This window comes from Mycolicibacterium sp. XJ870 (assembly GCF_053483975.1).
The window spans coordinates 1-57,005 of record NZ_JBEFTI010000006.1 but is presented as its reverse complement, the minus strand read 5'-3'; the positions used below and the strand labels follow the sequence as shown (position 1 = coordinate 57,005).

The 57,005-nt window shown below is 65.2% G+C and carries 54 protein-coding genes and 1 pseudogene (1 of these 55 running past the window's edge); 29 read left to right on the top strand and 26 right to left on the bottom strand.

Annotated elements, in window-relative coordinates:
• The 3 genes from ABQF30_RS21070 to ABQF30_RS21060 all read left to right on the top strand — a co-directional run.
• Positions 1–76, top strand: the end of a protein-coding gene (locus ABQF30_RS21070) for a 5-formyltetrahydrofolate cyclo-ligase (RefSeq protein WP_448467371.1). 524 nt of this gene lie to the left of the window's left edge; the window shows 76 of its 600 coding nt (coding positions 525–600); its start codon lies beyond the left edge, outside the window; its stop codon occupies positions 74–76.
• Positions 77–174: 98 nt separating this feature from the next.
• Complete coding sequence (locus ABQF30_RS21065) at positions 175–1,998, top strand: amino acid permease (RefSeq protein ID WP_448467369.1); 1,824 nt, start codon at positions 175–177, stop codon at positions 1,996–1,998.
• Positions 1,995–2,870, top strand: coding sequence for a universal stress protein (locus ABQF30_RS21060; RefSeq protein WP_448467368.1), 876 nt, complete (start codon positions 1,995–1,997; stop codon positions 2,868–2,870). Before ABQF30_RS21065 ends, ABQF30_RS21060 begins: the two co-directional genes overlap by 4 nt.
• 31 nt (positions 2,871–2,901) lie before the next feature.
• On the opposite strand, the gene ABQF30_RS21055 is transcribed toward ABQF30_RS21060, so the two are convergent.
• On the bottom strand, positions 2,902–3,579 hold the full coding sequence (locus ABQF30_RS21055; protein ID WP_448467366.1) for an HNH endonuclease family protein: 678 nt from the start codon (positions 3,577–3,579) through the stop codon (positions 2,902–2,904).
• A gap of 125 nt (positions 3,580–3,704) precedes the next feature.
• Between ABQF30_RS21055 and ABQF30_RS21050 the strand changes: the two genes are divergently transcribed.
• From ABQF30_RS21050 to mscL, 3 genes are all read left to right on the top strand, one after another.
• On the top strand, positions 3,705–4,037 hold the full coding sequence (locus ABQF30_RS21050; protein WP_448467789.1) for an FmdB family zinc ribbon protein: 333 nt from the start codon (positions 3,705–3,707) through the stop codon (positions 4,035–4,037).
• Positions 4,038–4,099: 62 nt separating this feature from the next.
• Entirely contained in the window at positions 4,100–4,756 is a 657-nt protein-coding gene (locus ABQF30_RS21045; RefSeq protein WP_448467364.1) for an SAF domain-containing protein, read from the top strand.
• Between the two features lie 96 nt (positions 4,757–4,852).
• Complete coding sequence (gene mscL / locus ABQF30_RS21040; protein WP_448467362.1) at positions 4,853–5,320, top strand: large-conductance mechanosensitive channel protein MscL; 468 nt, start codon at positions 4,853–4,855, stop codon at positions 5,318–5,320.
• 80 nt (positions 5,321–5,400) lie between these two features.
• On the opposite strand, the gene ABQF30_RS21035 is transcribed toward mscL, so the two are convergent.
• The 7 genes from ABQF30_RS21035 to rpmF form a co-directional block, all read right to left on the bottom strand.
• Positions 5,401–6,036 carry a porin MspA gene (locus tag ABQF30_RS21035; RefSeq protein ID WP_448467361.1) on the bottom strand — a complete coding sequence of 212 codons (636 nt, stop codon included), beginning with the start codon at positions 6,034–6,036 and terminating at the stop codon, positions 5,401–5,403.
• Between the two features lie 385 nt (positions 6,037–6,421).
• A complete protein-coding gene (locus ABQF30_RS21030) occupies positions 6,422–6,580 on the bottom strand; it encodes a hypothetical protein (protein ID WP_448467359.1) in 159 nt (52 codons plus the stop codon).
• Between the two features lie 147 nt (positions 6,581–6,727).
• Positions 6,728–7,222 carry a MogA/MoaB family molybdenum cofactor biosynthesis protein gene (locus ABQF30_RS21025; RefSeq protein WP_448467357.1) on the bottom strand — a complete coding sequence of 165 codons (495 nt, stop codon included), beginning with the start codon at positions 7,220–7,222 and terminating at the stop codon, positions 6,728–6,730.
• Positions 7,223–7,314: 92 nt separating this feature from the next.
• On the bottom strand, positions 7,315–8,643 hold the full coding sequence (locus tag ABQF30_RS21020; protein ID WP_448467355.1) for a S1C family serine protease: 1,329 nt from the start codon (positions 8,641–8,643) through the stop codon (positions 7,315–7,317).
• A gap of 158 nt (positions 8,644–8,801) precedes the next feature.
• Positions 8,802–10,277, bottom strand: a complete 1,476-nt coding sequence (locus ABQF30_RS21015; protein WP_448467353.1) for a HAMP domain-containing sensor histidine kinase — start codon at positions 10,275–10,277, stop codon at positions 8,802–8,804.
• A 3-nt stretch (positions 10,278–10,280) separates the two neighbouring features.
• Entirely contained in the window at positions 10,281–10,964 is a 684-nt protein-coding gene (locus tag ABQF30_RS21010) for a response regulator transcription factor (RefSeq protein WP_448467351.1), read from the bottom strand.
• A gap of 156 nt (positions 10,965–11,120) precedes the next feature.
• Positions 11,121–11,294 carry a 50S ribosomal protein L32 gene (gene rpmF, locus ABQF30_RS21005; RefSeq protein ID WP_448467349.1) on the bottom strand — a complete coding sequence of 58 codons (174 nt, stop codon included), beginning with the start codon at positions 11,292–11,294 and terminating at the stop codon, positions 11,121–11,123.
• Between the two features lie 338 nt (positions 11,295–11,632).
• Here rpmF and ABQF30_RS21000 point away from each other — a divergent pair, with 338 nt between their 5' ends.
• Positions 11,633–12,499 (top strand): type IV toxin-antitoxin system AbiEi family antitoxin, encoded by an 867-nt coding sequence (locus ABQF30_RS21000; RefSeq protein ID WP_448467347.1) that lies wholly within the window; start codon positions 11,633–11,635, stop codon positions 12,497–12,499.
• A 32-nt stretch (positions 12,500–12,531) separates the two neighbouring features.
• Here ABQF30_RS21000 and ABQF30_RS20995 read toward each other — a convergent pair whose 3' ends face one another.
• Positions 12,532–13,458: an NADP-dependent oxidoreductase gene (locus ABQF30_RS20995; RefSeq protein WP_448467345.1), complete on the bottom strand. Its 927-nt coding sequence runs from the start codon at positions 13,456–13,458 to the stop codon at positions 12,532–12,534.
• A 102-nt stretch (positions 13,459–13,560) separates the two neighbouring features.
• Between ABQF30_RS20995 and ABQF30_RS20990 the strand changes: the two genes are divergently transcribed.
• The 17 genes from ABQF30_RS20990 (at position 13,561) to ABQF30_RS20910 (ending at position 30,264) form a co-directional block, all read left to right on the top strand.
• Positions 13,561–14,040: a MarR family winged helix-turn-helix transcriptional regulator gene (locus ABQF30_RS20990; protein ID WP_448467343.1), complete on the top strand. Its 480-nt coding sequence runs from the start codon at positions 13,561–13,563 to the stop codon at positions 14,038–14,040.
• A gap of 68 nt (positions 14,041–14,108) precedes the next feature.
• Positions 14,109–15,815: an acyclic terpene utilization AtuA family protein gene (locus ABQF30_RS20985; protein ID WP_448467341.1), complete on the top strand. Its 1,707-nt coding sequence runs from the start codon at positions 14,109–14,111 to the stop codon at positions 15,813–15,815.
• A 5-nt stretch (positions 15,816–15,820) separates the two neighbouring features.
• Positions 15,821–16,963 carry an acyl-CoA dehydrogenase family protein gene (locus tag ABQF30_RS20980; protein WP_448467787.1) on the top strand — a complete coding sequence of 381 codons (1,143 nt, stop codon included), beginning with the start codon at positions 15,821–15,823 and terminating at the stop codon, positions 16,961–16,963.
• 59 nt (positions 16,964–17,022) lie between these two features.
• Positions 17,023–18,555, top strand: coding sequence for an acyl-CoA carboxylase subunit beta (locus ABQF30_RS20975; protein WP_448467785.1), 1,533 nt, complete (start codon positions 17,023–17,025; stop codon positions 18,553–18,555).
• Positions 18,556–18,562: 7 nt separating this feature from the next.
• Positions 18,563–20,485, top strand: a complete 1,923-nt coding sequence (locus ABQF30_RS20970; RefSeq protein ID WP_448467339.1) for an acetyl/propionyl/methylcrotonyl-CoA carboxylase subunit alpha — start codon at positions 18,563–18,565, stop codon at positions 20,483–20,485.
• Entirely contained in the window at positions 20,482–21,639 is a 1,158-nt protein-coding gene (locus ABQF30_RS20965) for an acyl-CoA dehydrogenase family protein (protein WP_448467337.1), read from the top strand. The genes ABQF30_RS20970 and ABQF30_RS20965 overlap by 4 nt, the downstream gene beginning before the upstream one ends.
• Positions 21,640–21,652: 13 nt before the next feature.
• Positions 21,653–22,420, top strand: a complete 768-nt coding sequence (locus ABQF30_RS20960; RefSeq protein WP_448467335.1) for an enoyl-CoA hydratase family protein — start codon at positions 21,653–21,655, stop codon at positions 22,418–22,420.
• Positions 22,421–22,460: 40 nt separating this feature from the next.
• The gene (locus tag ABQF30_RS20955; RefSeq protein ID WP_448467333.1) at positions 22,461–22,697 is read left to right on the top strand and encodes a type II toxin-antitoxin system Phd/YefM family antitoxin; all 237 of its coding nucleotides are present in this window, start codon (positions 22,461–22,463) and stop codon (positions 22,695–22,697) included.
• Positions 22,697–23,119, top strand: coding sequence for a type II toxin-antitoxin system VapC family toxin (locus tag ABQF30_RS20950; protein WP_448467331.1), 423 nt, complete (start codon positions 22,697–22,699; stop codon positions 23,117–23,119). Before ABQF30_RS20955 ends, ABQF30_RS20950 begins: the two co-directional genes overlap by 1 nt.
• A gap of 203 nt (positions 23,120–23,322) precedes the next feature.
• Complete coding sequence (locus ABQF30_RS20945; RefSeq protein ID WP_448467330.1) at positions 23,323–23,784, top strand: ester cyclase; 462 nt, start codon at positions 23,323–23,325, stop codon at positions 23,782–23,784.
• Positions 23,785–23,933: 149 nt separating this feature from the next.
• On the top strand, positions 23,934–25,235 hold the full coding sequence (locus ABQF30_RS20940; protein ID WP_448467328.1) for an FAD-dependent monooxygenase family protein: 1,302 nt from the start codon (positions 23,934–23,936) through the stop codon (positions 25,233–25,235).
• A gap of 49 nt (positions 25,236–25,284) precedes the next feature.
• Positions 25,285–25,776 carry a hypothetical protein gene (locus ABQF30_RS20935; RefSeq protein WP_448467326.1) on the top strand — a complete coding sequence of 164 codons (492 nt, stop codon included), beginning with the start codon at positions 25,285–25,287 and terminating at the stop codon, positions 25,774–25,776.
• A 147-nt stretch (positions 25,777–25,923) separates the two neighbouring features.
• On the top strand, positions 25,924–26,094 hold the full coding sequence (locus tag ABQF30_RS20930) for a hypothetical protein (protein WP_448467324.1): 171 nt from the start codon (positions 25,924–25,926) through the stop codon (positions 26,092–26,094).
• A gap of 65 nt (positions 26,095–26,159) precedes the next feature.
• Positions 26,160–28,181, top strand: a complete 2,022-nt coding sequence (locus tag ABQF30_RS20925; protein WP_448467322.1) for an alpha/beta hydrolase family protein — start codon at positions 26,160–26,162, stop codon at positions 28,179–28,181.
• Between the two features lie 101 nt (positions 28,182–28,282).
• Entirely contained in the window at positions 28,283–28,753 is a 471-nt protein-coding gene (locus tag ABQF30_RS20920; RefSeq protein ID WP_448467320.1) for a DUF5994 family protein, read from the top strand.
• A 71-nt stretch (positions 28,754–28,824) separates the two neighbouring features.
• A complete protein-coding gene (locus ABQF30_RS20915; RefSeq protein ID WP_448467318.1) occupies positions 28,825–29,586 on the top strand; it encodes an SDR family oxidoreductase in 762 nt (253 codons plus the stop codon).
• 96 nt (positions 29,587–29,682) lie between these two features.
• Positions 29,683–30,264: a DUF1707 SHOCT-like domain-containing protein gene (locus ABQF30_RS20910; protein WP_448467316.1), complete on the top strand. Its 582-nt coding sequence runs from the start codon at positions 29,683–29,685 to the stop codon at positions 30,262–30,264.
• Between the two features lie 103 nt (positions 30,265–30,367).
• On the opposite strand, the gene ABQF30_RS20905 is transcribed toward ABQF30_RS20910, so the two are convergent.
• The 6 genes from ABQF30_RS20905 to ABQF30_RS20880 all read right to left on the bottom strand — a co-directional run bounded on the left by ABQF30_RS20905 (position 30,368) and on the right by ABQF30_RS20880 (position 37,493).
• A complete protein-coding gene (locus ABQF30_RS20905) occupies positions 30,368–31,648 on the bottom strand; it encodes a hypothetical protein (RefSeq protein ID WP_448467314.1) in 1,281 nt (426 codons plus the stop codon).
• Between the two features lie 472 nt (positions 31,649–32,120).
• On the bottom strand, positions 32,121–33,335 hold the full coding sequence (locus tag ABQF30_RS20900) for a hypothetical protein (protein WP_448467312.1): 1,215 nt from the start codon (positions 33,333–33,335) through the stop codon (positions 32,121–32,123).
• 587 nt (positions 33,336–33,922) lie between these two features.
• Positions 33,923–35,131: a PE-PPE domain-containing protein gene (locus tag ABQF30_RS20895; protein WP_448467310.1), complete on the bottom strand. Its 1,209-nt coding sequence runs from the start codon at positions 35,129–35,131 to the stop codon at positions 33,923–33,925.
• Between the two features lie 62 nt (positions 35,132–35,193).
• The gene (locus tag ABQF30_RS20890) at positions 35,194–35,808 is read right to left on the bottom strand and encodes a hypothetical protein (protein ID WP_448467308.1); all 615 of its coding nucleotides are present in this window, start codon (positions 35,806–35,808) and stop codon (positions 35,194–35,196) included.
• 94 nt (positions 35,809–35,902) lie between these two features.
• Positions 35,903–36,802, bottom strand: coding sequence for a class I SAM-dependent methyltransferase (locus ABQF30_RS20885; protein ID WP_448467306.1), 900 nt, complete (start codon positions 36,800–36,802; stop codon positions 35,903–35,905).
• Positions 36,783–37,493, bottom strand: a complete 711-nt coding sequence (locus ABQF30_RS20880) for a TetR/AcrR family transcriptional regulator (protein ID WP_448467305.1) — start codon at positions 37,491–37,493, stop codon at positions 36,783–36,785. The genes ABQF30_RS20885 and ABQF30_RS20880 overlap by 20 nt, the downstream gene beginning before the upstream one ends.
• A gap of 123 nt (positions 37,494–37,616) precedes the next feature.
• On the opposite strand from ABQF30_RS20880, the gene ABQF30_RS20875 reads away from it, so the two are divergent.
• On the top strand, positions 37,617–38,258 hold the full coding sequence (locus ABQF30_RS20875) for a YdcF family protein (RefSeq protein ID WP_448467303.1): 642 nt from the start codon (positions 37,617–37,619) through the stop codon (positions 38,256–38,258).
• A gap of 364 nt (positions 38,259–38,622) precedes the next feature.
• Here ABQF30_RS20875 and ABQF30_RS20870 read toward each other — a convergent pair whose 3' ends face one another.
• The 4 genes from ABQF30_RS20870 to ABQF30_RS20855 form a co-directional block, all read right to left on the bottom strand.
• Positions 38,623–39,069 (bottom strand): hypothetical protein, encoded by a 447-nt coding sequence (locus ABQF30_RS20870; protein WP_448467301.1) that lies wholly within the window; start codon positions 39,067–39,069, stop codon positions 38,623–38,625.
• A 2-nt stretch (positions 39,070–39,071) separates the two neighbouring features.
• Positions 39,072–40,232, bottom strand: coding sequence for a DUF6973 domain-containing protein (locus tag ABQF30_RS20865; protein WP_448467299.1), 1,161 nt, complete (start codon positions 40,230–40,232; stop codon positions 39,072–39,074).
• Between the two features lie 612 nt (positions 40,233–40,844).
• On the bottom strand, positions 40,845–42,824 hold the full coding sequence (locus ABQF30_RS20860; protein WP_448467297.1) for a vWA domain-containing protein: 1,980 nt from the start codon (positions 42,822–42,824) through the stop codon (positions 40,845–40,847).
• Positions 42,817–44,199, bottom strand: coding sequence for a sigma 54-interacting transcriptional regulator (locus tag ABQF30_RS20855; protein WP_448467295.1), 1,383 nt, complete (start codon positions 44,197–44,199; stop codon positions 42,817–42,819). Before ABQF30_RS20855 ends, ABQF30_RS20860 begins: the two co-directional genes overlap by 8 nt.
• Before the next feature lie 102 nt (positions 44,200–44,301).
• Between ABQF30_RS20855 and ABQF30_RS20850 the strand changes: the two genes are divergently transcribed.
• Positions 44,302–46,137 (top strand): LpqN/LpqT family lipoprotein, encoded by a 1,836-nt coding sequence (locus ABQF30_RS20850; RefSeq protein WP_448467293.1) that lies wholly within the window; start codon positions 44,302–44,304, stop codon positions 46,135–46,137.
• Between the two features lie 7 nt (positions 46,138–46,144).
• Here ABQF30_RS20850 and ABQF30_RS20845 read toward each other — a convergent pair whose 3' ends face one another.
• The 6 genes and pseudogenes from ABQF30_RS20845 to ABQF30_RS20820 all read right to left on the bottom strand — a co-directional run.
• Positions 46,145–46,792 carry an LpqN/LpqT family lipoprotein gene (locus ABQF30_RS20845; protein ID WP_448467291.1) on the bottom strand — a complete coding sequence of 216 codons (648 nt, stop codon included), beginning with the start codon at positions 46,790–46,792 and terminating at the stop codon, positions 46,145–46,147.
• A 59-nt stretch (positions 46,793–46,851) separates the two neighbouring features.
• Positions 46,852–48,414 carry a bifunctional phosphoribosylaminoimidazolecarboxamide formyltransferase/IMP cyclohydrolase gene (gene purH, locus ABQF30_RS20840; RefSeq protein WP_448467290.1) on the bottom strand — a complete coding sequence of 521 codons (1,563 nt, stop codon included), beginning with the start codon at positions 48,412–48,414 and terminating at the stop codon, positions 46,852–46,854.
• A gap of 10 nt (positions 48,415–48,424) precedes the next feature.
• The gene (gene purN / locus ABQF30_RS20835) at positions 48,425–49,057 is read right to left on the bottom strand and encodes a phosphoribosylglycinamide formyltransferase (RefSeq protein WP_448467288.1); all 633 of its coding nucleotides are present in this window, start codon (positions 49,055–49,057) and stop codon (positions 48,425–48,427) included.
• A gap of 10 nt (positions 49,058–49,067) precedes the next feature.
• Positions 49,068–50,468, bottom strand: coding sequence for a cell division protein PerM (locus ABQF30_RS20830; RefSeq protein ID WP_448467286.1), 1,401 nt, complete (start codon positions 50,466–50,468; stop codon positions 49,068–49,070).
• 57 nt (positions 50,469–50,525) lie between these two features.
• The gene (locus ABQF30_RS20825) at positions 50,526–51,353 is read right to left on the bottom strand and encodes a DUF5336 domain-containing protein (protein ID WP_448467284.1); all 828 of its coding nucleotides are present in this window, start codon (positions 51,351–51,353) and stop codon (positions 50,526–50,528) included.
• A gap of 146 nt (positions 51,354–51,499) precedes the next feature.
• A pseudogene (locus tag ABQF30_RS20820) lies at positions 51,500–51,748 on the bottom strand (dimethylsulfone monooxygenase SfnG); the annotation flags it as partial.
• A 160-nt stretch (positions 51,749–51,908) separates the two neighbouring features.
• Between ABQF30_RS20820 and ABQF30_RS20815 the strand changes: the two are divergent.
• Positions 51,909–52,757 carry an LLM class F420-dependent oxidoreductase gene (locus tag ABQF30_RS20815; protein ID WP_448467282.1) on the top strand — a complete coding sequence of 283 codons (849 nt, stop codon included), beginning with the start codon at positions 51,909–51,911 and terminating at the stop codon, positions 52,755–52,757.
• 20 nt (positions 52,758–52,777) lie between these two features.
• Here ABQF30_RS20815 and ABQF30_RS20810 read toward each other — a convergent pair whose 3' ends face one another.
• Complete coding sequence (locus tag ABQF30_RS20810) at positions 52,778–54,307, bottom strand: acetyl-CoA acetyltransferase (protein WP_448467280.1); 1,530 nt, start codon at positions 54,305–54,307, stop codon at positions 52,778–52,780.
• Between the two features lie 126 nt (positions 54,308–54,433).
• Here ABQF30_RS20810 and ABQF30_RS20805 point away from each other — a divergent pair, with 126 nt between their 5' ends.
• Together ABQF30_RS20805 and ABQF30_RS20800 are read left to right on the top strand one after the other, a co-directional pair.
• On the top strand, positions 54,434–55,066 hold the full coding sequence (locus ABQF30_RS20805) for a TetR/AcrR family transcriptional regulator (protein WP_448467278.1): 633 nt from the start codon (positions 54,434–54,436) through the stop codon (positions 55,064–55,066).
• 18 nt (positions 55,067–55,084) lie between these two features.
• The gene (locus ABQF30_RS20800) at positions 55,085–56,965 is read left to right on the top strand and encodes a S9 family peptidase (protein WP_448467276.1); all 1,881 of its coding nucleotides are present in this window, start codon (positions 55,085–55,087) and stop codon (positions 56,963–56,965) included.
• Positions 56,966–57,005: the final 40 nt, after the last annotated feature.

Below are 57,005 nucleotides of genomic sequence, written 5' to 3'. Positions count from 1 at the left end.
GCCCGACGACCCGCACGACGTGCGCATGACGCACGCACTGACGCCGGGCCGCGGATTGGTGCCGCTGGGCGGTTGACGAAACTCGGCGCTGATTTCGGCCACCTGAACGCCGCAGTGGGCATAGCGTCGCTTGGTATGTGATCTACATCACGTCCAGCGAGAGCGGGTGACGACATGGCCGAAACGCCAACACTGAAGAAGGCGCTGAGCCAGCGGCAGCTGAGGATGATCGCGATCGGCGGGGTGATCGGCGCCGGCCTGTTCGTCGGCTCCGGCGTGGTGATCGGCGCTACCGGCCCCGGTGTGTTCATCACCTATGCGCTCGCCGGCGTGCTCATCATCATGGTGATGCGGATGCTGGCCGAGATGGCCGTGGCCAATCCTTCGACGGGGTCGTTCGCCGACTATGCGCGTAATGCGATGGGCAACTGGGCCGGATTCTCCGTCGGGTGGTTGTACTGGTATTTCTGGGTGATCGTGGTGGGCTTCGAAGCCATCGCCGGCGCCAAGATCATCCAGTACTGGGTTGATGTGCCGCTGGCACTGACGGCGCTGCTCCTCATGGTCCTCATGACCGCCACCAACCTGTTCTCGGTGTCCTCGTTCGGGGAGTTCGAGTATTGGTTCGCCGGGGTGAAGGTGGCCGCCATCCTGGCCTTCATCGGGCTGGGCACGCTCTATGTCATCGGCCTGTGGCCGCAGAAGAGCTTCGATTTCTCGAACCTCACCGCGCATGACGGGTTCTTCCCGCTCGGCGTCATGGCGATCACGGTCGGTGTCGTGACGGTGATCTTCTCGATGGTCGGCGCCGAGATCGCCACCATCGCCGCCGCGGAATCCGCGGACCCGGAACGGGCGGTCGCCAAGGCCGCCAACTCGGTGATCCTGCGCATCGCGATCTTCTTCGTCGGTTCGGCGTTTCTGCTCGTGACGATCCTGCCCTGGAACAGCGAGCAGGTCGCTGCATCGCCCTTCGTCTCGGCGTTCACCGAGATGGGCATCCCCTACGCCGACCACATCATGAACGCCGTGGTGCTCACGGCCGTGCTGAGCTGCCTGAACTCGGGCATGTACACCGCGTCGCGAATGTTGTTCGTCCTCGCCGCCCGTCGTGAAGCACCGGCGCAGCTGGTATCGGTGACGCGGCGCGGGGTTCCGGCCGCGGCGATTCTGACCTCGTCGGTAATCGGCTTGATCTGCGTGATCGCGGCCGCGTTCTCCGAAGACACGATCTTCGCGTTCCTGCTGGCCTCCAGCGGTGCGGTAATCCTGTTCGTCTATCTGCTCATCGCGATCTCGCAGATCATCCTGCGCTACCGCACCGATGACTCCGAGCTCAAGGTGAAGATGTGGCTGTTCCCGGTGCTGTCGATTCTCACCGCGGTGGCGATCGTGGCGATCCTGGTGCAGATGTTCGTCCAGGGTGGGGGTGACCGAAGGGCATTGGTGCTCAGCCTGCTGTCCTGGGCCGTGGTGATCGTGCTGTTCCTGGCCAACCGGTGGTTCATCAAGAGCCGTCCCGAGGTGGCCGGCGTCGCGCCGACCGAACATCCACACCGGGTGCTCGTGCTGGCCAATCAGACCGTGGAGTCGAGTGAACTGCTCGACGAGCTCCGCCGTATCGGGGCGGACAAGGACGCCGCCTATCACGTGGTGGTGCCGGCCAGCCCGATCGATACCGGCGTCGCCGCCACCCATGGCCCGCTGGATATTTCGGAGGCCACCCAGGAAGCTGCCCGTGGCCGGCTCGACCATACGCTGCTCACGTTGCGCTCGGAAGGTCTCGACGCGGACGGCGAGCTGGGTGATTACCGGCCGCTGCGCGCATTGTCGGCGGCCGTCGACGCTTTCCGGCCTGACCAGATCGTGATATCGACACTGCCACCGGAGGACTCGGTGTGGCAGCGGTTCGACGTCGTCGACCGGGCCCGCGCCGAACACAAGATTCCGGTGACACACGTGGTGTCCCGCATTCGCGCGGAGGCGCCGACGCCATGACCGTTCTCGCCGCATTCAGCGCAAGCCGGCAGGGCGCCGCCCCACTGCACCTGGCGGCCCAGATCGCCCGCGCAACCGGGGACAAGGTGATCGCGGCGGCCGTGGTGGAACGGCCTTGGCCACCCCGCGGCGACCCGGTCGAACAGGAATACCTCAAGTACGTGACCGAACAGGCCGACCAATCCTTGAGACGCGCACTGCCGAGGGACGTCGAGATTCCGACGGTGATCCACGAATCCACCTCGGTGCCAACGGGTTTGATGGAGCTGACGGCTGCGCACCGGGCCGGCCTTGTGGTGGTCGGATCCTCCAGCTCGGGCCTGTTGGGCAGGGTGGCCCTGGGCAGCGTGACCGAGCGCCTGGTGCACACCGCCGAGGTGCCGGTTGCCATCGCGCCCCGCGGCTACGCGCAGAGCACCGGACGGATCCGCCGCCTCACCGCGGCCTACGGTGGGGAGTCCGACGTCAACGGGCTCATTCCGGCCGCCGCCGAGTTGGCCAAGGACTGGTCGACGAGCCTGCGCATCGTGTCGTTCACGGTGCGCAACACCGCGGCGTTTCGCGGAAGCATCGAATCCTCGGCCGAGGATCTGGTGGTGCAGCAGTGGTCGCGTCGCACTCACGACGACATCGTCAAGCTGCTCAACGACGTTCGTGCACACATGGCGGTACCGGATGTGGACGTGGTGGTGGGCAGCGGCCCCGACTGGAACTCCGCGGTCCAGAGCGTGCCGTGGGAAACCGGGGACATGCTGCTGCTCGGATCCGGGGCTGCCGCGCAGACCGCACACGTGTTCCTCGGCTCGGCCGCGGCCAAGATCCTGCGGCACTCACCGGTTCCGGTGATGATCGTGCCCCGACGCCCGGCCTGACGGCGTCGCCTTTTCACCTCGCCCAGACGGCTCAACAACGGTCCAGCACCGCGGCCATGGCGTGCTGCTCTTTCTCCGAGACCCACAGCTGGTAGGCGGCTTTCACCTCGACCTGCCGGGACACGAACTGGCAGTGGAACACGGCGTTGGGCGGCAGCCAACTGGCCGCGTCACGAAACGCCTTGTCGAAGTTCGGTTGTGCGCCCACTGCGATCAGGTTGCGTGGGTCGTTGGCAAAGTCCTTGCGGCGCTGCGGGTCCCATTCCCGTGCGCCCTTGTACCAGGCATCTGACAGCGACACCAGGTGGTCGATCTGCACGGCGCTCGAGGTGTGGGGGCCGCGAACGAATCCGATGTCGGCGGCGGTGTAAGGATCGTGCAGCAGCCCGCTCTGGGCGTAACAGGTACCAGGCCGCACGACGAGTTGGACCAGGTCGCGCCGCAGGATGTCGTCGCGGGTGTTGCAGCCGTTGCGGCCGAACTCCACGTTGACGTCGTCAGTCCAGGCTTCGCCGAACCGCCAACGCGCGTAATCGGTATGCCGATCCCAGCCTTTGACGGGCAGCCCGGCCAACAGCGTGCGGGCGTGGTCGTAGCCGGGGCTGCCGAGCGCCGGCTGCGGTGCGGCCGACGGCTGTTGCGGAGCCTGCTCCTGGTGCGTCCGAGCAATAACGAGCACTGCCACCACCGCCACGAGGACCGCTATCACGCACAGTGCCGCTACTCTTCTGGTGCGCCGGCGCCGGCGGACCGGTGGAATGGCGGAGCCCACATAGCGGTTCTAGCACTTGAGACGGTAGAGTGCTAACAGGTTTGACCAACTCGGAGGTTTTCGTGCCCACCTATTCCTATGCGTGCACCGAGTGCAGCAATAGGTTCGATGCGGTGCAGGCTTTCAGCGATGATGCGCTGACCACCTGCCCCAAATGCTCCGGCAAGCTGCGCAAGCTCTTCGGCTCGGTCGGCGTGGTGTTCAAGGGCAGCGGCTTCTACCGCACCGACAACCGCGAGTCGAGCAAGAGCTCGTCAAACGGCTCAGCCACGAGCGAGTCCTCGGGCGGTTCGTCGGAGAAAGCTTCGTCGTCGTCGGAGAAGTCGTCTTCGTCGTCATCCGACAGCTCGTCGAGCAGCTCCAGCTCCGCACCCGCGGCCGCAGCCTCCAGCTAGGTTATCCACAGGCTGGCGATTTCCCCGTTCTGACCGGGCGCTTAAGCGCCTACGGTGACGCCATGGCCGAATCTCTCAACCCGTCGGCAGTACACCGGTTGACCGCTGCACTTCGGCCCGATTGGACCAGAACCGTCGCCGCGCGCCGGGCTGCGGCGGCCGGATTGGTGCTGTTGGCCGCCGTTGCAGCAGTCCGATCCGACCCGCGGGGTGATTACACCGACATCGCGGTGGCGGCTCGTGACCTCTCCCCCGGCACCGAATTGACCGCCGAGGACGTGCGGCTGGAGAGCCGCAGCGCCGCGACCCTGCCCGACGGCGCCCAGGCCGAGGTGGCCGACATGGTCGGCGCGACGCTGGCCGGGCCGGTCCGCCGCGGCGAAGTGCTCACCGATGTGCGCGTGCTGGGTCCCCGATTGGCCGAATCGGCCGCAGGTCCCGATGCCAGGATCGTTCCGCTACCGCTGAGCGACGGCGCCCTGCTCGATTTGATCCGACCGGGCGACGTGGTCGACGTGCTCACGGTCAGCGGCGAGCAGGACGGCCACGAGCAGGCCCGGCCGCTTGTGGTCGCCACGGACGCCGTGGTGGTGCTCGTCTCGGAGAAGCCCAAGGGCACGGGCAGTAATCGGGTGGCCCTGGTGGCTCTGCCCGCGCGATCAGCCAACGAGGTGGCCGCAGCGAGCCTGGTACAGGCCGTGACGCTGACGATTCACTGAGCGCCGAACCCGCTCGACACCCTCACTGCCGCACCCTGAACTCGGTACTGTTCGCTTGTCCGACCAACAAACCGTCGCTGCAGGAAGGGTTCCCGCATGTTGAAGGGCTTCAAAGAGTTTATTTCCCGAGGCAACGTCATCGACCTAGCAGTTGCTGTGGTTATCGGCGCGGCCTTCACCGGCCTGGTCACGTCCTTCACCGAGAAGGTCGTCCAGCCTCTGGTCGATCGCGTCGGCGCCGGCGGCGACAGGGAGTACGGCATTCTCAAGATTCCCCTCGGTGGTGATCCCGAGCAGTTCGTCGACCTGAACGCAGTGTTGTCGGCGGGCATCAATTTCCTGATTGTCGCGGCGGTGGTCTACTTCGTGATCATGCTGCCCTACAAGAAGCTGCGGGAACGCGGCGAGGTCGAACAAGCGCAGGACACCGAGTTGAGCATCCTGACCGAGATCCGCGACTTGCTGTCCGAGAATGGCTACACATCCAGCGGTAAGCACGTCACCGGCCCGGGCACCGGCCCCAGCCCGGACACCGCCACGTACACGAGCGGCGACCGCACCTAGCGGCCGCACAACACAAAACAGCCCCCGGAGAAATCCGGGGGCTGTTTTTTGTTGCCTGGGACGAACTAGTCGTTCATATGCTAGTTCATGTTCCAAGGCTCGCCGTACGTGGTGACGCTGTCACCGGTCGAGGCGATCAGGCGGGCGAACGGGCGCAGCAGCACACCGCCGGCCGCACCGGTCACCGTGCCGTGGGCATTGGAGACCGCGACCCCACCGGCTGCACCGGTGACGTCCACCGAGAAGGTGGCGACTTCCTGGATGCCGGGGCCGTTGCCCAGGTCAGCCGAGATCGACACACCGGGGAACAGGTTCGGGGTGATGACCGACTCCAGACCGAACGGCGGCTGGGTGATGTTGCCATCGTCGATCAGGATGTTGGGGGTGGTGTAGCTGAAGTTGATACCGACGCCCAGCGACCACGGGAAGCCGATCTGGTAGCCCAACTCCAAGGTGCCCTCGAACTCGTCGGCACCGGGGCCGGCCACGATGTACTTGGCGCGACCGGAGTGGAACCACTCACGGGTCAGGCGGTTGCGGTCCAGGGGGAACACACCGTTGAGGAAGGTGTCCCACTGCTGAACCGTCAGGGTGCGGTCCTGACCATCGACCAGGCTCAGCTCGTTATCCAGACCTGCATGAGAAGTGCCTGTGCTCGTAAACAGAGCCGCGATGGCCGCAACCAACGCGATCAGCACCCGACTGATTGCCTTCATGTTCTCCCTAGCTATGTCGCCGGCGATCCGCGGATCCACCGATTTTGTTGTGAGGTGCCCGGCCCTATCAGAACCAGACACCCTGCAAGGGCCTCATGTGGTGGGAATTAAAGACATCACATGCTGCTCTTACGTTTCGCTCATCGTTGACACGAGGAACATAACGGGGAGGCATCCGACCGGCAACGCAAGGACACAGGCGCGTGGCCTGTATGGCCAGTCGGTCGAAATTTGCTGAGACCGGACTGAGAAATGCCCAACCGGTCCGACGGACTGCGGTTTACGCCACATGGCAATGCTGTGACATGGTTCGCTTTGGTAACGAGAAGCGGTGCAGAACACAGTGGCGACCAGACGTTTTAGGCGTTCACTGCCCTGTTGCTGCTCAATCGTGATGAGGCGGAATGTTGCTCTGCAGCCATCGATCATGTTCGGCAGCGTCGTCTGGCGAATCCGAGTCGCGTTCGTCGGGAGCGATCCGCGGGAGTTCCTCACCGAAGATCTTGTTAACTGCGCGGCGGGTTGGCTGGTCAGGTTCTGCCATCGACATTCCCCTTTGTGACTAAGATCACACCCCACTATAGAGCGGTGTGAGGCCGTCGTTAACCTGCTGGTAACCCTGGCCGACCGGGGCACGCAGCGTTCGCCATACCTACGAAAACGGCGGCCGATGGCCGCCGCTTCGTCTTGGTTAGATCTCCAAGCTTGATAGCTGGCCGATGATCTGCACGGCCAGCGGACTCAATGTGGCCATGCCGTCGCGGACCGCGGCGCGGGAGCCGGCGATGTTCACGACGAGGGTGCTGCCGGAGATCCCCGCCAACCCGCGGGACACTCCCGCGTCGACGATGCCGGCCGACAATCCCGACGCGCGCAGAGCCTCTGAGATGCCGAGCAGTTCGCGGTCGAGAATGTCGACCGTTGCCTCCGGGGTGACGTCGCGGGGCGTGACACCGGTGCCCCCGACCGAGACCACGAGGTCGACGCCGCCGATGACTGCGGTGTTCAACGCGTTGCGGATCTCGACCTCGTCGGCCGCCACGACCACGACCCCGTCGACAACGAAACCGGCCTCACCCAACAGCTCGGTGACCAACGGACCGCTGTGGTCCTCCTCGCCATGCGCTGTGCGATCGTCGACGACGACGACGAGTGCCCGACCCACCAATTCCCCTGGCTGTTCCATGGCTGCAACCGTATATGTGGCGTCGGACAGCGGCCCATCGACCGGTGAAGCCACGCGCAACAAAACCCTGTCCCTGGCCGGTGTCAGCGTCCTCACTGCTCGGCCTTACCCAGCGTGACCTCGACAGTCTGCGGTTTTCCTGCAGGGTCGAGGTAGGTCAGCGTCACTTTCTCACCGGGCGCCTTGGACCGCACTGCCGCCACAAGCGCGTCGGCACTGCCGATCACCCGATCGTTGACCTTGGTGACCACCACGCCGCTCGGCAGGCCGGCCGCCGCGGCCGCACCGCCGCCGGTCACCTCGACGATCTTCGCGCCGTCGGAGGTGGTGTCGTTGCTGACCTGAACGCCGAGCGACGCGTGCGAGGCCGTGCCGTGCTGGATGAGTTCGTCGGCGATGCGCTTGGCCTGGTCGACCGGAATCGCGAAGCCCAACCCGATCGAGCCACTCTGCGCCTGCAGCGAATCGCCGCCCATCGTGGCGATCGCCGAGTTAATTCCGACAAGTTCGCCATTCATGTTGACCAGCGCGCCACCGGAGTTCCCCGGGTTGATGGCCGCGTCGGTCTGGATGGCGTCCAGGACGGTGTTCTGATTGCGGGTGTCTCCGCCCGCGGCGACGGGTCGGTTCAGTGCGCTGATGATGCCGGTGGTGACCGTTCCTTCCAGGCCCAGCGGCGAGCCGATGGCCACCACGTCCTGGCCGACCCGCAGGCTGCCCGACGAGCCGACGGAGATCGGGGTCAGACCCGACACGTCCTGTGCCCGCACCACGGCAATGTCACTGCTGGGGTCTGTGCCCACCACGGTGAACGGTTTTGTGGTGCCGTCCGAGAACGTCACCTTGGTCTGCGCGGCGGTCTGTCCGCCCGGCCCGCCCGCGCCGGGTCCCGGCCTGGCGGCCTCGACGACGTGGTTGTTGGTCAGGATCAACCCGTCGGCGGTCAGGATGACGCCCGACCCCTCCTCGGAGGCCCGGCCGAGATCTGTCTCAAGCTTGACCACGCTGGGCACAACTTTGGCCGCGACCTGCTCCACCGAGCCCGCGGGCAGCGCCGCGGCGGGAACAGTGGGAGCCATGCTTCCGGACAGGCCACCGATGCCCGGACCATCCTGCTGCACCAGCGTCGCCACTCCGCCGCCGATTCCGGCAGACACCACAGCGACCGCCAGCGCGCCCGCGGTCAGCCCGGCCCTCGAACGCTTCTTGGCAGCGACGGGCTGCGGGCTGGCGGGGATCCGGTACGGATCGTAGGGCGCACGATATGCCTGCTGTGACTGTTGAGGCTGCTGTTGTGGCTGCTGGGCATAGCGCCAGTCGTACTGGTGCTGCTGATACGGATCGGGGCGCCCACCCTGGTAACCGGGCGCGGCGCCGGGATGCTGGTCCGGCTGCTGGGAATACCTCGGATGGTTCGTCATGATGCTGCGGGCTCTTCTCTTCTAAAGGGTGCTGCGGTTGCGTTGTGCTCACTCAACCAACGAAGCTGCTGCGTATCAGGTTGCACAGGTGGACTGAGAATCCACTTAGAGATCGTTCTGCCCCACCCATGACTCGCCCCCCGGCTGGGATAACTGTCTCACCTTTCGTCGGCGGCGACAGTGTCCTCGTCGTGGTGCCGGTGATCGCGTGTCGCGCCGCCCCCGGGAATCGGTCGACCGGGCAGCATCATGTGCACCGCCGCCCCGGGCGGATCCCCGCCCGGCACCGTTTCGTCGATCCGGAGTGCGCCACCGTGTTTGAGCACAACCTGCTGCACAATCGCCAGGCCTAGACCAGATCCCGGCATCGCCCTGGCCGCGTCCGAACGATAGAACCGCTCGAACACCAGGCGTCGTTCCTGCGGCGGAATGCCCGGCCCATGGTCTGACACCACCAGTTCGGCGTGCACCGGATCAACCTGGTGCAAGCGCACGCCGACTCGCCCTCCGGGCGGGCTCCACTTGGCCGCATTGTCGAGCAGGTTGAGCACGGCCCGGCCCATCGCCGGCCCGTCGCCGAAGACCTCCCAGCCGATGACGTCGACGTCGAATTCGATGTCGTTGCGGCGCCGGCGGACCCGCTCCAGGCTGCGTTCCACAACCTCGGACATGTCGACCGCCTCGGGGGTGGCCCCGCCCACGTCGTCCCGCGTGAGGTCGACGAGGTCGCCGACCAGAGTGGACAGTTCCTCGATCTGGGCGATCACGTCGGCGCGCAGCCCGGCCATCTCATCCTCTGGAAGGCGCGGGGCACCGGGCGCCTGCGAGGCCATCAGCAGCTCGACGTTGGTGCGCAGCGAGGTCAGCGGTGTGCGCAGTTCATGGCCGGCGTCGGATACCAGGCGGGACTGCCGTTCCCGCGATTCGGCCAAGGCCCTCAGCATCATGTTGAACGCCTCGGTGAGCCGGGCGAGCTCGTCACTGCCCACGACCGGAATAGGCCGCAGGTCATCGGTGCGCGCCACGCGCTCGGCGGCTTCGGTGAGTCTGCCCACCGGCCGCAACCCCGCCCTGGCGACGGCACCACCTGCTATCGCGGCCACCGCCACGCCGAGGCCGCCCACGATGAGCAGCACGGTGCCCAACCGTCTGAGTACCTGGCCGGTCGGCGCCAGACTCTTGGAGATCAGCAGCGAACTGCCGTTGGCCAAGTGCACCGCCAGCACCCGCTGGTGATTGGCGGTGCGCAACGACATCAGCAGCTCACCGGAGATCACGTCTTTCTCCGCTTGACCCATCGGCAGGATCTGGCCCTGCTGATTGGCCGTATAGATGGACCGCCCGGGGATCACCAGCATCGCGTTGACATCGGAGTAGGCGGTGCCCTCGATCGCCTTGCCCGGGTCGGCGGCCAGCGAGCCGCTCTCGATCAGCAGCCGCGCACGGCTGTGCAGCTGATTGTCGAGATCGTCGTAGAGCGCACGCGACACCACGGCGTAGACGGCGACGGCCATCAACACCACAACCATGGCCACCATCGACATCGCGAGCATCATCACGCGCCAGCGCAGGGACAGTGAGCTGGTGTTCGGCAGCGTCGTGGATGGCCGCCAGAAGTTGGAGTTGAGTGCCATCTATCAGGGCGGGGTTTCGCGCAGCACGTAGCCGACTCCACGCACGGTGTGGATCAGCCGCGGCTCGCCTTCGGCTTCGGTCTTGCGGCGCAGGTAACCGATGTACACCTCAAGGGCATTACCCGAGGTGGGGAAGTCGAATCCCCATACTTCTTCGAGGATGCGGCTACGGGTGAGCACCCGCCGCGGATTGGCGATCAGCATCTCCAGCAGCGAGAACTCGGTGCGGGTCAGGCTGATCTGACGCTCGCCGCGGGTGACCTCCCGGGTCACCGGGTCGAGCGTGAGATCCGAGAACGACATCGTCTGGGATTCGCCGTCGTCGGAGACTGTGCGACGCAGCAACGCCCGCATCCGCGCGAGCAACTCTTCCAGAGCAAACGGCTTGGGCAGGTAATCGTCGGCACCGGCGTCCAGGCCGGCGACCCGCTCGGACACCGAGTCACGGGCGGTCAGCACCAGGATCGGAAGATCGTCGCCGGTGCTGCGGAGCTGACGGCATACCTCCAGGCCGTCGAGCCGCGGCATCATCACGTCCAGTACCACGGCGTCCGGCCGGTCATTGGCGATCGCCTCGAGGGCCTCGACACCATCCTGGGCGAGCTCGACCGAATAACCATTGAAGGAAAGCGACCGGCGCAGTGATTCGCGCACAGCGCGATCGTCGTCAACGACAAGTATGCGCACAGGCACAGTCTCATCCTGCTGTCTGAGAGAGGGCTGAGAGGCGCGCCGCAAATTCGCCCAGCGTTTTGGCGCGGCTTCGGGAGCCTCTTCTGGCAGATGGCACGCGAAAAAGCGCTATCACAAGTGATAGCGCTTTTCGGTGGGTGGTATGGAGGTCTAGCGCTTGTCGAGGTTGATCAGACCAAGACGCGCGGCCTTGAGCAGGCGACGCGGCACCTTGTGCTGCTGACCAGCGACGTTCACGCCGACGAGGCCGGTAGCCTCGGCCTTCCACTGCGCGCGCCGGCTCCGGGTGTTCGCGCGCGACATTCTGCGCTTGGGCACAGCCATGACGTGCATCTCCTTGCTTTGGGGTTGCGTCCGCGCGAAACCCAGACCATGGGTTGGCGACGATTGCACTACAGAGTAACGGTTGACCTGCGTCGGCTCCAAAACGCAGGCTGTTCCGGTAATCCGGGCGCAGCCTCGGTGGGGGTCGAGATTGCGCTCAGGGACAAAAACCGGGCTGCTTCTGTCCCTGGCTTCAATCTCGGTGCCGGGCGCCGCCCGACACATCCCCAGAACTCACGACTCACCATCCAGATTGCATCCAGGGACAAAATCCCGGCTCATCCTGTCCCTGGCTTCAATCTCGGCGCCATGTCAGTGCCTGGTGCAAGCATGCCGGAATGGGTGGGGTGTTGATCGGCAGTGAAGCGTTGACCAAGCGGCTCGTGACGCGCAACGACCTCAGGCATCACTACCGTCGACTGTTCCCCGACGTGTACGTGCAGGGAGAACCCACGCTGCGTGACCGGACAGTCGGCGCCTGGCTGTGGTCGGGCCGCCGGGCAGTGATCGCGGGTGTCGCCGCTTCAGCCCTGCATGGGGCGGCATACGTCGACGCCGATATCCCTATCGAACTCATCTGGCGCAACGGCCGACCACCGGGCGGCTTCATCGTCCGCAACGAGACGCTTGCTGACGACGAAATCAAACGGGTGGCGGGCCTACCGGTCACCACACCGGCGCGGACGGCGTTCGACCTGGCCCGTCACCTACCCCGTGACGAGGCCGTCGCTCGCATTGACGCTTTGGCCTGGACCCGGCGGGTCACCGTGGACGACGTCGCCCCACTCATCGAGCGGTACCCGAGTGTCCGGGGTATTCGCGCTCTCAAGGTTGCGTTGCCACTGGTCGACGCCGGCGCCGATTCACCGCAGGAAACCAGGCTGCGCCTGAAACTGACCGACGCCGGCATCCCGCCCGACCAAACCCAGATCACGGTGATCCAAGGCCGCCGCAGGGTCGCGATCTTGGACATGGGCTGGGAACGCTTCAAAGTCGGGGTCAATTACGACGGGATGTTCCACCAGTCCGACCGCAAACGTTATGTGCAGGACATGAAGACGCTGCGCAGGCTGGAGGCCATGGGATGGATCGTCATCCGCGTGATCGCCGAGGACAACATCGTCGACGTCCTCGCCCGGGTCGAACAAGCGCTACGCAGCCGAGGCTGGCACCCAGATTGCACCCAGGGACAAATCGCAGCCTGAATTTGTCCCTGGATGCAATCTCGGCGCAGCCCTCAGGGGATCACCACGGTTTTACCTGCCAATCGCCCGGCGTCAGCGTCCGCGTGGACAGCACCCAGCTCGGCCAATGGCCGGCGGGCCGCGACGTCGATGCGAACCTCTCCGGCGTCGACGAGGTCGACCAACTCGGCCAGCTGGCCCGCGTCGCTTCGGGCGAACACTCGCGCCGCGCGCACCTTGCGGTCGATGTCCTCCGGACCCGGCGTGGTGGTGCTGACCAGCACACCGCCGTCTTTGACGAGGCCGACGAGATCGGTCGTCTGCTCCGCCGTGGTGGTGACCAGGTTGAGCACCACATCGAATGGCGCACCCTCGGGTTCGGATGCGTAGTCGAGGTATCCGATGACGCGGTCGGCTCCGTAGCTCCGGACGCGCTCGACGCTGCGCACACCGGCGGTTGCGGTCACGACGGCACCAGTCCGCTTGGCGAGCTGAACCGCATATCCGCCTACCGCTCCCCCGGCCCCGTTGATCAAGATGGTCTGGCCGGCCGTCAACTCGGCATGCTCGAACAGCGACTGCCAGGCGGTCAACCCCACGCCGGGCAGGGCGGCCGCGTCGGTCAACGCGACCGTCCGAGGCGCGGCGGCCAACACGTCGGCGGGTGCCACCACATATTCGGCAGCGGCTCCGTCGGCGTTCATCGGCAGGAAGGCCACCACTGCCTGCCCAACCTGCCGGCCTGCCACGCCGTCGCCGACCTGTGCGATCGTCCCGGCCACGTCGATACCCGGCACATGCGGAAAGGCGATCGGGAAGGCGTCGGCCAGATAGCCGGCCCGGATCGCGGCGTCGACCGGGTTGAACGACGTGGCCGCGACCTGCACCAGCACCTCGCCCGCACCCGGCACGGGCCGCTCGACATCCTCGCGCTTCAGGACGTCGCTGTCGCCGTAGCTGTGATAGCGCACTGATTTCATGACTTCCTCCTCGGTTAGGTGCTTCGACATCGAAGCATTCACACGGTCACAACTGCTTCGATACCGAAGTAATTCCCCGGCGTTTCCGAATAGGGTGAGCGTGTGGCCGAACCACTCGAGCCGGAACAGCTGCAGACCTACTTCGCCCTCATGGAGGCGGTCAGCCTGCTTCAGCACGCCGGCGAGCAGCAATTGCGCACCGAGGGCGACCTGAGCTACGTCCAGTTCCAACTGCTGGCCAAGCTCGCCGACGCCGACGGGCCGCTGACCATGACCGAATTGGCCGACGGCGTCGTCTACAGCCGCAGCGGCCTAACCCATCAGGCCGGACTCCTCGACAAGGCCGGGCTCATCACTCGTCGGCCCAGTAGCGACGACCACCGCGCCACCCTGGTCGGCATCACCAAGAGCGGCCGCGCCCGGGTCGCCAAGGTCCTTCCCGGGCACATCCAGGTCACTCGCGATCTACTGTTCGAGCCGTTGTCGGGCAAGGATCTGCGCACACTCGGCGACATCATGGCCCGCGCGCGCGACCACATGCGCAGCCAACCTCCGCGGTCGGCCCGAAGGCGTACCCCTTGACTCGAGACCAGCGGTACCCGCTAACCTACCGGTTGGTTGGGTCCTAACCGGGGTTGACGGGAGTATGCGTGCCATCTGCAGTCCGTGATGCAGTCCGGATCGGAAACTGTTCGGGCTTCTACGGCGACCGGCTGGCCGCGATGCGCGAGATGCTCACCGGCGGCGAACTCGACTATCTGACCGGCGACTATCTCGCCGAGCTCACCATGCTCATCCTGGCCCGCGACCGCGCCAAGAACCCCGACCGTGGCTACGCCAAGACCTTCCTGCTGCAGCTTGAGGAATCGCTCGGGCTCGCACTCGACAAGGGGGTGAAGATCGTCGCCAACGCCGGCGGGCTCAACCCCGCGGGGCTGGCAGCGGCGGTTCGGGCCCTGGCCGACCGCCTGGGCCTGACCGTGAACGTCGCCCATGTCGAAGGTGACGACCTGGTGGCCCGCGCCGCCGAGCTCGGGTTCGGCACTCCCCTGTCAGCCAACGCGTACCTGGGTGCGTGGGGCATCGTCGACTGTCTGGCCAGTGGTGCCGACGTCGTGGTCACCGGCCGCGTCACCGACGCCTCGGTCATCGTAGGGCCCGCGGCCGCCCATTTCGGTTGGGCACGTACTGATTACGACGCGCTGGCCGGGGCCGTGGCCGCCGGGCACGTCATCGAATGCGGAACCCAGGCCACCGGCGGCAACTACGCGTTCTTCACCGAGGTGGCCGACCTTTCACATCCGGGTTTCCCGATCGCCGAGATCTCGGCCGACGGCTCGTCGGTGATCACGAAACATCCCGGCACCGGTGGGCAGGTCAGCGTCGGCACCGTGACCGCGCAGCTGCTGTATGAGATCACCGGCGCGCGCTACGCCAATCCCGATGTGACGTTGCGGGTCGACTCCCTGCAGTTGGACGCCGACGGCGACGACCGCGTGCGGATCTCGGGGGTGACGGGTGAGGCTCCGCCGCCGACGTTGAAGGTGTCGCTCAACAGTATCGGCGGCTTCCGCAATGCGACGACGTTCGTGCTCACCGGCCTCGACATCGAGGCCAAGGCCGATTTGGTTCGCAGCCAGCTGGAGGCGGGCCTGAAAGTGCGTCCGGCAGAGATGGAATGGTCGCTGGCCCGCACCGACCATGCCGACGCCGACACCGAGGAAGCCGCGAGCGCACTGCTGCACCTGGTGGTCCGGGATCCGGACCCCAACATCGTGGGCCGCCAATTCTCCTCGGCCGGAGTCGAACTCGCATTGGCCAGCTATCCGGGCTTCACCGCGACAGCCCCGCCCGGCGACGGTCAGGTGTACGGCGTATTCAACCCCGGCTATGTCGACGCCGAAAAGGTGCCGCACGTCGCCGTGCATGCCGACGGCACGCGCGTCGATATCGCACCGGCCACCGAAACACTTGCTCTCGCACCGGCCGCCGAGCCTGAGGTGCCGGCTCCGTCGCCCACCGGGCCGACGCGGCGTGCGCCGCTCGGCGTGATCGCCGGTGCGCGCAGCGGCGACAAGGGCGGGTCGGCCAACGTCGGGGTCTGGGTAAGGACAGACGAGCAGTGGTGCTGGCTGGTGCACACATTGACTGTCGACAAGCTGCAGGAATTGCTGCCCGAGACAGCGGATCTGCCGGTTACCCGGCATGTGCTCCCGAACCTGCGGGCACTCAACTTCGTGATCGACGGCATTCTCGGCCAGGGCGTGGCGTATCAGGCCCGGTTCGATCCACAGGCCAAGGGGCTGGGCGAATGGTTGCGCAGCCGTTATCTCGATATCCCGGAAAGGTTGCTGTGACCGGCATCTGGAACACCCCCGAACGAGACGCACTGCGAAAGACGGTGCGCAGCTTCGCCGAACGCGAGGTGCTGCCCAACGTCGACGAGTGGGAGCGCACCGGTGAGCTGCCCCGCGAACTGCACCGCAAGGCCGGAGAGGCGGGCCTGCTCGGCGCTGGGTTCCCCGAGTCGGTCGGCGGTGGCGGCGGTGACGGCGTCGACGCGGTGATCATCTGCGAGGAAATGCACTACGCCGGTTCGCCGGGTGGCGTGTTCGCTTCGCTGTTCACCTGTGGGATCGCGGTGCCGCACATGATCGCCTCCGGTGACGAGCGGCTGATCGAGACCTACGTGAAGCCCACCCTGCGCGGCGATCTCATCGGATCCTTGGCGATCACCGAACCCGGCGGCGGCTCCGACGTCGGGCACCTCACCACGCGCGCGGTCCGCGACGGCGAGGATTACATCCTCAACGGCGCCAAGACCTACATCACCTCGGGCGTTCGGGCCGATTACGTCGTCACCGCGGCCCGCACCGGCGGGCCGGGCGCGGCAGGCGTCTCGCTCATCGTGGTGGACAAGGGAACTCCAGGTTTCGAGGTCAGCCGCAAGCTCGACAAGATGGGTTGGCGATCAAGCGATACCGCCGAACTGTCCTACACCGATGTCCGTGTGCCGGTGGCCAATCTCGTCGGCGCGGAGAACTCGGGCTTCCTGCAGATCGCCGCGGCTTTCGTGTCCGAGCGGGTCGGCCTTGCCGCACAGGCATATTCGAGTGCACAGCGCTGTCTGGACCTCACCGTCGAGTGGTGCCGCAACCGGGAAACCTTCGGCAGGCCGTTGATTTCCCGGCAGTCGGTGCAGAACACGCTCGCCGAGATGGCCCGGCGCATCGACGTGGCACGGGTGTACACCCGCAGCGTGGTGGAGCGCCAACTCGCCGGTGAGCAGGGTTTGATCACCGAAGTGTGCTTCGCCAAGAACACCGCTGTCGAGGCCGGTGAGTGGGTGGCCAATCAGGCCGTGCAGCTATTCGGCGGCATGGGCTATATGGCCGAATCCGAGGTGGAACGCCAGTACCGCGACATGCGCATTCTGGGTATCGGTGGCGGTACCACCGAGATCCTGACCTCGCTGGCGGCCAAGACGTTGGGCTACCAATCGTGACCGCGTTGAAATCCACTTTGGACGTCAACGCCCCCGGGTATGTGGCCGCGGCTGAGGTGATGGAGAACAAGCTCGACGAGCTGACCACCGAGCACGCCAAAGCCTTGGCCGGTGGCGGCACCAAGTACGTCGAACGCCACCATTCCCGCGGCAAGCTCACTGCGCGGGAACGGGTCGAGCTGCTACTCGATCCGGATGCCCCGTTCCTGGAGCTCAGCCCATTGGCGGCGTGGGGTAGCGATTTCACCGTAGGCGCCAGCGTCGTCTGCGGCATCGGCGCCGTCGAAGGTGTCGAGTGCCTGATCGTCGCCAATGATCCGACGGTCAAGGGCGGCACCAGCAACCCGTGGACGCTCAAGAAGATCCTGCGCGCCAACCAGATTGCACTGCAGAACCGTCTGCCCGTGATCTCGCTGGTGGAGTCCGGTGGCGCCGACCTACCCACGCAGAAAGAGATCTTCATCCCCGGCGGGCAGATGTTCCGCGATCTGACTCGGCTCTCCGCAGCAGGTATCCCGACGATTGCGCTGGTGTTCGGCAACTCGACGGCCGGCGGCGCGTATGTGCCGGGCATGTCCGATCACGTCGTGATGATCAAGGAACGCTCGAAGGTGTTTCTGGCCGGACCGCCGCTGGTGAAGATGGCCACCGGCGAGGAGTCCGACGACGAATCACTGGGCGGCGCCGAAATGCACGTCCGCACCTCGGGTCTGGGCGACTACCTCGCGCTCGACGAGCACGACGCCATCCGTATCGGCCGCCGCATCGTGGCCCGGCTCAACTGGCACAAGCAGGGACCCGCACCTGCGCCGGTGACCGAGCCGCTGTTCGACCCGGAGGAATTGATCGGCATCGTGCCGGCGGATCTGCGGATCCCGTTCGACCCGCGCGACGTGATCGCCCGCATCGTCGACGGCTCGGATTTCGACGAGTTCAAGCCGCTGTACGGTTCGTCGCTCGTGACCGGGTGGGCGACGCTGTACGGCTATCCCATCGGGATCCTGGCCAACGCACGCGGCGTGCTGTTCAGTGAGGAGTCCCAGAAGGCCACGCAGTTCATCCAACTGGCCAACCGGGCCGACACCCCACTTCTGTTCCTGCACAACACCACCGGATACATGGTGGGTAAGCAGTACGAAGAGGGCGGCATGATCAAGCACGGCTCGATGATGATCAACGCGGTGTCCAACTCGACGGTGCCGCATATCTCGCTGCTGATCGGCGCCTCCTACGGCGCAGGCCACTACGGCATGTGCGGCCGCGCCTACGATCCCCGGTTCCTGTTCGCCTGGCCGAGCTCGAAATCCGCGGTGATGGGCGGCACCCAGTTGGCCGGTGTGCTCTCGATCGTCAGCCGCGCGGCGGCCGAGGCCCGTGGCCAGCAGGTCGACGAAGCCGCCGATGCCGCGCTGAGAGCCGCCGTCGAAGCACAGATCGAAGCCGAGTCACTGCCGATGTTCCTGTCCGGCAGGCTCTACGACGACGGCGTCATCGACCCCCGCGACACGCGCACGGTGCTGGGAATGTGCCTGTCCGCCATCGCCAATGGCCCGATCGAGGGGACGTCGAACTTCGGCGTCTTCAGGATGTGAGCACCCGATGATTACGCGAGTCCTGGTCGCCAACCGCGGAGAGATCGCCCGCCGGGTGTTCGCCACCTGCCGCCGCCTCGGCATCGGTACCGTCGCCGTCTACACCGACCCCGACGCCGGTTCCCCGCACGTCGCCGAGGCTGACGCGCGGGTACGTCTGCAGGGCAACAACGGGTACCTAGACGCTGCGCAGATTATTGGCGCGGCCCGGGCTGCCGGTGCCGACGCCATTCACCCCGGCTACGGATTCCTCTCGGAGAACCCGGAGTTCGCGGCAGCCGTTCTCGATGCCGGGTTGACGTGGATCGGCCCGCCGGTGGCGGCCGTGCGCGCCATGGGTTCCAAGATCGAGGCCAAGAAGATGATGGCCGCGGCCGGGGTGCCGGTGCTCGAAGAGCTCGATCCAGAGAGCGTGACTGCCCAGCAGCTGCCGGTGCTGGTGAAGGCCTCGGCAGGCGGCGGCGGCCGCGGCATGCGCGTGGTTCGTGAACTAGCTGACCTGCCAAGTGAAGTGGCCGCAGCCCAACGCGAGGCGCAGTCGGCATTCGGTGACCCGACGGTGTTCTGCGAGCGTTACCTGGCTGCCGGCCACCACGTCGAGGTGCAGGTGCTCGCCGACGAGCACGGCACGGTGTGGTCGATTGGAGAGCGCGAATGTTCGATCCAGCGCCGCCACCAGAAGATCGTCGAGGAGGCGCCGTCGCCCCTTGTCGAACGCACGGAAGGCATGCGGGACAAGCTGTTCCATGCAGCGCGGCTGGCGGCAGAGGCGATTGGCTACACCGGCGCGGGCACCGTCGAGTTCATGGCTGACGATCATGGTGACTTCTTCTTCCTGGAGATGAACACCCGGCTGCAGGTCGAGCATCCGGTGACCGAGGCGACCACCGGCCTGGACCTGGTCGAGCTGCAGCTGCGGGTTGCCGAAGGGGCACGGCTGGATCCCCAGCCGCCGCCGTCGCGCGGATACTCCATCGAGACCAGGCTGTACGCCGAAGACCCCGGAAAGAATTGGCAGCCGCAAGCCGGCACCGTGCACCGCTTCGAAGTCCCCGGGGAGGTCCGCGTCGACACCGGCGTCGTCGACGGCTCAGTGGTGTCGATCTTCTATGACCCCATGCTGGCCAAGGTGATCTCCTACGCGCCCAGCCGGCGGCAGGCCGCCGGTGTGCTGGCCGATGCGCTGGCCCGCACGAAGATCCACGGGGTGCGCACGAACCGGGATCTGCTGGTGAACGTGCTGCGCCATGAGGCATTTCTGGACGGGGCAACCGACACCGCGTTCTTCGACACCCACGGCCTGGACCGCCTGGCCGCGCCACTGGGCGATCCTCAGGCAGTAAGACTGTCCGCTGTCGCCGCCGCACTCGCCGAGGCCGCGCACAACCGGGCCACCGCAAAGGTTTTCGGCCCGGCCCCGAACGGTTGGCGCAACCTGGCTTCGGGCTACCAGACGCGGGCGTATGACGACATCACGGTGCGCTACCGATTCACCCGTACCGGGGTGGAACTGCCCGACAACGAGGGTGTCGCGTTGGTGTCGGCGACGCCCGAGCGGGTGGTGCTTGCTGTTGACGGCGTTGAGCGGCCGTTCGAGGTGGCCCGCTACGGCTCGGATGTGTTCGTCGACTCCCCGCTGGGACCGGTGCAATTGACCGCGCAGCCACGGTTCCCCGATCCGGATTCCGCGGTCGCGCACGGCTCGCTGCTGGCCCCGATGCCGGGCTCGGTGGTGCGGGTGGGTGCCGCAGCTGGCGACACCGTCACCGCCGGCCAACCGCTGATCTGGCTGGAGGCCATGAAGATGGAACACACCATTGCCGCACCCGAGGACGGTGTGCTCGCCGAACTGAATGTCACAGCCGGCCAACAGGTCGAGGTCGGCGCCGTACTTGCCCGCGTGGAAGCCCCTGAAGGAGAACAGCAATGAGCTTTGTCGAAACCGAAGAGCAGCAGGCACTGCGCCATGCGGTGGCCGCGATGGCCGCCAACTATGGTCAGGACTACTACCTGGAGAAGGCCCGCGCCGGTGAGCACACCACCGAATTGTGGAATGAGGCAGGCAAACTCGGCTTCATCGGAGTGAACCTGCCCGAGGAATACGGCGGTGGCGGCGCAGGCATGTACGAACTCAGCCTGGTCATGGAGGAGATGTCCTCGACCGGCTGCGCGTTGCTGATGATGGTGGTCTCCCCCGCCATCAACGGCACCATCATTTCCAAGTTCGGCACCGAGGGGCAGAAGAAGCGCTGGATTCCGGGTATCGCCGACGGGTCGATCACGATGGCGTTCGCCATCACCGAGCCGGATGCCGGATCCAACAGCCACCGCATCACCACCACCGCCCGCAGAGACGGCAGCGACTGGATTCTCAAGGGCCAGAAGACTTTCATCTCCGGTATCGACCAGGCGCAGGCGGTGCTCGTCGTCGGCCGCACCGAGGATCACAAGACCGGCAACCTCAAACCGGCGCTGTTCGTCATCCCGACCGACACGCCGGGTCTGAACTGGACCAAGATCGACATGGAGATCGTCAGCCCGGAGAGCCAGTTCCAGGTGTTCCTGGACGATGTGCGACTGCCGGCCGATGCGCTGGTGGGTTCGGAGGACGCCGCGATCGCCCAGTTGTTCGCCGGGCTGAACCCCGAACGCATCATGGGTGCAGCGAGCGCCGTGGGCATGGGCCGGTTCGCGATCAACAAGGCCGTCGACTACGTCAAGACGCGCCAAGTCTGGAAAGCCCCGATCGGTTCGCATCAAGGCATCTCACATCCGTTGGCGCAGAACCACATCGAGATCGAGCTGGCCAAGCTGATGATGCAGAAGGCCGCGACGCTGTACGACGCGGGCGACGATTTCGGTGCGGCGGAAGCCGCCAACATGGCCAAGTACGCCGCGGGGGAGGCATCAGTGCGGGCCGTCGACCAGGCGGTGCAGTCCCTCGGTGGTAACGGCCTGACCAAGGAGTACGGCATCGCCGCGGCGGTGACGGCTTCCAAGCTGGCCCGCATCGCACCGGTCAGCCGGGAGATGATCCTGAACTTCGTCGCTCAGACGTCGCTGGGCCTGCCTCGCTCTTACTAAAGGGGCCGTACTGATGTCCGAACTCGTTCGCTACACGGTCGAGGGCAGCGTCGCGCGCCTGACGCTGGACTCGCCGCACAACCGCAACGCGCTGTCCACGACCTTGGTGGAGCAGCTGCACCAGGGGCTTGCCGACGCCGCCGCCCAGCCCGACGTCCGCGTGGTGGTGCTGGGACACACCGGCGGAACGTTCTGCGCCGGGGCCGATCTGAGTGAGGCCGCCGGACGCGATCCCGGCGACATCGCCGTCGACCGCGCGCGCGAGATGACCAAGCTGCTGCGCGCCATCCTCGAGTTGCCGCTTCCGGTGATCGGCGCGATCGACGGGCATGTGCGCGCGGGCGGACTGGGCCTCGTCGGCGCCTGCGATCTGGTGGTGGCCGGTTCCAACAGCACCTTTGCCCTCACCGAGGCACGCATCGGCGTTGCGCCGTCGATCATTTCGTTGACCCTGCTGCCGAAGATGACACCCCGCTCGGCCGGCCGCTACTTCGTCACCGGCGAAAGGTTCGGCGCCGCCGAGGCGGCGGCGATCGGCCTGATCACCGTGGCCGCCGAAGACGTCGAAGCGACGGTCGCGGCGCTGACAGGCGAGATTGCCAAGGCGTCACCGCAAGGGCTGGCGACGTCGAAGGCGTTGACCACCGCGGCGATCCTGCGCAGTTTCGACGAGCACGCCGAGGAACTCACCCGGCAATCGGCTCAGCTCTTCGTCTCCGACGAGGCCCGCGAAGGCATGCTGGCGTTCCTGCAGAAGCGCCCGCCCAGCTGGGTGGGTTGAACCAGCGCCAATCCCGTCTCACCGGTGATACAGTCGGTATGTGGAATCAGTGTCGGTGCGGGAGCTCCGCAATAAGGGTGGAGAGGTACTGGATCAGGTAGAACGCGGCGAGTCGGTCATTGTCACTCGAGACGGCAGACCTGTCGCCGAACTACGCCCGGTACCGCGTCGCAGTGTGCGACCTGCCGAGCTCATCAAGCGCAGAAAGCACTTGCCGCACGTTGATCCCGACGCGCTGCGTCGCGACATTGATGCCGCCATCGATTCCGCGGTGTGATGGCTGACGCAGCGTCGAGGGGCATGCTCGACACCTCGACCGTCATCCTGTTGGGGCGAATCGCCGACCCCACCGATCTACCCGACGAGGCTGTTGTCAGTGCGATCACGATCGCCGAGTTGTCCGTGGGACCGCACGTTGCGGCCAGTGATGAGGAGCGCGCAGCCCGCCAGGCTCATCTACAACAGGCCGAAGCAGACTTTGATGTAATCGCTTTCGATGCCCTGTCTGCGCGAGCGTTCGGCGCCGTCGCCGCCTCGTTGCGCGCCGCCGGGCGAAAGCCGGCGGCCCGCGCATATGACGCCCTGATCGCGGCCGCCGCTATCAGCCATGGTTTACCGCTGTACACTTGCAATCCGGCAGACTTCGACGGGATAGCAGACCTTGAGCTGCGATCGGTGCCGCACCCCGATCACCAGTAGGTGCGTGCACGTCGCGAGGAAAACGGAGCGCACGCCGGCACCGTTCGAGCAGGTCAACGCCGCGTAACCAACCGCCAATCGTTGCCGCATCACGCACCGGCCACCGGGGACGGGCAAACCTATCGACGGCGGCATTCACCGGATCTACCGTTACTTTGCGGACATTCTCTGCCGTACGGCAATCACCGAAAGGCCCTCGGATCATGGCCGAAGATCAAAACAAAGCAGTTTCTCAGCGCATTTGGGAGGTATTCGCCTCCGGCAACCTGGACGAACTCGACGACATCGTCGCGCCCGGCGCCGCCTACCACGACACCCAGGACCCATTCGGGAATCAGCGCGGCCCCGAACACATGAGGAATCTCATCGAGATGTACCGGACTGCCTTCTCCAACATGCGGTTTGACGTCAGGTTGCAGGTCGCCGAGGGCGACTACGTCTGCACGCTCCTAGAAGCCCAAGGCGATAACACCGGCGAGCTCATGGGTCAGCCCGCCACCGGTCGGCACGCCAGGATCCAGATCACCGACACCGATCGGATCGTCAACGGAAAGATCGAAGAAACCTGGGTCACCTGGGACACCCTGGGCATGTTGCAGCAGCTCGGCCTGGCGCCGGCGGGGACGCAGCCGGCAGACACCACCACGCCCGCAGCCAGCGGGTGACAACACCTACCGGGACAACCCCTTAGATTTTCCTTAAATTAGTCTTATTTTTCTTAAACTCGGTGTAGGCTGACCCCATCGCGGGCGGACAACGCTGAGGGGTAACTGTGTCCAAGGTGGGTGAGCACGCAGTCATTGCGGGTGCCGGGATGGCTGGCCTACTCGTGGCTGGGGCTGTGTCGGAGTTCTATCGGTCGGTCACCGTCATCGAACGAGATACGTTGCCCGACAAGCCGGACCACCGAAAAGGCGTCCCGCAGAGCCGACATCTACACAGCTTTTTGACTCGCGGACCGCAGATGCTCGACATGTTGTTCCCCGGGCTGCTTGACGAGCTTGCCGCTGCGGGTGCGGTGGTGGTCGACGACGCCAATCTGTCGCGGATCTATGCCCGCATCGGTCGCTACGAGCTGAATCAAACGGGCACGCTTGCCGATCCGGCGGCGTTGCGGCTCTATCTCGCGAGCCGGCCGTTCACAGAGTTCCACGTCCGTCGGCGTGTTCAAGCCCTGGCCAACGTCACGGTGCTCGACGGACATGACATGGTGGAACCGGTCGTCACGTCCGACTCCGTCACCGCAGTGCGGGTACTCAACCGCGACAACGGGATTGAGTCCATGCTGGATTCGGATCTGTTCATCGACGCCCGAGGCCGCGGTACCCGCACTCCCCCTTTCCTGCAGACACTCAACTACGGCACGCCAGTTGAACAGACGTGCTCCTCGCCATGGGCCTATTCAAGCCAATTGCTTTCGCTACCCGACCCTGGGTTCTCCGAACGAATGGTGATGATCAACAACGGGTTCCACAAACCACGTGCGCTGCTGGTTGCACATGAGCATGGCCGGTGGATGTTGGCGATCGCCCGGGCCAACGCTTCCGGCCCACCGCCATCAGATTTCGCCGGCATGCTCGCGTCGGCCGAGGAGATTTTCCCGGAGCGGATGCTGGCCGGGCTGACCGCCGCGCAGCCCATCGGCGACGTGGCCGTCTCCCGCAACACCAACGCCGTGTGGCGACGCTACGACCTCATGACGCGATTCCCGGCCGGCTTCTTGGTGACCGGCGACGCATTGTGCAGCCTGAACCCGCTCTACGGGCAAGGCATGACGATGGCGGCGCTGCAAGCTGTGGCGCTGCGGGACTGTCTGCGATCCGGGCGGGATGACTTGGGGCCGCGCTTCTTTGCCGCTGCGGCCGGGCACATTGGGCCGACGTGGGCGAGGAACCGGGCCAATGACCGCGTCCCGGAACCGACGGTGCGGCCGACGACGCGTAAGCGTCTACAGAAGTGGATGATGTCGGCGTCGCTGAACGCCGCGGCAACCGATGTCCGGGTCGCCGAGCAGTTCCTGCGGGTGAACAATCTCGTCGACCCGCCCGCCCGGTTACGACAGCCGGCGATAATGTCACGCATCCTGATGGGCGGGCTCCGAAAGGGTCGAGCCTGACCAAGCCGACCTGACCTACGCAATCTGAGATGTCCAGGGAGTGATCAGGGTGGCGGATTGGTTCAGTACGCACCGGCGAGCAGTGGCGATCATGGCGGTGCTCGCGGCCGTTGTGGCTGCCGGCGTGGTGTGGCTGTACACACTGCCATCGAGTAGCGACGGCTTGTCGATGGGCGACTACGGTCCCGAGAAGCAACGTGAATGGGCAGAACGTCTGGTGGCAGGCCTGAATACCCACGATGCGAATGAGGTTCCCGTCCTTCGTCCCGGCGGAGCACCGTCGACTAGACAAGCTGCGCAGAACGAGACGGTGGAGGCGGCCATGCCCGCGCCGGGCTGCGTCTACCAGCTGGTGTCGGTCAATGATCGAGGCGAACAAGGTGAGCAGTTGGACCCCGGGGCGACCTCCGTGAATCGGACCTACCGTTTCGATATGACCGTCGAGGAGCGCTGTCCTGGTGGAGGATCACGCAACCGGGTCCTGGGGGTCATCGCGATCGCTGACATGAGCTACTGGCAGCCCTCCTACTTCGTCGTGTAGCGCGAACTCTGCGTCTGGACACCACGGTGTTCCGCGCCTCTTCCAAAGTGGCCAAAGTCTTTCTGAAACGTGGCAGGCTGAGTTCGCGACACCACACCAGCATGCAAATTCCGCAACCAAAGTAGCGGAGACTGTCACTTCTCCTGCGTGTCCGTGGTACTGGCCACCTTCATCGCGCTGGGCACTGAGGCGCCCGGCGAGATCGCTGGGGAGCGCCTAGATGTGGTGCCGGGCAGTCCCGGACCCGTGACGTCGAATTCAGCTTCCGACCAGCTGAGCCTGACGCGCGCGAACGTTTCCCGCAAACCTGAGACCTAGCTGGGTACGTGTTGCTACGGTGTGCGGGCACTGTTGGCCAGACCACACTCGAAGGCGGCGCGCTTATGTCCAAGCCAACCCCTCCCCGTCTCCGCAAAGCCAAAGCAGCGGCGGTCACGGCTGCCGTCGTAGCCACCACTGCCGCACTCACGGCCGGGGTTACTTCGCAGGCGCCGGAGGCGCTGTTGGCTCATAAACGTGCGCTACAGGCGGAAGTCGAACTCGCGGCTGCACCTCAACTCCCAGCGGTGCCAGACATCGTCGGCATCTACGGAGTGGGCCCGATCTTCTGGGCGGCCCAGCTTCTGGGACTCACTCCAATGGCCGTGGTCCAGGCTGCCGCCGGCTTGCTTGGTGGCAGCGAAATGGCCGCAACGGTAGGCCAACTCCTGGACTTCCTGGGCACAATCTTGCCGGTTGAGGCGGGCGTGAAGGGGCCGCTACCCAGCGACGTCTACAACGCAGTCAATGGGCTGGACTACACCGCATCGGGCTTGTTGGACATGATCGAAGGCCCAATCACGTCGGTCATACCCGCGGTTGCATGGAACTTGTTGAAAGGCTTTCTCGATGACATCATCGCGGAAGCGCCCATCCTGAATCAGCGTCGCGCGATCATCTTCTCCGAAAGCCTCGGCGGGCTGACCACTTCTCTGGCCTACCGCGACATGATCGCCGCAGTGCAATCCAACGACCCGGAGTGGGGCGTCGGTGTCACCGGTCAGTGGCTGATCTTCTTCAATAACCCGAGCCGCCCCGGTGGTGGATTATTCGCTCTTGCAACGCCAATCACCAATCTGTTCGGCCTCAACCTGTCCACACCGCCGGCGGGCAGCTACACCAACGAGAGCACCAACGGCGATATCACCAAGGTGCTCAACACCTCGATCCTCGACATTACCTGGGCGTACAACATCCTCTCCGATGCGCCGACCACGCTGAACCCGTTGGCGTGGGCCAACGCGGCCAGCGGCGCAGTGTTCCTCACCTACCTGATTCCCGGCGAGGGCAACAACATTGGTGGCCACGTGCTGCCCCTGGCAATCGAAGGTCTACTCGACGGCATCAAGGTGATGCTCGACCCGACCGGCGGCCAGGGCCTGGAGCTGGTTCCGGGATGGGACGAGATCGTGGACATCGCCGGCGACATTCCCATCTTGAACTTGGACACCTTGTTGGAGGACATCGCCGACGCGAGCAAGTTCCCCGGCACGGCCACTTACATCACCTACGACTCAGGCAATCTCCCGCTGCTCGAACCGTTCAACATGGTGCCGCGGCTGGTCAGCCTGGTCCCGGGATACAACGTCCCCACACCGCTGACCAACAGCGTCGAGGACGCCCTGCGGATGTTGGTGAACATGGGTTATCAGGACGTCGACCCGGCCACCCTCGAGCGCGGCTTCGATATGGCCGGCGAGCAGGCGTACTTCTATGACTCGCCGCTCACTCCGACTCAACAGCTTGCCGCCGGCCAGACGGTGTTCAACGCACTCATCGACGGCATCCAGAACAATGCACTGACGCCGTCCAAGTGGACACCGACAGTTCCCGGTGCCGACTTCTCGCCGATCTTCGAGAACGCGATGACCGAATCGGCGGCTGCGGCGTTGTCGGCCGCACTGCAAGCTGTTCAGGACGCTGCCAACCCGGTGTTTACCGCCGTCGAGACGGGACTGGCGCCGGTAACGGGTGTGCTCGACCAGGTCGACGCGCAGGCGACCACAGCCCTCGACAATGTGTTCAAGGTCCAAGAGCCCGTGCCCGACGCGTCGATGGACACCAATCCGGCGTCGCCGGGGCCGTTGTCGGTGAGCTCGGTTCCGTCCGTTGGCAGTGAGTTGCGCACGCTGAAAGACCTTGGCATTGAGAAAGATTCGTCAAAGGACACCGAGGTCCCGAAGGGTCTGAAGAAGATCACGGAGTCGTTCAAGGCAAAACCGGGCAAGCACGCGGCTGACACGGGCGATCGGGTGAAGAAGTCAGTGCAAGAGACCGTCGACAAAGTGAAGGACGGCCTCAAGGAGGCGACCGACAAGGCCGAAAAGGTCGGGAAGAGCAAGAACAGCGATAAAGCGGCAGCGTAGAGTTACCCGCATCGCGCGGTATTTCGTACACGTATCGTTTCGAACCGTGTCATCGCCGATCTGAAACACGGCCGATTCGCGGCCACGATTGGAACGTCGTCATGACGCCGACACACCCACCGCGGCTGCGGTTGAAACCCAAAGCGCAACAGCACAACGGATACGTCGACGGAGCATGGTGGCCGCATACCGATGACCTCGCTGCCGAGCTGCCAGACCTGTTGGCGGTGCTCTCAGTTCGGTTGGGCCGCATCGAGCGAGTGTCGTATCGCTTGAGCGCATGGCCAAGAGCACCAAGGAAACTCGTCACTGGCGGCCGGGTGATCAAGCTCGACGGGTACCGCCTTCAACGGCGGAACACCATCGAAGTCGTCGGGCTCAACCGCGACCGAGTCGACTTACTGGTGGTTCCGCCCTACACCGAGCCGAGCGACGCGCACACAACCATGATGACCGCAGCGCAACCCAACAACGCAGCCACCATCGACGGCCTCCTGGTGATCAGTCCTCGCGACAGGGAACGACGCACGCTGGTAGCCAGCGCCCAGGACCACTGGAACGCAGGGCGGTAACAACATTTACTCCCCGTGTGGGCCCCGCAGTTTCGATGACACCGTGGCCGCCCCGTCGGTAGCGTGACCATATGGCGCGCACAGTGCTCGTCACCGGGGCGACCGGCACGCTCGGCCACCATGTGGTGCCCGAGGCTGTCGGAGCCGGCCATCACGTGCGGGCGTTGAGTCGACGCGAGCGGGTCGGCTACACCGGAGTGCATTGGCAGCGCGGCGACCTCCTGGCAGCTGACAGTTTGGACGCTGCGCTCGACGGGATGGACGTCGTCGTGCACTGCGCCACCCAACCCGTTGGAAGCAAGGACGTCAGAGCCACGCGGAATCTGATCGAGGCCGTCCGCCGCGCACGCGTCGGCCATCTGATCTACGTCTCGATCGTCGGCATCGACGACATCCCGCTGCCGTACTACAAGACGAAGTTGCGAGTCGAGCAGATACTCGCAGACTCGGACATCGGCCACACCGTGCTGCGCGCGACGCAGTTCCACGAGCTAATCGAACAGATATTCGCCGTGCAGCGGTTCTCCCCCGTTTTGTGGACGCTGCGCGGGGTGCGATTCCAGCCGATCGACACCCGTGACGTCGCGGCCCGACTCGTTGAATTGATCGATTCAGAACCGATCGGACGGGCGGCTGATATCGGCGGACCGGAAGTTCGCCATCACTCAGATTTGGGACACCTGTATCTCTCAGCGCACAGTAGCGGGCGGCGCGTGGTCAGTTTCACGCTGCCGGGTCGCACCGTCGCGGGTTACAAGTCCGGAGCCAATCTGACCCCCGAAAACGCGGTCGGAACCATAACTTTCCAGGATTATCTCGGTTCCACCACATAATCTTTGCCGATTCACTGGGCCCGCCGCCGAGGCCGCCGGCGCAGGTTTCGCCGGCCAGCCTTGCATGTGACAGGGATAGTCGTAGGCTCATCAGTGATGAGCACTTCAGCGTCGCAGAATGGATCGATGCGGGCCGCCGACACTGATCGCATTCAGGTGGCGCAGTTGCTCACGGACGCCGCCGCCGCGGGCCGCTTGCCGATGACCGAATATGAGGACCGGCTAGCAAAAGCCTATTCGGCGGAAACCTATCGCGATCTGGCTCGGCTCAGCGCCGACCTGCCCGGAGCCGTCAACTGTCCCAGCACCATGTGCCGGCCGGCACCCTCGTCGGTGCTGTTGGGCATCATGAGCGGGTTCGAGCGCCGCGGCCGCTGGAACGTCCCGAAGAAGTTGACGACGATCGCACTCTTCGGCGGCGGCGTGGTCGATCTGCGCTACGCGGATTTCACCTCGCCCGACGTGGAGATCCGCACCTACTCGATTTTCGGCGGGCAGACGATCCTGGTGCCACCCGAGGTGAACGTGGACTTGGAAGGCGTCGGGGTGATGGGAAATTTTGACCACACCGTCCATGGCGAGGGCGCACCCGGTGCGCCGCGCGTGCACATCCGCGGATTCTCACTGTGGGGCAGCGTGGGCGTTAAACGTAAGAATCGCCGCAAGCAGACCGATTGACGACAAGGGCGGGCCCGCAGGCCCGCCCTCTTTGCATTGACCGGCAGTCCAAATAACAACGGCCCCTTCCTGTTTGGAAGGGGCCGTTGCTTGAGGCTGTGGGTTACTCGCTGTCGGAGCCGCCCTTGTCGTCGGACTTCTTTTCGGACTTCTTGTCGGTCTTCTTCTCCGACTGGTCCTTCTTCTCCGACTTGCCCTCCGAGGCGCCCGCGTTGTCCGCATCGTCACCGGTAGCGGCGCTACCCGTCTCGGACCCCTTGGGCGACGACAGTCCAAGCGAATCGCGGACCTTCTCGCGACGCTCCGCGACGCGTGCCTGGAACTTGGCCCGACGTTCCTCGGCCCGCTTCTGGAAGTCCTCGGTGCCCTTCTCGATGTTCGAAGCCAGTTGCTTCAGCGGAGTCTTCGCCTCAGCCTCAGGCTCGACGTCGACAGCGGGCTCGACTTCAGCCTTGGGCTCGACTTCAGCCTTGACCTCAGTCGCTTCGACCGGCGCCGCAAGCTTCTTCAGCGGCGACTCGATCTTGGGGAGCGACAGATCGATCAGAGATCCAGCCGAAGGCAGGCTCACCGAGCCGGCCCCTTCTTCCACCGAATCCGCCTGCTCTGCCAACTTGGAGACAGCCGCGATTCCGGCGCTTTCCGGAGCCTCGAGGGTTTCAAACGGGTTGCCAACTATTTCGTTGAACAAGCCGACGATGCCCTCTTCGAAGAACGCCGCGTTGAGCTCCTTCGCCCGCTCACCCAGGGGGCCGTCGGGCAGGTTGTCGTCGATCAGGTTCTGAGCGACCAGGGCGATGCCGCCCGCGAAGAGATCGTTGACGCGACGCTCCAGGTCGAGACGACCGGTCGGATCGAAGGAGTCGATGACCGCGGCGGTGGTGGCGGAAGCAATCCACGCGAACTCGTTGAAGCCGGCCTCGAAGAAGATGTCGTCGATCGGGCCTAGCGGCAGGATCTCATTGCTGGTGTAGTACGCCAAGCCAGTGAAGCCCTCCACGCAGACGGCGCCGGATGCGCTGCAGTCGCCGGGCGCGTAGACGTAGACCGGGATTTTATTGCCGTCCTCGTCGAGAACGATCTCACCGGTCTCGGGGTCGGTCTCCCAGACCTTCTCACCATTCTCATCGGTCTCTTGGACGACGCCTTGGTAGTAGTAGCCGCCATAGCCTTCGAAGAAGGCATCCCAGGCGCCCTCGAGGGTGAACGCCAGCAGCTTGTATTGCTCGACACTCAGTTTGTTGGTGGTTGGCTCCGCAGCAGCAGGCGCGGGCGCCGCGATCGCAACCTCGTCATTCGGAACGAAGAGCGCCGGGGCCGTGGCGACGACTGCGGCTGCACTGAGAAGTGCGGCGCCGGCGGTGACGTATGGCTTGATTGCCATGCAGTTACTCCCTGGGGACGGGGCGACAGTGGACTAGCGCTTCGAACGACGCTACTTAGAAGTTCCTGAGAGATCGTAAGGGCAAGTTTGCCCCCCGGCAAGCCGAAAACGCCCGCGGCTCCGACTGCCGTCTCAGTCTCAGAATCCCCATCCGCCAGGGGAAGCGGTCCGGGTCCACCTATGTGTGCTGTGCGGGTTTCCCCAGATACTCAGGCAAGTACCCGCGCTCACCACACCCCGTTGATTACGGCAACCACCTCCCGTTGTCCTCCAGGTTAATTTCTTGGTGCGATAGGCCCTGATCGTGCGGCTGGCAATCAATCAGTGGGCGACGGAGTTTGCCAGCCACGGCTACCCGTTGCCCAGACCCGCACCAGCCGGCGACCTCCGCTCCAGCGAACAGATGAGGCGTTCGAACCGCCGCACTTGGCTCGTTCATCAGAAGTTCATGCACCGGCCGGCGGTCGATCAATTACTCGGTGCCCCCGGAGCCAGTGCCACTGCCGCCGGTATTGCCGCCTGCAGTCGAGCCCTTGTCCCCACCGATGGCCTCCTTGAAGGCCTTGTTCAGATCGCTGAAGAAGTTCCCGCCACCGTCACTCGACTTCGGCTTGCCGAATGGAATGACAGGCTCGACCTTGTTGCCGTCCTTCGTGTCAACTGTCGCCGAATCGTCGGCGGCCTCTTCCTCCTCAACCACCTTGCGCTGCGGCAGCTTCAGTGCCGGCAACTTGAACTCAGGCAGCTTGGGCGCCTCGAACTTCGGGGCCTCGGGCGCCGCCGGTGCCGGCTCGACAGCAGCCAGCGGATTGGCGTCCTCGCCCTCACCGGTGCCTTCGTCGACGACTTCGGTCTTGACCTCAGACTCTTCCGCGGGCGATACGAGCCGCTTGAACGGCGACTCGAACGACGGCGTCGACACATCGAAGAGCGACGAACCAAAAGGCAGCCGTGTCGACGTCGGACCAGATTCTTGGCCGTCCTCGACCTCGGCGGTCTCCGACAGAAGCGTCGCATCCGCCTCTTCGTCGGCAGCCGGGGGCGGCGGAGTGGGCGTCGGAGTGGGAGTCCCCTGGATGAACGCGTCGACGACGTAGTTGATGGCGCCCACGAACCCCGCGTTCGTGTCGCCCTCGCCATAACCGAAGAAGAATGCGTCGGTGATTCCGAAGATGAAGGTGTCTTCCGGAAGGTTGTCGAGCAGCAGATTGCCGACTAGCTGCGTGACCCCGCCCTCGAAGAAGTCCTCGACACGATCCACCAAGTCCAGTCGGCCCGTCGGATCAGGCACCAATGCAGCGATGGTGAGCGCGACTTCACGCGCCAGTCCCGTGAAGCCTTCCTCAAAGAAGATGTTGTCGAGATCCCCGAGAGGGAGCAGCTGATCGCTCAAGTAGTACGGGACCCCAACGAAACCCGCTGGGCACACTGCGCCCTCGACGGTGCAATCACCAGACCCGTCTCCGGTCACTTGACCGCCGTAGCCCTGGAAGAACGCATCGGATAGACCTTGCAGTGTCACCGCCAGCAGGCGCAGTTGCTCGGGTGTGAGCGTTTGCCTTTCCGCGGCAGCCGGCGCAGCAATCTGTACGTCATCATTCGGCACGAAGAACGCCGGGGTCGCTGCAACGATGGCGCCTGCACTGATAAGTGCGGCACCGGTAGTTAGGAGCGGACGAAATGCCATTGTTTTGCCCCCTAGCAAGGGTCGGTCGGCCGGAAGCTCAAAACACCTTCGGTGGTACTGACAAACACCTTAGAAGTTCCTGAGAGCCTATGGGCTCGTTTGCCGTCCCGCAAGCAAAATAGCCAGCAAAAATTAGCTATAGCGCGAGTCTCAGTTTTCACTCCTGCCACATGAGTGTTGAATGTCCAAGTTGCTTCGCGAACGTTCATGATCACCAGAACCCCAGCTGATTTTGGTTATCGCGCTCAACTCTTTGCAATTGGAAACAAATGCACAGCCAATCTGTCACGAGATCCCAAGACCACTCACGGCGTTGCAGACCGACACAGCCAGCCCTGCTAATAAGTTTGCTCTGTCGGATTAGCTACCGACCGGCAGCGCCCGCTTTTACGCAGGTAAGGACGCCCGTCAAGAATGGCTGCCCAAAGCTAGATATTTTCCTACGCAATGAATGTAAAACGGCCGCAAAAGATGGACTGGATTACGCACCATTTGTCGGCCGTCAACATGTGCTGCCAAGAGCCGCTCGCACGAAAGCCGGCACCGCATTCAAGCGCGCTGCTGCCTGAGAGTGACCTGAGTGTCTCTCAGTCTTCGGACGCTTCCGCGCCGGATGGTTCCGATGAATTTGGAGCCGGTTCGGCAGTGTCGGTGCCTTTTCCTTGGAGACGGTTGGCAACCTGGCGCACGCCGTCCACCGTCGATTCCACAAACGCCTTCCCCGGGCGTCGCGCGGTGGAATCGCGGCCCACCTTCGGGGTGAAGTCGAGGCTCTTGCGCACCAATGGCCGCGCTGCCGGTGCCGAATCGTCATCTCCCCGCAGCATCTTGACGCCCTCTTCGACCCCGGCCGTGAAGTCGTTGACGAACTTCTCGGTCTCCTGGCGCGTTGGGACCAGCCGGGCCGAGACGTACTTATCCGGGTTGGCCAATGGATCGTTGTCCGGATACCCGTAGTCGACCACTGCCCGCAACGCAGGCGTCGCCGCATCGGCAAGCCGGTTACCCGGCTCCCCGAACGCCCGCAACGGCGCCACCAACGGCAGGTTGGTGGATTCATACCCGACGTAAGTGGTGTCGTCGACCCGGCTGATCCGAACCGTCTGACCGCCGGCCATCTCGCGTTCAATGGTTCCGCCGGAGGCCAAAGTGGCCTTGCAAGCAGCGTCGCAGTCGCGCACCTGACCGTCGGCGTCCACGGGGAACTCCAGGCTTTCCTGATTGAGACGACGCTCGAAGTAGGCCATCAATGAGTTGGCCATCGCGGGCCCATTCCACAGGTAGGCCGGAATGTTGGAGTTGATGTCGTACTCGTAGACCACGTTGACCACGGGCACACCCGGATCGGTCGGAGTCGGAATGGGATTCACGCCGATCACCGCGAAGACCGGCAGCCGGGTGCCGAAGCCGCCGTTGGGGCTGGCAACGTTGTTGTCGAGCACGTACAGCTTCGGGCTCGCCAGCACCGGATCGTTCGTCAGTTTGAGATGGCTGAGCAGCAGGCTGGCGTTCGCCGCGCCCCACCCGGACGACAGCACGACGTTGTCGTGGCCTTTGTTGTCGGAGATGGCCCGATAGATCCCGGGTGGTCCGGTGAAGAAGTTGGCGACGACGGTCTCGTCCTGCTGGTAGAGCCCGCCGTAGAAGTCCTCGACGCCGTCGCCGCTGGGGTTCGTCGAACTCGCACCGATGATGAGTGCCGCCAGCTGCACCGGGGTTACCGGTTGCGTCACGCCGAGCGCGGCCGCCATCGCCAGCGCCGCGCCGGCCACCACTGATGTGGCGTGCTTTGCCATCGACATACCTTTCGCCAGGATGAGCAGAAGCTACCCGACGGCCACGATGCGTGCGGCCGCGTTCAGCGCAGGACCTGCACGCTTTCCACCACGGCGTTGTTGTATTCCGTGGCCCGTTGCTCGTAGATCGCGATGTTGTCGTCCGGCAGCAGCCAAGCCTGGTGAATCTCCGGCACGGTTTCCTGTGGGCAATTCGCGTGCCAGACCCGGTAGTCGGCAGTGCGGTCGCCCATCTTGCGGGAAGGCTTGCCATCCCCGGTTTGGGCGGTGATGTCGTCGACGCTCAACGCGGGATAAGGCGGATCACCGTGGTGGTAGCAAGCCCCGTCGATCGGCGGCTTCAGGTCCTCGATGGTCCCGTCGAACGCGACGTCGAATCGCAGTGGTAGATCCAGGTTTCCGCCGGCCGGGTAACCGATCCAGCCGCGCGTGGACGGCGACTCATGGTCCTCGATGACCGCCCAGTGCGGCACCGTCACGCGCAGAATCTCGATGCCACCGGTGAACTTCGGGTCCGGGACGAAGACCGTCTCCAGCGGCCCGCCGGGATACGGATCGCTCGCGGCCGTGGTCGTGGTGCCCTCCGACGCTGCGGCAGGCTGCTCGTCGCCCGCGCATCCCACACCGAGGGCCATCACCGCCACGGCCAGTACGACGGACACCTTGTCGGCCGACATGACCTCACGATAAGCCCGTCCATACCCCCGAACCCGACGCTTTGGCTGAATTTTCCGGGTGGATCGACCATGGCGTCGGTTTCGGCAAGGCGAACTAAGTCCGCACGCCGGTAACGATGCGCGCATCGGCGAACGCGGCGAACATGTCGTTGCCGGGAACCTCAAAGCCGTTGGCGGCGTACGCCTCTTCGATCGACTGCGACGACATGTCCCAGCCCCGGGCCGTCAAGAATTCGAGCACGTCGTTTCGCCGGCCCGAGTACACAAGGTCAGACAGCTCCGTGTCCAGGCCGGACCGCCGAAAGCCCTCCAGGACCCGTTCGGATCGACTGTCGGAGAACACGGAGGCGTCCGGAACATACTCGGTGGCGAGGTAGCTGCCCGGGGCGCTGAGTCGGGTGATGTTCTCCAGCAGTTGATCCTGCGCCTCTGGCGGCAGATAGATCGTCAGCCCCTCAGCGATCCACGCCGTCGGGTGAGATTGGTTAAAGCCTTTGGCCAGCAGTGCCTTTGGCCAGTCATCGCGTAAGTCGATCCCGATGGCCCGCCGCTCAGCGGTGGGGTGCGCGCCCAGATCCGCCAGGGTCTTGGTCTTGAAATCAATTACCCGGGTCTGATCGAGCTCATACACGACCGTCCCTGTCGGCCATGGCAATCGGTAGGCGCGGGTGTCCAGTCCGGAGGCCACGATCACCGCCTGCCGCACCCCCGCCGCGGCAGCTCTCGTGAACAAATCGTCGTATAAGCGCGTGCGTACCGCCATCGCTTCAGCCGCCTGCCGCACAGTGAAGGAGCCGTCGTCCACATCAGTGTCACCGTCCAGCAGACGCGTCACGGCATCGGCATTCACCGCCCGCACCAACGGCTCAGCGTACGGATCGTCGATCAGCGGAACCGGCCCCCGCGCAGCGATGGCGCGCTGGGCGGCGACCACGGTCGCGGTGACGCCCACGCTCGTTGCCAAATCCCAACTGTCATTGTCGTTTCGAGTCATCATTGCCTCCTCCATAAGTGAGCGTTCGGAATTCGTCGGCGAGCCGTTCAAACAGGGCACCGACCTCGCCGGCGGCAGCTTCCACGCGCTTGGCCGCCGGTGGACGCATGGGTTCAAAAGCGCGCCGCAACATGTTCGCCAGATGGTCGGCCTTCTCGTCCAGACTCAGGCCGAGTTCGTCGGGCACCATCGGCTCGGCGGCGAAGAAGCCGAAAACACTTGCCGTGAGCGGATAGTGAACGTCCTCCGGCCGTAAGCCCTCGCCCAGTAGGCCGTGCCCATGAAGAATCGTCAGGTACTCGCGCCAGCCGGCGAAATTCGCGCCTATTGACCCTTGGGAGTTGTCGGCGACGAGCGCGTCCATTGTGTCGGTGTCCCGGGTGTAGATCGCGCGCAACACGGGCCGTTGCATCGCCTCCAGGAAGATCCGACGCATCAGCCGATTCGGCATGACCTCCTGCGGACCGCCTCGTATCGCGGACACCACCGCACCGACCATCTCGGCGGTTTCACGCGTGCCGACCGCCGACAACATCTGCTCGCGGGTGCGCCAGTGCAGATACACAGTTCCCTTGCCGATGCCGGACCGTTTGGCGACCTCGTCGATCCGGATACGCCGATAACCCCAGCGCAGCAGCAAGTCCTTGGCCGTATCGAGGATCCGGTCCGCACGTTCCCGTCGGGCATCCACAGGTCCATCTTTGACCAGAAGATGATTCTGGTCAATAGTCACGCAAGAGGCGACGTTTTGGCTGGCGGAATCGCATGCGACGACCCTTGCGCCGGTTTGGCGGGCGCATGGTCGAATGGCGTTATGCGCACATGGACCAGACGCGCCGCAGCCGTGGTGGTTGCAGTCCTCGCCTGGTGCGAGTGGAAAACGTGGCGGGCGTCGCAGGAAGACCTGCCGGCGGACGGTCTCGATCCCGCTCGAATCGAGAAGGGCGAGGTCATCCTCGTGCTGGGCTGCCCGCGGCCTGCCCTGTACCGGTGGCGGGTGCGCATCGCAGTGCGCTCGACCGATCCGATGCGGGCCCGTTTCATCTTCTCCGGCGGAGCAGTGCGCTCGAAGCTCTCCGAAGCGCAGATGATGGCCAATTACGCGGTGGTGACACTCGGTGTTCCCGCCACCAACATCGTCCTCGAAGACCAGTCGAGGACGACTGTGCAGAACATCGAGAATTCAATACCCCTGTTGGTCGACGCCCCGGCGATCAAGATCGCGTCGAACACGTTTCACGCTCGACGCGCCCGGCGCATCCTCCGGGACGAATCACCTGAACTGGCAGCACGACTGGTCCGTGCCCGCGATTACCTCCCAGTCGAGTGGGGTCCGGTGCACGGGTTCATGCTGGCCCATGAACTCATCCGTCGCCGTGTGGTGAGGCATGCCAGCCTCTCGATAACAGAGGCGTGCGCGCCTGCTCCACGATGTCGGCGCCCCGGTCCTCCTTGATGACGTGGACGACGTGCCAGTCAAGGCGCTGCAGCGCACGGTTGACCCGGACGTCCAAGACATATTGGGTGCGGCTGCTGAGGTGCTGCTCTCCGTCGTACTCGGCGCCGACCTTGAAGTCTTCCCAGCGGGAATCAGCCGATGCGTCAGTCTCGGGGCAACGGCGCAGCACTCACAAAGCCGCTGAGCTACCCCAAGTAAAGTTGGGTTAGCCGGACAATTGTTGGGGTGACGGCGACTCAGCGGCCATCGAAAACAATGCAATGGTCGATCCCACGGCAGCGAGTCCGCCAATGCGGCGCCCAACCCGTCAAGCTCAGGCGCCACCACCTGGTCGATAAAGCTCACCGGATGTTGAGAAGCGTCAGTTTGGAGGATCAGGACTCGGGAGAGTCAGGCGCAGAAGGCCGTTCCCCGACGGCTCCAGGCGCACGGTCGACGGCCAACTCGGGTGGTCAGCACTTAGAAGGCCGTGTAAGCCGATCACCTTGACAACGTTGCCACTTTCCTCGAACACCAGCAGGTTCACCTCTGGGTCGTAATCCGCGTTGCGGATTGCCGGCGACCCCACCACCTCTGCGATCTTTTCCCGCGTCAAACCGCGGAAGAGATGGACCTCGTTCCAAGAAAAGTCGGTGAGATCGGACAACCGAGCTGACCGCCCGTTCTGTGACAGGTCGGTGAGTTTGGCTCCGAGTGGATTGTGGTAGTCGATATCCGCGCCCGGACTTGACTGGCCACAACCCGCCACACCGACGCAAATCAAGACCGCGCAGAGCCACAATCGTGTCACGTTCAAACCCACCTTCATCGTCAGTATCCGCCCGCCGCCGTTGCGTATCCGCCAGGTTGACCAGGGTCGTAGCCGCCTCCCGGTTGCGGCATCGGAGCCGTGTCCGGACCGCTGCCCTGGACCGGCGCGCTGACGCTGGAATCACCCGTGGGGCCGCCCACCGGGATCTGATCACTCCATATGACGCCCTGCCCGTCAGGACGGATCACGACCGTCTCGCCATTGCGCACCGCCTGCTCGACCATGCCGGCAAGCTGCTCGGAGGACGCATCTGGGTTGGCGGCAGCGATTCGCCGCCCGACCTCGTTGTTCCACAAGTCCATCGCCTCGCTGGAGGCATAGTTGGCGGTGCGTCTCTCATGCGCTGTGGTGAACTGGCGCGTCCACTCTTCCCCAAATCGCTGAGTCATCAAGGCGTTCCAGTAGGCATGGCGGAAGGCATCGGTGTGGTTGTCGATCTCCTTACCGTCAGGTGGAGGAAATCGCGATATGGCCTGAGCCTGTGCTGCCTCCTTGGCCTGCTGCATGTCCCGCTGCCCCGATAGACCAAGTTCGTCGAGCATCCGAGCTTCGCCAGCAGTGATGTATTGCGGATCCGTGAAAATGCTCGCCGGCCATGATGGCTCCCAGTCGACCATGCCATCCGGGTCTTCCGAGACCTGGTAACGCTCAAGTATGTCGTCCGGGGTAATGCTCCGCTCGCTAGCCGGATTCTCTTTGTAGCCCCAGTTCAGCGGGATCATCCCGTCAAGCTCAACCGCTGCGGCATCGAGTTGCGCGCCGACCTTGGCGTCCTCGAAGGCCAGGTTGCGTGCACGCATGGCAATGTAGCTGTGATGTTGGTCGACTTTGGTTCTGCGGGCATCATAGAGAGTCAATTGTTGGCCGGAGTAGCGGCGCGGGTCGGTCACCGTCAGGTCGTCGCCGACCTGGAAGCCGTCGACCTCAGCATCCGAGATTGCATCGAGGGCCAGCTCCCTGGCCTGACTGATATTGCCCGCCCCCTCATAGGCGGCTTTCCGCATCTTCCGCATCAGTTCGGCCGCACCGTACACCACGCCTCGATCCGAGTACCCGGCCTCCTGCGCGATATCGGCGGCGTCACCCTCCCAGTCGGTTCCGCCGGGCGTCGATAGCTGCTGGACGTGGGCATCGGCCGCGATCTCGATCTTGTCCGCCACCGTTCCGTACCCCTGCGCAGCCACCGACAAATCGTCGATGGCGTCGGTCCAACCATCAATCTCTGAGCGGGTGGGAAGACCTACGCCTGGACCGGACGCGGAGCCGGGTGTGGTTGCTGGGGTTCGAAATAGCCCGGACGACATTCCGCTCACACCGATGTCGCCGCAATGTTGGCGGCCCCACCATCATCGATGGTGGAGTAGCTTGCCGCAGCCGCCCCAGCTGACTGCCCGTGCCCGAGCATGCGTCCGGCATAGGCCGTGGTGAACGCTTCAATAGAGGCGGCAAGACTCGAAACCCCCGCGCGGGACGGCTTTGCACCGGCATGCGTTGCCGAGTCGTCATCGCAGGTTAGCTGACCAGCATGTTCATTCAGGACCGCGGAAGCGGCGCGCAACCCATCAGGGCTGACAGAGAGCTGTTGGGACACCGCTGTTAACCCCCGTGGTAGTGGCGTCGACCGTCGCTACAGTGTAGCTGCGTGCGTTGGGGTGGCTAGGCCGTTCGTTCTCTTAATAGCAGCCTCTAAGTTCTCACAAGCTCCTGAGCAGTTGATTATGCGTCAGTTCTGTGAGCCGCAACGGCGCAGAACCGCAAGCGGCGCAGCAGAACTACCGCCGGCGCGAACGCAGATAATCTCCGACCACCGCGGCGCCCAGCCCGTCAAGGTCAGGCACAACCACCCGGCCCGCCACGCGTCGAGCCACCTGGTCGATGAACCGGGCCAGGCCCGGATCAGAGCCCAAGCGGAAGATCGTCACCTGCGCGCCCAACCGGGCCACTTCATCGAATCCCCGCACGGTGTGAGCGATGGTTCGCGGATGCGGCGGGTAGTCAAAAAAGACCGAACTACCATCCCCGTCAAAGTCTTCCAGATGCGCTGTCGGCTCGCCGTCCGTGACGACGAGCACCACAGGCTGGGCGTTGGGGTGCCGGCGAAGATGCCGGGATGCCAGCGCCAGCGCGTGATGCAGGTTGGTGCCCTGCTCGTAAACACCTTCCAGGCCGGTCAGTTCGCCTGCGGTCACGGCTCGGGCGTAGCGGCCAAAGGCGATGATCTGCAAGGCATCTGACCGGAAGCGGGTCGAGACCAGATGGTTCAACGCCAACGCGGTGCGCTTCATCGGCAGCCAGCGGTTCTCCATCACCATCGAGAACGACGTATCCACCAGCAGCGCCACCGCGGACTGGGTACGGGTCTCGGTCTCGGAGATCTCCACGTCCTCGACCGCAAACCGGATGGGCCGATCTGCCACACCCGTACCGGCTTGGCGCAGCACCGCATTGGTGACCGTGCGGGTGACGTTCCACGGCTCGGTATCGCCGAACTGCCAGGGCCTGGTGGCACCGGTGAGCTCGCCGGCGGCCCCGGCCCGCCGAGTGTCGCGTTCCCCGTGCCTGCCGGAAAGTTGTTGCGCCACATCCCGTAAGGCCGTCTGGCCGAGTTGGCGCATGGCCTTGGGCGACAACCGCCATTGACCGTCCGAGCCGCGGTCCAGAAAGCCCTGATTGACCAGGGCGCGTTCCAGCTCGGCCAGCGTGCGGGCATCGACGGCGGCCTCGTCGCCGAGTTGACGGGCCAGCGCGTCGAGATCGACATCGTCCATCGTCGCCCCGGCGTAGCTCTGCGACAAAGCATCTGCCAGCTGCTCCAACTCGGCGATGTCGGCCAGCGCTTGGGCGCCCTCCCCCATCCCGAGTTGTTCGTCGCCGGAGAACCGTTGCGAGCCGGTCCAATCCTCACCCGGACGCGCCGCTTGCAGGTGCGCATCGAGCCTATTCAGAGCATTCATCAGCGACGGTGATCCAAAAGCCTGTTGCGCCAAGGAATCCAGCTCCGCCCGCTGCTGCTCGGACAGACTGTTGCGGAACCGCTGGGCGGCGGCGGCCCGTTGGGCCAACGAATCCATCAGCTCGTCGATGTTCTGCGGATTCTCCGGGAAGAACTCGCCGTGCTTGGCCATGAAGTCTTGAAAATCCTGGTCCGTATCCAGACCGGACGCGTGCTTGTCGAGCAACTCGTTCAGGTCGTCGAGCATGTCGTTGACGCGCTGACGGTCCTCGTCGGTGGCGTTCTCCAAGGCTTGCTTCATGCCGGCGAACCGCTGATCGAGCATCTCGCGACCCAGCAGATCCTTGATCTGCTCGTACTTTTCGCGGGCCTCCGGTGAACGCCACGAGTATTCGGAGAGCTCCTGCACAGCCTTGGCCGGTGACGGGGACAGCGCCTCGAGCTGCAGTTCGCCGAACCTGGCGTCGTCGTCCAACGCCCGCGCCAACTCTTTGCGCTCTGCCAGCACCGCGTCGTCGAGCAGCTTCTTGATCTCGGCCAGAGTGCCGTCGAGGTTGTTGTGCTGCAACAGTTCCCGCCGCCGCCGGTTGGCTTCGGCGGCCAATCGGTCAGTGCCGCGCATGCTCGACGTACCGCGGCGCATCAGCTCGGACAATGCCCGCCGCGGCGAGCTGCCCTCCATGACGTTCTGACCGATCTGCTCGAGCGCGTCGCGCAGATCGATCGGCGGTGCCAGCGGATCCGGACCGCCGGTGTACCGCGAATACCGCGAGGTATGCCCATGGCTGCTGTTAGCCATAGACGGTTTCGCCCTCCCCCGACACCTTGTCGATGCGCTTGGCCAAATACAGCGCTTCCAATGCCAATTCGACCGCGGCGGCCCGCTGACCGACCGACTCGGCACCCAGTCGCGTCGTGATCGCGTCGACCGCAGGCAGGTCGGGCAGCGCGGCCAGCACGTCCTTGGCCGAGACGCGCTCACCGGTGGTCACCGGCGAGCCCTCCTCCACAGCGACCACCACGGGCCCGACGTCGATGCCGCCCAGAAGTCGCTGTGCGGTGTCGGCGGTGGCGCGGCGCAGCAGGTGCTCCAGCACCGCCTGCTCGCGGCCCTCCTCGCCGGTCTCGAACTCCAACTTGCCGCGCAGGACGTCGATCACGGTCGACAGATCGACCACCCGGGCCACCGGGTCGTCCTCGCCGAGAATGGCCGACCGATGCCGCGCCGAGGCCGCCACCGTCTCGGCCGCGGCGATCGCGAACCGAGCCGAAACGCCCGAGCGCTGATCGATCGAACTCGACTCACGCAGATTGCGTGCGAACCGCGCCAGGATCGCCAACAGGTATTCGGGCACCTCGGCGGACAGGTGCGCCTCCTGGCCTATGACCCCGACCTCGGCTTCGACCTCCAGCGGGTAGTGCGTGCGGATCTCGGCGCCGAACCGGTCCTTCAGCGGGGTGATGATCCGGCCACGGTTGGTGTAGTCCTCGGGGTTGGCGCTGGCGACCACAAGAACGTCCAACGGCAGCCGCAAGGTGTAGCCACGCACCTGGATGTCGCGCTCCTCCATCACGTTGAGCATCGACACCTGGATCCGCTCGGCCAGATCGGGCAGCTCGTTGACGGCCACGATGCCGCGATGCGCCCGCGGGATCAGCCCGTAGGCGATCGTTTCCGGATCCCCGAGGCTCCGGCCCTCGGCGACCTTGATCGGGTCGATGTCGCCGACCAGATCGGCGACGCTGGTGTCGGGGGTGGCGAGTTTCTCGGTGTAGCGCTCGCTGCGGTGACGCCATTCGATCGGCAGGTCCTCGCCCGAGTCGGCGGCCCGGCGGATCGACTCCGGCGTGATCGGGCTGTACGGATGCTCGCCCAGCTCGGAACCGGCGATCACCGGTGTCCACTCGTCGAGCAGCCCGGTCAACGCCCGCAGCAATCGGGTCTTGCCCTGGCCGCGCTCACCGAGGAGCACCACGTCGTGCCCGGCGATCAGGGCACGCTCCAGCTGAGGGATCACCGTGTCCTCGAAACCAAGTATCCCCGGCCACACATCGCGCCGGTCCGCCAGTGCAGACAGCAGGTTCTCTCGGATTTCGACCTTGACGCCCCGTTCGCGGTGGCCGGAAGCACGCAGCTCACCGACCGTGCGGGGCAGATCCTTGGGTTGGCTCACCACTCCACGCTACGACGGTGCGGCCGGGTAAGCATGGCCACCCGTCTGCGTCGGGCTTGCCATACTCGTTGGCGGCGTCGCGGGACCGGTAGTCTGCGGGCCATGCCGTTGGCTAGCGGTCAAGCATTCGCGGGGTTCACCATCGTCCGGTTGGTGGGCACTGGTGGCATGGGCGAGGTCTATTTGGCAACGCATCCGCGGCTGCCTCGGGAGGACGCCCTCAAGGTGCTGCCCACGAGCGTCAGCTCGGACAACGAGTTCCGGCAGCGGTTCATCCGCGAGGCGGACATGGCTGCCACGCTGTGGCATCCGCACATCGTCGGGGTTCACGACCGTGGCGAGTTCGAAGGCCGGCTGTGGATCTCGATGGATTACGTCGACGGTCACGACGCGGCCCGGCTGCTGCACGACCAGTACCCGTCCGGGATGCCGGCCGAGGACGTGGTCGAGATCGTCACCGCCGTCGGCGACGCGCTGGACTACGCACATCAGCGCCACCTGCTGCACCGCGACGTCAAGCCGGCCAATATCCTGCTGACCAGCAAACAGAATTCCAAGCGGCGCATCATGCTGACCGACTTCGGGATCGCGCGGCGCACCGACGACGTCAACGGTCTGACGTCCACCAACATCACGGTGGGCTCGATGTCCTACACCGCGCCCGAGCAGCTGATGGGTCAGCCGCTCGACGGCCGTGCCGACCAGTACTCGCTGGCCGCCACCGCCTACCGGTTGTTCACCGGGGCTCCGCCGTTTTCCCACAGCAATCCGGCGGTGGTCATCAGCCACCATCTGAACTCGCCACCACCCAAGCTGGGCGACACGAAAGCTGAACTGGGCGTGTTCGATTCGGTGATGGCCAAGGCGCTGGCAAAAGACGCCACGGACCGCTTCGACACCTGCCACGACTTTGCGGTGGCACTGGCCGAGGCCGCCACCGGAACGCTGCCCGGCGTCCACGCGCCATCTGGGGCACCCGCGCCGCCGACCATGCCGCTGAAGGCCCAGCCGCTTCCGGTCCCGCTGTCGCCGTCGAACCCGTCGAACCGGCCGATGTCGGGTCCGCCGTCGGAGCCGCCGGTGTACACGTCATCGTGGACAGGCAGTGACGAGCCGTCCCACAGCAAACAACCGGTGGCCGGGATTCCGGGCCCGCCGCCACCCCTGCCGTCCACCAATTACGGGCCGCCACCGCTGCCGTACACGACGTCGTCGCGCAAATCCGGTGACCGGCGCAAGGTGATCGTGGCGGCCGCAGCGATCGGTGCCGTGGTGCTGCTGGTCGGCGGTATCACGCTGGCCGTGACCGCGGGTGGCGGTGACAGCAACGCCTCGGACGCGACCACCACCTCGGCACAGGCGGCCGAAACCACCTCCAGCGTGACGACTGTGCCGACCACGCCCAAGCCGCCGGCCGGTCACCTGTTCACCATCGCCGACTACATCAAGCAGAACAAGATCGTCGAAACACCGGTGCACCGTGGGGAACCCGGAGCTCCGGTGCTGACCATGCCCATTCCGCCCGGCTGGGCCGACGCAGGCCCGCGCACACCGCCGTGGGCCTACTCGGCGATCGTCAACGACCCCGTCTCCCCGACCGATCCGCCGTCGGTCATCTCGCTGATCTCCAGGCTCGCCGGCAACGTCGACCCGAACAAGCTGCTCGAGTTCGCCCCCAACGAACTGCAGAACCTGGCCGAATGGGAGCCCATCGGCGGGGTGACGCGCAGTAACCTCACCGGATTCCCCGCCGTGCAGCTGGGCGGTACGTACTTCAAGGACGGCAAGCGCCGGGCCATCACGCAGAAGACCGTGGTGGTCGAATCACCGTCCGGCGTCTACGTGGTTCAGGTCAACGCAGATTCGCTCTACCGCGACTTCCAGGCGCTGGTCGATGTCAACAAGATCATCGATCAGCAGGCCGGCCTCGCGCCCTGACGCTGTGCTACCCCTGCTCCGGGGGCAACATCTGGAATCCGGTCAGGATCAGCTCGGAATCGCGCTGATACTGCTGATTGTCCGGTGTGGTGCTCTGTATCGTGACCGCCGCGATATACGTGCTGTCGTCGACGTGCATCACCGCGGCCACGACCATCGCCGGGTGCGGCCCCACGATGCCCATCACCGGCATCTGATAGTGCACCGTTTCGGCAGGCAATCCGCACAGGGTGTGCGGGGTGACCTCGACGCCCGTGGCGCCCAGGCCGCTCTCCAGCGCGTCCCGCTGGTTTGCGAACACCATCTCCGCGTCCTGGCGACCCGGCACGGTCTCCAACGTCACCACCGCCACCGGGGTGAAATCGGGAGTGCCCAGGCCCGGATTGCCCATGGCGAACCGGATCAGCTCCGAGTCCATCATCGTGGTGCGTTCCCAGCCGTCGGGCTGTGGGATCTTGAGCACCGGTTCCGCGGCGTCCCGCGACGCGATCGTGGTCAGCGGTGCGTCGACATCTTCGCAGTCGGGATTGTCAGCGGCGGCGGCCTGCAAGAGATCTGGGCCCGGCACCGCACGCGCGTCTTCGACCACGCGCGTGCACGACGTCGTCAGCAACGTAGCCAGTACCAACAGAGCGGCGATTCTCGACGCTGCCATGACGCCCACACTTTCGTCGTGTGATACCCAATTATCGCACGTCGACGCCCCGTCAACCGCTAGTGCGCGAAATGCCTTGCGCCGGTGAGGTACAGCGTGATCCCCGCCTTGGCGGCCGCCTCGGTCACGATGTCGTCGCGCATCGATCCACCTGGATGCACGATCGCCGTCACCCCCGCCTCGGCGAGCACCTCCAGCCCGTCGGGGAACGGGAAGAACGCGTCGGAAGCCGCGACTGCGCCCGGCACCCGATCACCTGCGCGCTGCACGGCCAGCCGCGCCGCGTCGACCCGGTTCACCTGGCCCATGCCGACACCCACGGTCGCACCGTCTTTGGCCACGACGATCGCATTCGACTTCACGGCCCGGCAGGCACGCCAGGCGAAGGTCAGGTCGGTCAGAGTCTGCTCGTCGGCGGCCACCCCGGTGGCCAGCGTCCAGTTGTTCGGGTCGTCGCCCTCGGCGTCGAGCGCGTCGCGCTGTTGCAGCAACACGCCACCACTGATCTGCCGCAACTCGACGCCGCCGACCAGGGGCTGCGAGGCGACCAGGATGCGGATGTTCTTCTTGCGGGACAACACTTCCACCGCACCGGGCTCGTAGGCCGGCGCGATGATCACCTCGGTGAAGATGTCGGCGACGGTCTCCGCCATCTCGACACTGACCTCGGTGTTCGAGGCGATCACGCCGCCGAATGCGCTCAGCGGATCGCACTCGTGCGCCTTGCGGTGCGCGTCGGCCACCGAGGTTGCCGAAATCGCGATACCGCACGGGTTGGCATGCTTGATGATCGCCACACAGATCTGCTCGTGGTCGAACGCCGCCCGCCAGGCCGCGTCGGCGTCGGTGTAATTGTTGTAGGACATCTCTTTTCCGTGCAGCTGCTCGGCCTGCGCCAGGCCCGGCCACGCCGAGTCGTCACGGTAGACGGCCGCCTGCTGATGCGGGTTCTCGCCGTAGCGCAGCACCGCGCTGCGATGCCAGGTGCCGCCGTACCACTGGGGTAGCTTCTGTGCGGATTCTTCGGGCGCCAGCGTCGACCCCATCCAGCCCGCCACCGCGACGTCGTACTCCGCGGTGTGCCGGAACGCCAACGAAGCCAGAATCTTTCGCTCCGCGAGAGTGAACCCGCCGGCCCGCACCGCGGCCAGCACGCCGTCGTAGCCGATCGGGTCGACGACCACCGCCACGCTGGGATGGTTCTTGGCGGCGGCCCGCACCATCGACGGTCCGCCGATGTCGATCTGCTCGACGCATTCGTCGACCGAAGCCCCGGATTCCACGGTCTCGCTGAACGGGTACAGGTTCACCACCACGAGCTCGAACGCCTCGACTTTGAGTTCCTCAAGCGCGGCAACATGTTCGGGCTTGCGAGTGTCGGCGAGCAGGCCGGCGTGCACGCGTGGGTGCAGCGTCTTCACGCGGCCGTCGAGAACCTCGGGGAATCCGGTTACCTCTTCCACCGGGGTGACCGGAACACCGTTGCCGGCAATGGTTTTCGCAGTCGATCCGGTGGAGACGATGGAGACGCCCGCCTCGTGCAGACCGCGGGCCAGATCGGCCAGGCCGGTCTTGTCGTAGACACTGATCAGCGCCCGGCGGATCGGTTTCTTGTCGCTCATCGCTGTGTCCTCAACATCCGAAGGTCGCCTTTCGTCCGGTCCAGGTCACGCCGCGGGTTGCCAGCGCGGCCAGCACGTCCACCAGGAGCCGTCGTTCGACGACCTTGATGCGTTCGTGCAAAGTCTCTTCGGTGTCGTCGTCGGCCACTTCGATGGCCTGCTGCGCCAGGATCGGCCCGGTGTCCATCCCCGCGTCGACCAGATGCACGGTGCAGCCCGTCACCCGCACGCCGTAATCCAGCGCCTCGGGCACGGCGTGCGCCCCGGGGAAAGCAGGCAGCAGCGCCGGATGGGTGTTGACCACGCGGCCGGGGAAGCGGCTCAGGAATTGCGGGCCGAGGATCTTCATGAACCCGGCCGAGACCACCAGGTCCGGTTGATGTTCGGCGGTGGCAGCCGTGATCGCGCTGTCCCATGCCGACCGTTCGGGGTGGTCGCCGAGGCGCACAGTGTAGGACGGCAGCCCAGCGCCCTCGGCGATATCGAGGGCCGCACACTTCCTGTCGGCGCCGACAGCAACGACCCGAGCGGGATAGTCGTCGACGGCCGCGGCCAGTAGCGACGCGAGCAACGATCCGGTGCCCGAAGCCAGCACGACCAGCCGTGCCGGTGCACTCGGGGGCACACGTAGCGGTTGCTGCACGCGCAGCAGCCTAGTCGGCCTTGTTGCGCGGGCTGTCGTCGGACACGTCGTCGTCGACGATGAAGTGTTCCTCGGGGTCATCGTGCAGATCGATGACCGGCTCGGGCGGGTCCGCGTCGGCGTCCGCGTCGGCGTCCTCGGCATGCCACGACACGATGGGTTCGTCGACGCGCTCCTCGTCGGGCTCGCGGGGCTCGTCTTCTTCGGGGTCCGACTCCGGCTGAGGGGTTTCGGGTTCGGGTTCAGCCGCGGCCACCGGGGCAGGAGCGGGCACCGGCCTGACCCGTCGCGCGATGCCGCCGGACATCGCCACCGTCAACCCGCCGATCCCGACGAACCACAGGAAAACCGCGGGCCCGAACGTGGCTTGATCCACCCCGACGTCGCCGAAGTTGCCCAGCCGCCCGCCGCCGGCGTAGCCCAGCAGGGCCATCGTCACTGCCGCGACCAGCGCGGCCACCACCAACTTGGCCGATGCGATCAACGCGGGCAGCGGTCGTCGTGCGCATTGTTGGCCGAGCACCACCGCCGAGGCGGCACCGACGATCAGCAACGCCACCCAGACCGGGCCCAGCGGGGGCGCCGGAACCGCCGCCAGCACCGGCACCGCCGGGATGTCCCCGCCGAACACCGTGAACGAACTGAACGTGGCCAGCCCGACGTGCGCACTGGAACCCACGGCGACGGCCGCGGTGCCGACGATCACGTTGGGGATGTAGAGCATCGACAGCAGGGTGAGGCTGAACTGGCCGAACACCGTGTCGGTGATCGCATACAAGTCGTGCATGGTGCCCCAGTGCACAACCAACGAAGCGGCCGTCACCACACCGGAGAGGCCGAAAAGGGCCAGCACGCCGGCCGAGGCGGCGCGCAACGCGTCAGGCAGCCAGTTGGGCAGCGGTGAGACGGCCAGGGTGCGGCGGCCGACTTTCGAACCCACCCCCAGCACGGCGCCGATCGCGTGCACGGCCAGCACGCCGCAGAAGGCGCGCAGCGCGTTGGGGGTCTGCAGTTCGGTGATCACCGAGGCGGCGTCGTGGATGACGGCCAGCATGATGGCCGCGATCAGCAGCGGGCCGCCCAGCGCAGAGGCCACCACCCAGCGGGTGACGAACCACGAGGAGTTGGGTGCGGTCGCCGCCGCGGTGGTGCGCGCGGTGCCCCACACCATCGCCAGCACCGGTAGCAGCGGCATGACGCCCAGTTCGCGGCCGCCAATCGAAACCGGCACCTGATGCACGCCCAGCCACATGCTGGCGGTCGCGCCGAACGCGCCCGTCATATCGCTGTTGGCGATCAGCAACTGCAACAGCACTACCGCGGCGATGAGGACCAGCGCCACGATGGACGGCCCGAATGCGACCCGAAGCAGCTCACGCGCCTGGCGTGGGCCAACTGGCCGGTTATCCACTAGCTGGGCCGCTCCTCGCAAGATCCGCGCGCGCGGGTCTCGCACGCGCGGATCAGCTTACGACGACGACTGGCCGGATTGCTGTGAAGACGGCTGCTGTGCCTGTGGCTGTGCCGGGACCTGCGTGGTGGGCGCCGAGGCATTCGACTGATGCTGCGGCTGACCGTAGGTGGGGAAGCCGGTGGGCGGGGTCGGCGGGCCGCTCTGCTGACCACCCTGCTGGCCCTGCGGATTCTGCGCCTGGAAACCGCCGGTGTTCTGGCCGTACTGGCCGTACTGCGACGGGTAGCCGGGACGCTGGCCGGCAGGAGCCTGCTGGTAGGGCTGACCGCCCTGCTGCGGCTGGCTCTGCTGACCGTAGTACTGCGACGGGCCGCCGTACTGGCCGTACTGCGACTGCTGGTCGAACGCGGGCTTGGGAGCCGGAGGCGTGACCACGCCCGACTCGAACAGCAGTGCGGTGATCGCGGCACCGGCCTGGAGAAGGGTGAGCGCCAGAATCGTGTAGACCGCCCATCCGGCCTCGCCCTCGGTCGCGAACAACACATATGCCGCCTGCAGCAGCGCGACAGTGGCGAGCACCGCGGCGATCGCGGTGTAGTTCTTCTGCTTGGGCAGCAGGCCCACACCAGCCAACAGGCCGGCAACCAGCGTTGCGAGCACCAGCGTCGGCACGACGGTGTTGCTGAACACGGCCCCGGCTTCGATGCCGAAGCTCACCAGGAAGGCGATGATGCCCAACGCGGCGACTGCCGCCAGCAGGATTTCCGGCAGCTTGCTTTCACCGGGGGCTACGTCCGTCTTCGCGAACTGCTGAGTTGCGCCGTATTGGGAACCCGATTGCGGTGCGGGCGGGTATCCGGGGCTACTGGGCGGGTAGGTCATGACCTCTCCTGTGCTGATCGAGCGTCGCGCGTCGGGCATTCACGCAGGCATGGATGCGGACCTGGTACGGACCACGTGAGCGATTCGCTTCCACGCTAGCGCACCCGCCGGGGTGCCGGGCACGCGCTACGTATGTCAGACCGGTCTCAAGCCGATACCAGTACGGGAGCGTCGACCCAATCCTGTTCGGCTGCCTCGATTTCGCGGACCAAGGGCAACACCGTGCCACCGAAGTACTCGATTTCCTGCTGGAAGTGCAGAAAGCCGCCTATGAACAGCTCCACGCCGCGTTTGCGGTACGCCGCAATACGTTCCGCGATCCGCTCCGGGGTACCGATCAGCCGGCTGCGGAATCCGTCGTTGTACTGCAGCAGATCCTCGAAACTCGAATCGGCTGCGCCGGGTTGGCGTGGTTCGACCATGCCATGGTCTGATGGCAGCAAAGCTGCGGTCGCAGGTCGCGGGTATCGCTCGCGGTGAACTTTCTCTGTCGCGGCGAGTGAAACGAGACCCTCAGTCTTGCCCCTGTGACTGAAACACGTTCTAATTCTGGTCATGGACTACGGGCTCGTTCTTTTCACCAGTGACCGCGGCATCGCCCCGGCTTCGGCCGCGAAGCTGGCCGACGACCACGGCTTCACCACCTTCTACGTGCCCGAGCACACCCACATCCCGATCAAACGGGAGGCCGCCCACCCCACCACAGGTGACGAATCACTGCCCGACGATCGCTACATGCGCACCCTGGATCCGTGGGTGTCGCTGGGCACCGCGTGTGCGGTGACCTCGCGGGTCCGGTTGTCGACGGCTGTCGCGCTCCCCGTCGAACACGACCCGATCACCCTGGCCAAGTCCATCGCCACCCTGGACCACCTGTCCGGTGGGCGGGTATCGCTGGGAGTTGGGTTCGGTTGGAACACAGATGAACTCGCTGACCACAAGGTGCCGCCGGGGCGTCGCCGGACGATGCTGCGGGAGTACCTCGAGGCCATGCGGGCGCTCTGGACCGAGGAAGAGGCTTCATACGACGGCGAATTCGTGAACTTCGGACCGTCGTGGGCATGGCCGAAGCCGGTGCAGTCGCATATCCCGGTTTTGGTGGGCGCGGCAGGCAACGAGAAGAATTTCAAGTGGATCTCCAAGTCTGCCGACGGTTGGATCACCACGCCGCGCGACTTCGACATCGACGAACCGGTGAAGCTGCTGCAGGACACCTGGGCGGCGGCCGGGCGCTCCGGCGCCCCGCAGATCGTGGCGCTGGACTTCAAGCCCGATCCCGAGAAGCTGGCCCATTGGCGCGAGCTTGGCGTCACCGAGGTGTTGTTCGGCCTGCCCGACAAGTCCGAGTCCGAAGTGGCGGGCTACGTGGAGCGGCTGGCCGGCAAGTTGGCTGCGCTGGTCTGAATTTCTCCCGCCGAGGGAAGCTAGACCGTCAGCGACGCGCGGTTGCCCTTCTCGGTCGCCTTCACCTCGATTGACGCACCGAGCGGGTCACCGTCTGACAGCAGCGCGACCAGTTCGGGATCCTTGGTGGTCGCGAGGAACCGGCTGCCGTCGGCATCCAACCTGCCGATGATGATGCCGGTGCGCGGCGTCCAGTCGTAACGCACGGTGTACGTCTCGATCGTTGCCGGGCCGTCGGCGTTTTCGGTGATCCCCACCTTCGGCAGCGCCGCCACCTGCTCCTGCAGCTCGGCGCTGTTGTCGGCTGCCCAGTCGGCGGGTGCGGTCGAGTAGACACCTACCGAGTACTTGCTGGCGATCCCGCCGTTGGCGCCGATAAGTGCGAATTGCCCTGGTTTATCACGCATTTCGTTGACGGCCTCGGCGATGCCGTGCATCGAGTAGTTGTTGCCCGGCCCACCGAAGAACGGCAGCCCGCCGGTCAAGGTAAGACCGCGCGGATCGTCGGCGGCAAGACCGGTCCCGTCGCAAATGTTGAACACCGGGAACGGGAAGCAGCTGTAGAGGTCGAAGGTCGCCACGTCGTCAAGTCCGACACCGGCCACCCGCAGCGCCTCGTTCACCGCGGTCACCGCGACTGCGCTCGCGCCGATCTCGGCGCGCTCCAACAGCTTCTGCTCCTTCATGTCCGCGTGCCCGCGCAGGTACACCCATTTCTCCTCGGGCACCCCGAGCCGACGCGCGGTCTCAACAGACATCAGGAGCGCCGCAGCGCCCTGGTTGACCTGATCACGGGCCACCATGAGGCGGGGATACGGATCGCAGATCATCCGGTTGCTGTCGGTGACCGTGGCCAGCTCCTCGACGGAGCGTTCCACGGGCGCAGCCGAAAACGGGTTCTTGGCAGCAACTTTCGAGAACGGCGCGAACAGCTCGGCCATCTTGAGCCGATAGTCGGCAACGGACAGGCCGAGCCGCGCCCGGCGCGCGTTCTCCAGAAGGCCGTATTGCACGGGGGCACCGATCAATCCGTGCTTGACCGTGTACTCGTCGAAGATGCCGTCATAGCCGAAGCCGCGGTCTTCCAGCTGGCCGTCGATGTTCTCGCTGAAATCGGGCCTGTCGTCCCGCTTGGCGAAATGACGTTCGGTGGATACCGCATCCGATCCGAACAGCAAGACGACGTCGGACTTGCCTGCCGCGATCGATCCGGCGAACTCGGTGACCAGATGCTGGGGGCTCTGACCGCCGATCACCTCGAGAATCGCGCGGGCCGGTTCGGCGCCGATTCGGCGAGCGACCGAACGCGGGTAGTTGTTGGAGGCGCCGAACGGCGGCGGAGTCGGGCCGGAGATCTCGAACTGACGTGTGCCGGCGACCGTGTCGATGGCACGTGCCACAGCGTCCGCGTCGGCCCCACAGTCGTGCAGAGCGGCCTTCGCCGCCTCGGTCGCCAACTCCACCGACGACATGCCGCGGTAATCGGGATCATCGATGCGCTCGGTGAACTGTCCGACGCCGACGATGACCGGTGTACGCGGATCGACCATGAGCAACCTCCTGACACGTGTTAATTCGCGAGGCTAACGGATCGATGACGGCGGCTCGCAGCCGCGGTCCAGAATTAGCAGCCTTGACGCGGCTGTCACTTAGTGACACAGTGGTGCTGTCACTAAGTGACAAGATCGGAGGTGGCAGCCATCGACAAGGACGATCAACGACTTGCTGTGTCCCGTATCGCGGCAGCCCTGTTCTGGGAACGTGGCGTATCAGGTACCAGCGGGGACGACATCGCCGCGGCTGCAGGGCTTTCCACGCGGACGATCTGGCGTTATTTCCGGTGCAAGGAGAGTTGTGTCGAGCCCCTGCTGGCCAAGTCGTTGGACCGATTCCTGGCAATAACCCGTCGGTGGCCGCACGAGCTGTCACTCGCGGAACACCTTGCCGCAGACACTGTTCAGTACCCGCTGTCCCCGCAGGACATCGAGGACGAGATCAGCGCGATGCGGCTCACCACGATGACGACGTCGGAACCGGCACTGCGCACCGCGTACCTGATGGTTCATGACCAGATGGAACAGGGCCTCATCCCGGTTCTCGCCGACCGGTTGGGGCTGCCCGAAGACGACCTGACGGTTCGCCTGTGCGCGGCCGCAGTCACGGGGGCGTTCCGCGTCGTCGACGAGGACGCCAGCAGGGCCGTCATCGTCGATCACCAAAAGATAAGCCAAGAAGAAGCACTCGCGCTCATGGACCGAGCTATCCGCGAGGCCACCAACGGTCGCCTGGGTGGACCAGTCACGGCCTGACCCAACGAAAGGACTTCAGTGGCATTACCCGAAATCATCAGTATCGAGGACTTTTTCAGTCCACCGGTTCGCGCGGGTGCGACCATCTCGCCCGACGGAACCCGGATCGCGTACCTCGCGCCGTGGAAGAACCGACTTAACGTGTGGGTGCAAGATGCCGACGACGATGAGACCGCGCGGTGCGTGACGGCCGACGAGACCCGCAGCGTCTACATCTACCAGTGGACCCACGATTCGCGGTGGCTGCTCTACATGCAGGACAACGGTGGTGACGAGAACTGGCACGTGTACCGCGTCGACCCCGACAACCCGGAGACTTCTGCGGTCGATCTCACGCCATTCCCTGGCGCGAGAGCCCAATTCGAGCTTCTGAAGGGTCGCCCGGGCAAGGCCATCGTCCAGATCAACAACCGCAACCCCGAACTGCTCGACGCCTATGAACTGGATATCGCGACCGGTGAACTGACGCTGGTCGCGGAGAACCCCGGCACCGTTGTCGGCTGGCTGACCGGACCCAATGGCGACTTGTTCACCAACACGCTGACCGCCGACGGTGACATCGAGATATCGCAATGGGACTCGGCGACAAGCACACTGCGCACCATCAAGGTTTATGACGGCGTCGACTACCCGCTGGGCATTCATCCCGTGACCATCACGCCGGACGGCACCGGCCTCTGGGTAGGGTCCAACCAGGGCACCGATCTGACCCGGCTGGTCCGGCTCGACGTATCCACGGGCGAGGAGACCGAGGTGGACAGCCACCCGACTCTCGATCTGGCGTGGGCACTTGGACTTCCGGTAACGCCGCTGATCCTCAGTGAGCGAACTGGCGACCTGCTCGGTGTCCGCTACTACGGGGAACGCCAGCTGATCCACGCCCTGGACCCGAATTTCGCTGCAATACTGGACAATCTGTCCAAGCTGTCCGACGGCGACCTGGCCGGGTTGTCATCGGACACCAGTGAGCAGCGTTGGGTGGTGAGCTTCAATCACGACCGCGACACCGGCGTCACGTACTTTTATGACCACTCGACCGGACAGAGTCGGCTGCTGTTCCGGCCCTACCCACATCTGGATCCCGGCGCACTTGCCCCGATGACCCCGGTGACGATCACCTCACGCGATGGGTTGGACCTGCACTCGTATCTGACGCTGCCGGTGGGGTCAGAAAAGGAGGGGGCCGGCGATCTTCCACTCGTCCTGTTGGTCCACGGCGGTCCGTGGGCGCGCGACAGTTGGAGCTACCAACCCGACGTCCAGATGCTCGCCAATCGCGGCTATGCGGTGCTACAGGTCAACTTCCGTGGCTCGACGGGCTACGGCAAGGCGTTCACCCAGGCCGCCATCGGCGAATTCGCCGGCAAGATGCACGACGACCTGATCGACGCGGTGGACTGGGCCGTCAAGCAGGGCTACGCGGATCGCGATCGCGTGGCGATCTTCGGCGGATCCTATGGGGGTTATGCTGCGCTCGTCGGCGTCACCTTTACTCCCGATGTGTTCGCCGCGGCCATCGACTACGTCGGCATCTCCAGCCTGGCGAACTTCATGCGCACGCTGCCGAACGTCGGCCGGCGGTTCCTGGCCACCAACTGGCACATGTATGTGGGCAATCCCAACGACCCGGCCCAGGAAGCCGATATGCTGGCCCGCTCACCGATCACGCGCGTCGACCAGATCCGCACACCACTGTTGGTTGTGCAGGGCGCCAACGACTCTCGCGTCGTGCAGGCCGAATCCGACAACATGGTGGAAGCGCTGCGTAAGCGTGGCGTCGAGGTCGAGTACCTGGTCAAGGCGGACGAGGGGCATGGATTTCTCAACCCGGACAACCAGATTGACATGTACCACGCCGTCGAGCGGTTCCTCGCACAGCACTTAGGCGGTCGCCTCTAGTTGCCGAGCAGACGCGGCACCCCCCCAAAAACACACGGGT

What these genes read in the sequence shown, in the direction of transcription:
- ABQF30_RS21065 (WP_448467369.1), top strand. Translation starts at nt 175, where the DNA reads ATGGCCGAAACGCCAACACTGAAGAAGGCGCTGAGCCAGCGGCAGCTG.
- ABQF30_RS21060 (WP_448467368.1), top strand. Translation starts at nt 1,995, where the DNA reads ATGACCGTTCTCGCCGCATTCAGCGCAAGCCGGCAGGGCGCCGCCCCA.
- ABQF30_RS21045 (WP_448467364.1), top strand. Translation starts at nt 4,100, where the DNA reads ATGGCCGAATCTCTCAACCCGTCGGCAGTACACCGGTTGACCGCTGCA.
- mscL (WP_448467362.1), top strand. Translation starts at nt 4,853, where the DNA reads ATGTTGAAGGGCTTCAAAGAGTTTATTTCCCGAGGCAACGTCATCGAC.
- ABQF30_RS21035 (WP_448467361.1), bottom strand. Translation starts at nt 6,036, where the DNA reads ATGAAGGCAATCAGTCGGGTGCTGATCGCGTTGGTTGCGGCCATCGCG.
- ABQF30_RS21030 (WP_448467359.1), bottom strand. Translation starts at nt 6,580, where the DNA reads ATGGCAGAACCTGACCAGCCAACCCGCCGCGCAGTTAACAAGATCTTC.
- ABQF30_RS21025 (WP_448467357.1), bottom strand. Translation starts at nt 7,222, where the DNA reads ATGGAACAGCCAGGGGAATTGGTGGGTCGGGCACTCGTCGTCGTCGTC.
- ABQF30_RS21020 (WP_448467355.1), bottom strand. Translation starts at nt 8,643, where the DNA reads ATGACGAACCATCCGAGGTATTCCCAGCAGCCGGACCAGCATCCCGGC.
- ABQF30_RS21015 (WP_448467353.1), bottom strand. Translation starts at nt 10,277, where the DNA reads ATGGCACTCAACTCCAACTTCTGGCGGCCATCCACGACGCTGCCGAAC.
- rpmF (WP_448467349.1), bottom strand. Translation starts at nt 11,294, where the DNA reads ATGGCTGTGCCCAAGCGCAGAATGTCGCGCGCGAACACCCGGAGCCGG.
- ABQF30_RS21000 (WP_448467347.1), top strand. Translation starts at nt 11,633, where the DNA reads ATGGGTGGGGTGTTGATCGGCAGTGAAGCGTTGACCAAGCGGCTCGTG.
- ABQF30_RS20995 (WP_448467345.1), bottom strand. Translation starts at nt 13,458, where the DNA reads ATGAAATCAGTGCGCTATCACAGCTACGGCGACAGCGACGTCCTGAAG.
- ABQF30_RS20975 (WP_448467785.1), top strand. Translation starts at nt 17,023, where the DNA reads ATGGAGAACAAGCTCGACGAGCTGACCACCGAGCACGCCAAAGCCTTG.
- ABQF30_RS20970 (WP_448467339.1), top strand. Translation starts at nt 18,563, where the DNA reads ATGATTACGCGAGTCCTGGTCGCCAACCGCGGAGAGATCGCCCGCCGG.
- ABQF30_RS20965 (WP_448467337.1), top strand. Translation starts at nt 20,482, where the DNA reads ATGAGCTTTGTCGAAACCGAAGAGCAGCAGGCACTGCGCCATGCGGTG.
- ABQF30_RS20960 (WP_448467335.1), top strand. Translation starts at nt 21,653, where the DNA reads ATGTCCGAACTCGTTCGCTACACGGTCGAGGGCAGCGTCGCGCGCCTG.
- ABQF30_RS20950 (WP_448467331.1), top strand. Translation starts at nt 22,697, where the DNA reads ATGGCTGACGCAGCGTCGAGGGGCATGCTCGACACCTCGACCGTCATC.
- ABQF30_RS20945 (WP_448467330.1), top strand. Translation starts at nt 23,323, where the DNA reads ATGGCCGAAGATCAAAACAAAGCAGTTTCTCAGCGCATTTGGGAGGTA.
- ABQF30_RS20940 (WP_448467328.1), top strand. Translation starts at nt 23,934, where the DNA reads ATGGCTGGCCTACTCGTGGCTGGGGCTGTGTCGGAGTTCTATCGGTCG.
- ABQF30_RS20925 (WP_448467322.1), top strand. Translation starts at nt 26,160, where the DNA reads ATGTCCAAGCCAACCCCTCCCCGTCTCCGCAAAGCCAAAGCAGCGGCG.
- ABQF30_RS20920 (WP_448467320.1), top strand. Translation starts at nt 28,283, where the DNA reads ATGACGCCGACACACCCACCGCGGCTGCGGTTGAAACCCAAAGCGCAA.
- ABQF30_RS20915 (WP_448467318.1), top strand. Translation starts at nt 28,825, where the DNA reads ATGGCGCGCACAGTGCTCGTCACCGGGGCGACCGGCACGCTCGGCCAC.
- ABQF30_RS20910 (WP_448467316.1), top strand. Translation starts at nt 29,683, where the DNA reads ATGAGCACTTCAGCGTCGCAGAATGGATCGATGCGGGCCGCCGACACT.
- ABQF30_RS20905 (WP_448467314.1), bottom strand. Translation starts at nt 31,648, where the DNA reads ATGGCAATCAAGCCATACGTCACCGCCGGCGCCGCACTTCTCAGTGCA.
- ABQF30_RS20900 (WP_448467312.1), bottom strand. Translation starts at nt 33,335, where the DNA reads ATGGCATTTCGTCCGCTCCTAACTACCGGTGCCGCACTTATCAGTGCA.
- ABQF30_RS20895 (WP_448467310.1), bottom strand. Translation starts at nt 35,131, where the DNA reads ATGGCAAAGCACGCCACATCAGTGGTGGCCGGCGCGGCGCTGGCGATG.
- ABQF30_RS20890 (WP_448467308.1), bottom strand. Translation starts at nt 35,808, where the DNA reads ATGTCGGCCGACAAGGTGTCCGTCGTACTGGCCGTGGCGGTGATGGCC.
- ABQF30_RS20885 (WP_448467306.1), bottom strand. Translation starts at nt 36,802, where the DNA reads ATGACTCGAAACGACAATGACAGTTGGGATTTGGCAACGAGCGTGGGC.
- ABQF30_RS20875 (WP_448467303.1), top strand. Translation starts at nt 37,617, where the DNA reads ATGCGCACATGGACCAGACGCGCCGCAGCCGTGGTGGTTGCAGTCCTC.
- ABQF30_RS20870 (WP_448467301.1), bottom strand. Translation starts at nt 39,069, where the DNA reads ATGAAGGTGGGTTTGAACGTGACACGATTGTGGCTCTGCGCGGTCTTG.
- ABQF30_RS20860 (WP_448467297.1), bottom strand. Translation starts at nt 42,824, where the DNA reads ATGGCTAACAGCAGCCATGGGCATACCTCGCGGTATTCGCGGTACACC.
- ABQF30_RS20850 (WP_448467293.1), top strand. Translation starts at nt 44,302, where the DNA reads ATGCCGTTGGCTAGCGGTCAAGCATTCGCGGGGTTCACCATCGTCCGG.
- ABQF30_RS20845 (WP_448467291.1), bottom strand. Translation starts at nt 46,792, where the DNA reads ATGGCAGCGTCGAGAATCGCCGCTCTGTTGGTACTGGCTACGTTGCTG.
- purH (WP_448467290.1), bottom strand. Translation starts at nt 48,414, where the DNA reads ATGAGCGACAAGAAACCGATCCGCCGGGCGCTGATCAGTGTCTACGAC.
- ABQF30_RS20825 (WP_448467284.1), bottom strand. Translation starts at nt 51,353, where the DNA reads ATGACCTACCCGCCCAGTAGCCCCGGATACCCGCCCGCACCGCAATCG.
- ABQF30_RS20815 (WP_448467282.1), top strand. Translation starts at nt 51,909, where the DNA reads ATGGACTACGGGCTCGTTCTTTTCACCAGTGACCGCGGCATCGCCCCG.
- ABQF30_RS20810 (WP_448467280.1), bottom strand. Translation starts at nt 54,307, where the DNA reads ATGGTCGATCCGCGTACACCGGTCATCGTCGGCGTCGGACAGTTCACC.